Annotated in this window: 41 protein-coding genes; 28 read left to right on the top strand and 13 right to left on the bottom strand. The window is 53.7% G+C overall.

All coding sequences use genetic code 11. From position 1 onward, the window contains the following. Window positions 1-190 precede the first annotated feature (190 nt). Genes TMES_RS21125 through TMES_RS21085 form a run of 9 tightly spaced genes read left to right on the top strand, consistent with a single transcriptional unit; the run spans window position 191 to window position 6153 of the window. On the top strand, window positions 191-562 hold the full coding sequence (locus tag TMES_RS21125; protein ID WP_085586320.1) for a hypothetical protein: 372 nt from the start codon (window positions 191-193) through the stop codon (window positions 560-562). Next, complete coding sequence (locus TMES_RS21120) at window positions 559-795, top strand: helix-turn-helix domain-containing protein (RefSeq protein ID WP_085586318.1); 237 nt, start codon at window positions 559-561, stop codon at window positions 793-795. The genes TMES_RS21125 and TMES_RS21120 overlap by 4 nt, the downstream gene beginning before the upstream one ends. Next, window positions 782-1525 (top strand): P-loop NTPase family protein, encoded by a 744-nt coding sequence (locus tag TMES_RS21115; protein WP_085586316.1) that lies wholly within the window; start codon window positions 782-784, stop codon window positions 1523-1525. Before TMES_RS21120 ends, TMES_RS21115 begins: the two co-directional genes overlap by 14 nt. Further along, complete coding sequence (locus tag TMES_RS21110) at window positions 1525-1965, top strand: hypothetical protein (RefSeq protein WP_085586314.1); 441 nt, start codon at window positions 1525-1527, stop codon at window positions 1963-1965. The genes TMES_RS21115 and TMES_RS21110 overlap by 1 nt, the downstream gene beginning before the upstream one ends. A gap of 46 nt (window positions 1966-2011) precedes the next feature. Further along, the gene (locus TMES_RS21105; RefSeq protein ID WP_085586312.1) at window positions 2012-2329 is read left to right on the top strand and encodes a TrbC/VirB2 family protein; all 318 of its coding nucleotides are present in this window, start codon (window positions 2012-2014) and stop codon (window positions 2327-2329) included. Between the two features lie 2 nt (window positions 2330-2331). Continuing rightward, window positions 2332-2634 (top strand): hypothetical protein, encoded by a 303-nt coding sequence (locus TMES_RS21100; RefSeq protein ID WP_085586310.1) that lies wholly within the window; start codon window positions 2332-2334, stop codon window positions 2632-2634. After that, window positions 2631-5015, top strand: coding sequence for a VirB4 family type IV secretion system protein (locus TMES_RS21095; protein WP_085586308.1), 2385 nt, complete (start codon window positions 2631-2633; stop codon window positions 5013-5015). The genes TMES_RS21100 and TMES_RS21095 overlap by 4 nt, the downstream gene beginning before the upstream one ends. Then, window positions 4997-5254, top strand: a complete 258-nt coding sequence (locus TMES_RS21090; protein WP_085586307.1) for a hypothetical protein — start codon at window positions 4997-4999, stop codon at window positions 5252-5254. Before TMES_RS21095 ends, TMES_RS21090 begins: the two co-directional genes overlap by 19 nt. Next, window positions 5251-6153 (top strand): hypothetical protein, encoded by a 903-nt coding sequence (locus TMES_RS21085; RefSeq protein ID WP_085586305.1) that lies wholly within the window; start codon window positions 5251-5253, stop codon window positions 6151-6153. Before TMES_RS21090 ends, TMES_RS21085 begins: the two co-directional genes overlap by 4 nt. Before the next feature lie 20 nt (window positions 6154-6173). Here the strand turns inward: TMES_RS21085 and TMES_RS21080 are convergent, their stop codons facing one another. After that, on the bottom strand, window positions 6174-6827 hold the full coding sequence (locus TMES_RS21080) for a hypothetical protein (RefSeq protein ID WP_143589767.1): 654 nt from the start codon (window positions 6825-6827) through the stop codon (window positions 6174-6176). 67 nt (window positions 6828-6894) lie between these two features. On the opposite strand from TMES_RS21080, the gene TMES_RS21075 reads away from it, so the two are divergent. From TMES_RS21075 to TMES_RS20995, 17 genes are all read left to right on the top strand, one after another. Then, complete coding sequence (locus TMES_RS21075) at window positions 6895-7944, top strand: hypothetical protein (RefSeq protein WP_143589766.1); 1050 nt, start codon at window positions 6895-6897, stop codon at window positions 7942-7944. After that, complete coding sequence (locus TMES_RS21070; protein ID WP_085586301.1) at window positions 7941-8282, top strand: hypothetical protein; 342 nt, start codon at window positions 7941-7943, stop codon at window positions 8280-8282. Before TMES_RS21075 ends, TMES_RS21070 begins: the two co-directional genes overlap by 4 nt. Beyond that, complete coding sequence (locus TMES_RS21065) at window positions 8279-8461, top strand: hypothetical protein (protein ID WP_085586299.1); 183 nt, start codon at window positions 8279-8281, stop codon at window positions 8459-8461. The genes TMES_RS21070 and TMES_RS21065 overlap by 4 nt, the downstream gene beginning before the upstream one ends. Next, window positions 8449-9186 carry a VirB8/TrbF family protein gene (locus tag TMES_RS21060; protein WP_085586297.1) on the top strand — a complete coding sequence of 246 codons (738 nt, stop codon included), beginning with the start codon at window positions 8449-8451 and terminating at the stop codon, window positions 9184-9186. Before TMES_RS21065 ends, TMES_RS21060 begins: the two co-directional genes overlap by 13 nt. Before the next feature lie 5 nt (window positions 9187-9191). Then, complete coding sequence (locus TMES_RS23380) at window positions 9192-10607, top strand: TrbG/VirB9 family P-type conjugative transfer protein (protein ID WP_245835541.1); 1416 nt, start codon at window positions 9192-9194, stop codon at window positions 10605-10607. Further along, window positions 10607-12025, top strand: coding sequence for a TraB/TrbI/VirB10 family type IV secretion system protein (locus TMES_RS21050; protein ID WP_281253504.1), 1419 nt, complete (start codon window positions 10607-10609; stop codon window positions 12023-12025). Before TMES_RS23380 ends, TMES_RS21050 begins: the two co-directional genes overlap by 1 nt. 3 nt (window positions 12026-12028) lie before the next feature. Beyond that, window positions 12029-14296: a hypothetical protein gene (locus TMES_RS21045; protein WP_085586295.1), complete on the top strand. Its 2268-nt coding sequence runs from the start codon at window positions 12029-12031 to the stop codon at window positions 14294-14296. After that, complete coding sequence (locus TMES_RS21040; protein WP_085586293.1) at window positions 14293-15300, top strand: ATPase, T2SS/T4P/T4SS family; 1008 nt, start codon at window positions 14293-14295, stop codon at window positions 15298-15300. Before TMES_RS21045 ends, TMES_RS21040 begins: the two co-directional genes overlap by 4 nt. Continuing rightward, window positions 15297-17177 (top strand): type IV secretory system conjugative DNA transfer family protein, encoded by a 1881-nt coding sequence (locus TMES_RS21035; protein WP_085586291.1) that lies wholly within the window; start codon window positions 15297-15299, stop codon window positions 17175-17177. The genes TMES_RS21040 and TMES_RS21035 overlap by 4 nt, the downstream gene beginning before the upstream one ends. Beyond that, the gene (locus TMES_RS21030) at window positions 17170-17520 is read left to right on the top strand and encodes a hypothetical protein (protein ID WP_211275981.1); all 351 of its coding nucleotides are present in this window, start codon (window positions 17170-17172) and stop codon (window positions 17518-17520) included. The genes TMES_RS21035 and TMES_RS21030 overlap by 8 nt, the downstream gene beginning before the upstream one ends. Further along, window positions 17517-20582, top strand: a complete 3066-nt coding sequence (locus TMES_RS21025) for a zincin-like metallopeptidase domain-containing protein (protein WP_085586289.1) — start codon at window positions 17517-17519, stop codon at window positions 20580-20582. Before TMES_RS21030 ends, TMES_RS21025 begins: the two co-directional genes overlap by 4 nt. Before the next feature lie 77 nt (window positions 20583-20659). Continuing rightward, window positions 20660-21019 (top strand): ribbon-helix-helix protein, CopG family, encoded by a 360-nt coding sequence (locus tag TMES_RS21020; protein WP_085586287.1) that lies wholly within the window; start codon window positions 20660-20662, stop codon window positions 21017-21019. Beyond that, complete coding sequence (gene traI, locus TMES_RS21015; RefSeq protein WP_085586285.1) at window positions 21016-24009, top strand: TraI/MobA(P) family conjugative relaxase; 2994 nt, start codon at window positions 21016-21018, stop codon at window positions 24007-24009. The genes TMES_RS21020 and traI overlap by 4 nt, the downstream gene beginning before the upstream one ends. A gap of 572 nt (window positions 24010-24581) precedes the next feature. Further along, window positions 24582-26075, top strand: coding sequence for a hypothetical protein (locus TMES_RS21010; RefSeq protein WP_085586283.1), 1494 nt, complete (start codon window positions 24582-24584; stop codon window positions 26073-26075). A gap of 56 nt (window positions 26076-26131) precedes the next feature. Then, window positions 26132-27157: an OmpA family protein gene (locus TMES_RS23215; protein ID WP_085586281.1), complete on the top strand. Its 1026-nt coding sequence runs from the start codon at window positions 26132-26134 to the stop codon at window positions 27155-27157. Beyond that, window positions 27154-28467 (top strand): EH signature domain-containing protein, encoded by a 1314-nt coding sequence (locus tag TMES_RS21000; RefSeq protein WP_085586279.1) that lies wholly within the window; start codon window positions 27154-27156, stop codon window positions 28465-28467. Before TMES_RS23215 ends, TMES_RS21000 begins: the two co-directional genes overlap by 4 nt. Next, window positions 28464-31676, top strand: a complete 3213-nt coding sequence (locus tag TMES_RS20995; RefSeq protein ID WP_085586277.1) for a DEAD/DEAH box helicase — start codon at window positions 28464-28466, stop codon at window positions 31674-31676. The genes TMES_RS21000 and TMES_RS20995 overlap by 4 nt, the downstream gene beginning before the upstream one ends. A gap of 509 nt (window positions 31677-32185) precedes the next feature. Here TMES_RS20995 and TMES_RS22720 read toward each other — a convergent pair. The 6 genes from TMES_RS22720 to TMES_RS20970 all read right to left on the bottom strand — a co-directional run bounded on the left by TMES_RS22720 (window position 32186) and on the right by TMES_RS20970 (window position 41170). Then, a complete protein-coding gene (locus TMES_RS22720; RefSeq protein ID WP_143589764.1) occupies window positions 32186-32617 on the bottom strand; it encodes a hypothetical protein in 432 nt (143 codons plus the stop codon). Beyond that, window positions 32610-33722: a hypothetical protein gene (locus TMES_RS20990; protein WP_085586275.1), complete on the bottom strand. Its 1113-nt coding sequence runs from the start codon at window positions 33720-33722 to the stop codon at window positions 32610-32612. The genes TMES_RS22720 and TMES_RS20990 overlap by 8 nt, the downstream gene beginning before the upstream one ends. 226 nt (window positions 33723-33948) lie before the next feature. Next, window positions 33949-37014 carry a type I restriction endonuclease subunit R gene (locus TMES_RS20985; protein ID WP_085586273.1) on the bottom strand — a complete coding sequence of 1022 codons (3066 nt, stop codon included), beginning with the start codon at window positions 37012-37014 and terminating at the stop codon, window positions 33949-33951. Beyond that, window positions 37011-38183 (bottom strand): restriction endonuclease subunit S, encoded by a 1173-nt coding sequence (locus TMES_RS20980; RefSeq protein WP_085586271.1) that lies wholly within the window; start codon window positions 38181-38183, stop codon window positions 37011-37013. The genes TMES_RS20985 and TMES_RS20980 overlap by 4 nt, the downstream gene beginning before the upstream one ends. A gap of 6 nt (window positions 38184-38189) precedes the next feature. Continuing rightward, window positions 38190-39677 carry a type I restriction-modification system subunit M gene (locus tag TMES_RS20975; RefSeq protein ID WP_085586269.1) on the bottom strand — a complete coding sequence of 496 codons (1488 nt, stop codon included), beginning with the start codon at window positions 39675-39677 and terminating at the stop codon, window positions 38190-38192. Beyond that, window positions 39674-41170, bottom strand: coding sequence for a type I restriction-modification system subunit M (locus TMES_RS20970; RefSeq protein ID WP_085586267.1), 1497 nt, complete (start codon window positions 41168-41170; stop codon window positions 39674-39676). The genes TMES_RS20975 and TMES_RS20970 overlap by 4 nt, the downstream gene beginning before the upstream one ends. A gap of 537 nt (window positions 41171-41707) precedes the next feature. Between TMES_RS20970 and TMES_RS20965 the strand changes: the two genes are divergently transcribed. Together TMES_RS20965 and TMES_RS20960 are read left to right on the top strand one after the other, a co-directional pair. Then, on the top strand, window positions 41708-42349 hold the full coding sequence (locus TMES_RS20965) for a BRO-N domain-containing protein (RefSeq protein ID WP_085586265.1): 642 nt from the start codon (window positions 41708-41710) through the stop codon (window positions 42347-42349). A 73-nt stretch (window positions 42350-42422) separates the two neighbouring features. Then, window positions 42423-44036: a recombinase family protein gene (locus tag TMES_RS20960; RefSeq protein ID WP_158091287.1), complete on the top strand. Its 1614-nt coding sequence runs from the start codon at window positions 42423-42425 to the stop codon at window positions 44034-44036. A gap of 144 nt (window positions 44037-44180) precedes the next feature. Here the strand turns inward: TMES_RS20960 and TMES_RS20955 are convergent, their stop codons facing one another. From TMES_RS20955 to TMES_RS20930, 6 genes are all read right to left on the bottom strand, one after another. Then, a complete protein-coding gene (locus tag TMES_RS20955) occupies window positions 44181-44774 on the bottom strand; it encodes a hypothetical protein (RefSeq protein ID WP_085586261.1) in 594 nt (197 codons plus the stop codon). 490 nt (window positions 44775-45264) lie between these two features. Beyond that, entirely contained in the window at window positions 45265-45585 is a 321-nt protein-coding gene (locus TMES_RS20950; RefSeq protein WP_085586259.1) for a type II toxin-antitoxin system HicB family antitoxin, read from the bottom strand. Beyond that, window positions 45578-45838 carry a type II toxin-antitoxin system HicA family toxin gene (locus tag TMES_RS20945; protein WP_211275980.1) on the bottom strand — a complete coding sequence of 87 codons (261 nt, stop codon included), beginning with the start codon at window positions 45836-45838 and terminating at the stop codon, window positions 45578-45580. The genes TMES_RS20950 and TMES_RS20945 overlap by 8 nt, the downstream gene beginning before the upstream one ends. Window positions 45839-45901: 63 nt before the next feature. After that, window positions 45902-46651 (bottom strand): thermonuclease family protein, encoded by a 750-nt coding sequence (locus tag TMES_RS23370; RefSeq protein ID WP_245835540.1) that lies wholly within the window; start codon window positions 46649-46651, stop codon window positions 45902-45904. Beyond that, window positions 46641-47204, bottom strand: a complete 564-nt coding sequence (locus TMES_RS20935) for a hypothetical protein (protein ID WP_085586257.1) — start codon at window positions 47202-47204, stop codon at window positions 46641-46643. The genes TMES_RS23370 and TMES_RS20935 overlap by 11 nt, the downstream gene beginning before the upstream one ends. Beyond that, window positions 47192-48199, bottom strand: coding sequence for a helix-turn-helix domain-containing protein (locus tag TMES_RS20930; RefSeq protein WP_085586255.1), 1008 nt, complete (start codon window positions 48197-48199; stop codon window positions 47192-47194). The genes TMES_RS20935 and TMES_RS20930 overlap by 13 nt, the downstream gene beginning before the upstream one ends. Between the last annotated feature and the right edge of the window lie 93 nt (window positions 48200-48292).

Here is a 48292-nt window from a genome sequence, read left to right as displayed (position 1 = left end):
AGCAGACACAGGGAATAAACAAAAAGCCCCGCCATCTTCGGATGGCGGGGCTTTTTGTTGGTTGCGGGGGCATACCTGATTACCCAATTCTTTTACCCGAGGGACATCCTTCATGGTGTCCCCGGTGACGAATTGAGACCATACATTTCCGATCCTTGTCAAGTCGTTAACGACGAGATGGGGGTCTGCAATGCCAGCCGAATGGGGTCAGGCAAAAATCGAAATTCTCGCCCTGCAAGAGGAGATCCTTGCAGAGATCGAGAAGGGTATTTCCACCCGACAAATCTTTGAAACTTTAACCGCTGCCCAGCGGATTACCATTTCACGCCGGTCGTTTTATCGCCGCGTGAAACTGCTGCGTGCCGGGCGCGCTGCACCCAAAAGCCGGGCCCTTGTCAAACCACCTGCCCGGTCCCTTCCCGCGACCAATCCAGCACATCGGCCAGACAAGTCTCAGCCCGCCAATTCCTTGCCCACGCTCAAGGAAAAAGAACAGGTCGTGTTTGATCGCCTGTGGGATGGCGAGGATGCGCCCTCCGATGATGAGGAGGACGCGCAATGAGCAATTGGCAAGCCGACTACCTCACCCTTCACACCCGCCTGCGCCAGGCCCGCCTCGACAAAGGTCTGACCCAAACCGGGGCGGGCCATTGCATCGGCATGTCTGAACGCAGCTACCGCGACTTTGAAGCAGGCCGGATCGATCTTCCCGCCGCCCATGTCTTTCGCCTCGCCCATGCACTGGGCATCAAAATTATCATTTCAGATGGAGTTATCGCCAATGGCGTTGATTAATCTCACCCTTCAGGGCAAGGGCGGGGTCGGCAAGTCGTTTGTCGCCAGCCTTCTCGCACAGCATTACCTCAAACGCGACACCCCGCTGGCCTGCTTTGACACCGATCCGATCAACCAGACCTTTGCCGGTTACAAGGCCTTTCCCGTCGAGACCATTCGTCTCGGCGAACGTCCCGACGAGATCAACCCGCGTTATTTTGACGCCCTGATCGAACAGATCATGGCCGGTCCCGATGACGGCATTGTCGTGATCGATAACGGGGCGTCCACCTTCCTGCCCCTGCTCGGCTACATGGTCGAAGCCCAGGCCTTGCAAATGCTGGCCGATGCCGGGCACGAGGTGCGCCTTCATACCGTGCTCACCGGCGGACAGGCGCTTAATGACACCATGGAGGGCCTGCACCACGTCTTGCAAAGCGTGCCCGATATTCCCGTCGTTGTCTGGCTCAACGAATATTTCGGGCGGATCGAACGCAAGGATGCCTCGGGCGAGGTGCGGAGCTTCGAGCATTCCGGCCTTTATAAAAAGAACAAGGACCGCATTCACGCGCTGGTCCGCCTGCCCGAGGTTCGCAAGGAAACCTTTGGTCATGACATCGAACAGATGATGCGCGCCCGCCTGACCTTTGACGAGGCAGCGTCCCATCCCGAGTTCCAGCTGATGTCGCGCCAGCGCCTGAAGATGACCTGGCGCAGCATCGGGGCGGAAATGGAACAGAGGGTGCTGTGATGGCAGGGCTTCTGGACGATACCCCGCCGCCACCCGTCACAATGGACAGTGTCGAGGAGCTGCGCACTTATTTGTGGCAGCAACACCAGATCACGGTCGATGCCGATGATCCGGTACTGCTGGTCCATACCATCCTGCGCCTGTCGCTTGATGAGCAACGCCGGATCAATGACCAGTATAACCGCGCCCTTTCCCAGACCGTCCGCGATGCCTCGCAGGATTTTACCAAGGATGTCCTGGCAGCCATTGAAGCCTTCAAGGCCGAGGCGCTGGGCGATGTGGTGCGCGAACGCATCAAAACCATGAATGAAACGGCAGAGATGGCGGAAGACGCCATCCGCCAGTTCTCCCGCCTGCTGCGCACCCAGAAGATCCTGACCACGCTCAACATCATCGCCGTGGTCTTCGTCGTCGGTGTGCTCAGCGCCCTGACCCTTTGAACCCGCATTTATTCCGATTTGATCCTGATTTAACCCCGAGGAAGACATGACCAAAAACAATCTCACCCTGTGCCTGCTGGTTGCCGTGGCAACCCTCATTCTCACCGAGCCTGCCTTTGCCCAGGCGGCCTCCACCTCTGCCTCCGGTGAATGGTACGAACCGATCATTAGCCTGTTTGAAAGTGTTCAGACCGGGGTCGGCAAGATCGGCACCATTGTCGTTGGTATCGGCGTGATGGTGCTTGGCATCTGGGCCGGGTTTACCGGACGCATGGACTGGATCCGGGCGGGCATGATCGTCATTGGCGGGGTGCTGGTCACCTCCGGCCCGGCAATCTCGGCTGGCCTGTTTGGCGGGTCCTGATCATGAAAGCCGGCAGCGCTGTTCTCACCCGCATTCAAAACCAGATGACCATGTTTGGCCTGCCCGTGCCGCTGATGATGCTCAGCGTCGCCATTGGCTCGATTGGCCTCGTGCTCATGGTGCTTCTGGAGATCTTCTGGCTGATGCTGCCCACCATGGTGCTGGGCATCATCGGCGCATGGATGTTCTTCATTCGCAAGACCAAGGACAACATGCATTTCGACCGGGAACTGTCGCTGCCGCCCCGTTTCTGGCGCACCAGCCGGCATAACCGGTTGCTCAATGCCGGGAGGAAACAGCCATGATCTGGCCTTCCGTCCTTGCCACCTCCCTTGTCGCCACCATGGCCGGGGGCCTTGTCGTCCCCGCCAGCCGCCGCATCCTGCTTGGCGACATCAAACAGGACTGGCTGCAAGACCAGCTTGAACTCGATTGCATCGAAAGTGATGCCACCACCATCCGCGGCAAGGATAACAGCCTGTCGCGTGTGTTTCGCTTTCTCGGCACGTCCTACGATGCCAAGATCGAGGCTGAACAGGACAACCTGCTGCAAGCCCGTTCAATCCTGGTTCACAAGCTCGGCCAGTTGGGTCTCAGCCTGCGCTGGTTTGGGATCAAACGCAAACGCGCGATTAATGCCCGGGCCACCTGGCCCAATGCGCCCTTGCAGGAAGTGGGCGATGCCGAAGCGAAGCAGTTTCGCTCCAGCTATTTCATTGACTGGTATCTGGTCATTACCGGCTCCGCCATGCCCGCCTTGCATGAAGCCACCGATATCATTGATGCCGATGGGGCCAAATACGGGGTTGATCTGCTGGCCAAAGCGCCCGATGGCCAGACCTGCGATCTGACCGGGTTTTTAAACGGCCTTGTCTGCGGCGAATATCGCCACGATCTCGGCCCGATCCCGCAAGACATCTCGGGTGGCCTGCCCGCCAGTGATCTGAGCTTTCACAAGGATAACGGGGTGATCCGAAGCTTCACCCCGACCGAGAAACTGCAAAAGGTGATTACCGTGGCCAAATGGCCGGGCACGGTGACGGGCCAGATCATTAACGACATCATGACGCTTGATGGCGAGATCGAGATTTGTCAGATCTGCGATCCCTTTGATCAGCACAAGGCGGTGCTTTATCTCAGCCGTCGTTTGAGCGGCGAGCAAAACGCCCTGTTTGGCAATGCCGAGGCCGCCGCCGAGACCGATGCCCTGATCAGCATGGTCAATCAGGGCGATGTCACCCTGTTTGCCACCCAGTTCCAGATCATTGCCCGGGCAGACACTTCCGTCAAACTTGATGCCTTGATCCGCAAGATCACCCGGCGGCTGTCAAACCGCCAGATCCTCTATCATGTCCAGGTGCGCGGTGCGCCGGTCTGCTGGTTTAACCGCATTCCGGCCAGGTCCCGCGCCAAGCTGATCCCGGGCGGACGCTTCATGTCCTCGCTCGAACTGCGCAGCGAAAACATTGCCGCCCTGTGGGCGATGCAGCATTCGGCCACCGGTCTCACCGAAAGCCCGCTCGGTCCGGCCCCGCTGCGCTGGTTTACCACCACCAGCGGGCAGGCCTATGCGGCGAACTTCCATGTCACCAACAAGCCCAAGACGCTGGCCAACTTTCTGGTTTTTGCCCCGGCGGGCAGCGGTAAATCAACACTGCTGATGCATCTTCTGAGCGGGGCGTCAAAGTTTGATCGCATTCGCTCGTTTATCTTTGATTCCAAGGAAGGCTCGCGCTTCATGGTCGAAGCGCTCGGCGGGCTCTATCAGCCCTATGAGAAGCTGGCCTTAAACCCGCTGGATGTCGGGGAAGATAATCCGGCCAATCGCGAGCGGATCAATTTCATTCTCAAGGCCATGGCCGGGATTGAACTGGCCCCGGATGATCGCGATGCCCTGTCGCATGCGATTGATCTGGCCTTCCAGATCGATCCGCCCAACCGCACGCTCAATGCCCTGTTTCCCTATGCCTTTGCCAAACGTTCCGAACTGCGCCGGGCGTTTTCGCAATGGGTGATTGACGACAAGGGCAATGCCGGGCTGCGCAGCCACATCATGAATGCGCCCCATGACAGTCTCGGCGGCATGCTCAACCAGTCGCATATGGTGGGCATCAATATGAACGAGGCGCTGAAAGACCCGTCGCTGGGTGCACCGATTGTTGGCCATATCGCCGAGACCATTGCCAAATCGGTCGCACCGAACTTGCGGGGTTTCATCATATTGATCGAGGAAGCGGCCAATTTGCTGCGCAATCCCGGTTTTTGCGATCTGGCCGCCGAGATGTACCGGGAATATCGCAAGCTCAACGGCATTGTCGGGATGATTTTTCAGGATCCGGCAGCTTTGGTCAAAAGCGGCAAGGCAGAAGCCTTTATCGAAAACACCGCTGTTTTCATCTTCTTTCCCAATTCCAAGATCGATGACGAAAGCCTGGAACCCTTCAATCTCAATGACGAACAAAAGGCCTTCGTCAAAGGCCGCACCCGCTCGGAAGAGTTCAATGACCGCCGGGTTCTGATCATCAAGCGCGACGAAGTCAGTGGCTATGAAGAAAGCGCCATTCTCAATGTCGATCTCTCGCCGCTGGGCGATCCGCTGCGCTTTTACCGCTCCGGTCCTGACGAAAACAAACTGATGGAAACCTTGCAAAGCAAATGGGGGGACGCATGGCGCAACCACCTTTGAGGACGGCTGCCTTTTATCATCGGGCAGAAGAACCAATCCGATCCCCGATAGAGATCACGGCAGACAAGACCGATCTGCTGTTCTTACTTGTCATGCTGGCCTGTCTGGCGTTCACCGCCGGGCTTCTGGTCGTCGCACCCGTTGCAGGCATCTTGTTGCTTGGCCTGCAATGTCTCGCCAGCCTGCTCATGGTTGTGCGCGCTGTTCTTGTCTGTCGTTTTGACAGGGGGGCGTCATGAATAAAAAGCGCCTGCGGATCATTGCCATTGCCGGGCTGTTAAGCTGTGCCAGCCTGCCCGCCTCGGCCACCTATCCGGTGTTTGACGCCACCTCGTTTGTTAAAATCACCGAACAGTTCAACAAGCTGCAACAGCAGTTTGATGAACTGATGAAACAGACCGACATTCTCGGCAAAATCAGCAAGACCGCCCAGGACCAGATCAACGCCATTGGCAAGCTCGGTCAGGTCGCCGTTCCCATTCTCAACCTTGCCAAGCTCGGCCAGCAGATCAATCGCGACATCTCCTGTTTGTTGCCCGATTTCTCCAAGCTGATGCCCGGGATCAATCTTGATGATGTTGACTGGAAAAGCATCTGTGCGCGGCGGTTTTTCTATAACTCGACGCTGTGGTTTGATCCCAAAGACCCGGAAAGCTGGAAGTTTGGCGAGGAAGGCAGCCCTGATGACTGGGCGATGCCGGAAGGCGGTTCCTGGGGCGGAAGTTCGGGCGGCGGCTCGGGCGGGGACGGCAATGCGCCGAACTGGAAAAACCCCGATAGCCCGGCAGAACAGCGGCTTTATTTTGCAGCAAGAGCGGCAGCGCGCAAGGCGACCGAAGAGCGTCGGGCGAAAATGGCGCGTGAGGCGGTTAATACCGGACTAGCGCAAGCAGATCGCACCTCGACCGAACTGGCCGAGATCAATCAGGACATTATCGAAGAGCTGGAATCACAAGGCGAACAGGCGGGCGATCTCAAAACCTTCATCGCCACCCTGCTCAAGGCCGTTCTGCATCAAAGCCGCATTCAGGTGCAGCAACAGCAGCAAATGGCGCAGCTGATCCGCATTCAATCCAACATGCTGTTGCAGTTCCGTCCCTCCAGTGATGGCGGCGAGCAGGAAGGAGGTGATGAATGAGGATCGCCTCTCCAAAGAGCTTATTGATCAGCGAGTTTCTTTTGCCAGCGGGCATATTTTGCAGTGTCCGCCTCGGCCTGCTCGTCCGTGCGCCAGTCGGGCAGGCCGTTGCACTGATGATTAAAAATGTCGTGCATACGCGCGAAGACGCACATCTGACGGTGCTCACCCGCCATGTTAATTCCGGCAATCGAACCTGCGCTCGCCTGATCAAACGCGACTTTTTTCCAGACTTTGGATTGTGCAATCCAGAGATCATAGCCCTGCATGATCTCGGTGGCATCGTCGCGATCCTTAATTGTGTCACGCATCTGCGAAACAGTGCCCGTCAAAAGTCCGGCATCAAACGCGGCCTTGGCCACCGGAAAGACGCGGTTCCATTCGGTCCAGAACTGATCGCGGGTCTGAAGCTCGTTCCACATTCGTTCGGCATAGCCGTAATCAAAAAAATCGCCCTGCTTTGCGCAGGTGTTGCAGGCCGCCTGTGCTGGAGAAGCAATTATCAGGAGGCCCAATACAATGGAATTTGACAGCAACCAGACCGAAACAGCCATCCGTTGCTTCATGTGTGAGCCGATGCAGCGGTATCTGGATTCAGCCGCCGGATATACGAATGCGCTGAGCAATGTTCTGACCGCGCCGATGGCAGCCATTTTCGTTTCTGTCGTCGCCATTTGGTTTATCGTCCACGGTATCAAGATGGTTTTGGCAAAATCTGATCTGCTCGGATTCTTGCATGAGTTGTTTTTTATCACAATAGGTGCCGGTCTTTTATCGAGCCAAGGGGCCATACTCGTCAACCTGATATACAACACGTCCCTTGCCACCATGGGCGGCGCGGCTGCCGTCGTCCTCAAAGCCGCTGCAACCGCAGGCGGTGAAGCCAACGATCTGATAAAAGAATCGTCGGCTGATTATACCGGCATAACACAATTGGTCTTTGTTGCCGAAGTTGGCTTCCGCGCCGTCATCGGCATGGCCTTTGAAGTCTGGTCCAAATTCTCGCTCGGCAATCTGATGGCCGGGGTTTACGGCGTGCTGATCGCGCTGCCGTGGCTGCTTTTGATGGTGATCTATTTCAGCCAGATCGCGGTCAGTATTTTCCGGGTCATGATGCTTGCCGCGCTGTCGCCCTATCTGATGATGGGCATCGGCTTTGGCTGGAGCCGGGGCATGGTGGTGCAGGGCCTTAAATCCCTGTTTGCCGCCTATATGGTGCTGTTTGGGGCGACCCTCGCCGTTGGGCTGGTGCTCTATGCCGTCGCGGCCCTTAATCTCGACGGTTTTGTTGATGCCTCGGGCGATCTTCAGGACATGAAGATATTCGTGCCGATCGTGCTTGGCTGGATGGGCTTTGCCTTTGTCACAGAAGCCACCGGCATGGCCAATTCTATCGCCCAGTCACAATTCACCAATTCCGCTGTCGCCGCCATGACCGGCGGGGCGCTGGCCACCGGTATGTCTGCCATTAACAGCGTCAAATCCGGTCGCCTGCTGAATGCCGCAAAAGGCGCCAGTGGCGCGGCTGCCGGGGCCTTTGGTGCGGGCCAGTCGTTTTTTGCCGACCCAAAGGGGGCTGGCAGTGCCTTTGCCGAGCGCTTCAACGCCCATCGCCAGCGCGTGACTGAGCGTCTCAAAAACCCAACATCATCAAATGCCTTCGGCACAGGGCAGACATTTTCGCCAGACACCAAAGGCAAGGCCACCACCCCCGATGCGCGCACCAAAGCTCATCGCAAGGCTTCAATTGGCCAAAATTCCAACCTCAAGAGCAAAGGGTCCGGTAAATGACCATGCAAAACCTCCTGCACCGCTGCGGCCAGCGTGCCCGTCAAACCCTGCTGTTTATCGGTGGCCTGATTAAATCCTACTGCCTGCTCGGGCTTCTCAGCCTGCACATTGTGTTGATCTGGCTGGCCCTGTTTGAACCTGATGCCCTGATCAAAACCATCAAGGCGCTTCAGGTCATCACGCCCCAACAGCTTTCCCAAATCATGCAAACCGCCCTGGTGATCTGGTCGCAACTTTTTGCCCTTGGCTTCTTCTTTTTACTGCTGCTCGGCGTGCTGCCGTTCTGGCAAAGAAATCAATCCAGCCACCCCCAAAAATCCACAGGAGCCCCGCAATGAAACACCTTCGCCCGATCCGTTTTGTCTCTGTCGTCACTCTGTTCACCTTGCTGGCCGGCTGCGCCTTTGACGAGATCGAACTGCCCAAGGATGGCAGCGGTGTCGATGCGCTTAAACAAAGCCCGTGCGTCTGTGACCCGGTCGAGTTCAACAGCGAGGGCTTTACATGGCGTGGCTAACCCTGAAGCGAAAGCGCAAGGACGCCCCGCCCCCAACCAAGGGGCGTCATGCCAGCATCACCGAAACTGATCCTTACAGCTTTCAGGCCAGCCATCGCCGTCTGGCATGGATGTGCCGGTTATTAACCGCAGCGGTAATTGTGCTGGGGGCCGGTCAGGTGGTCTCCCTGCAAACCATCTCGGCGCTGGTGCCACTCAAAGAAAAGGAATTTGTCTTTGTCCGCACTTACGGCGCGGATGATCGCACTTACCAGATCGAGCCGATCTCCAAACAGGTCGAAGGCTTTGATCTGTTCCTTGAAGCAACCGCGCGGCGCTTTATCCGCATCCTGCTGGCCATCGATCCGGTCACACAGGAAGAACGCCTGCGCGAAGCTTCCAAACTGTCGTCATCGGCTTACTGGGAGCAGTTTCGCAAGGAACGCATTAGCAGCGGCGAAATCCGCGATGCGCTGGATCGCGGGGTGGTCAGATCGATTGATGTCGAAACCATCAACCGGGTCGCCAGCCTGACCGATGATTACAAGTTCGCCATCGATTTTATCCAGACCGACAGCATCAACGGTCGCCCGCTGGGCCGCCCGCAACGCCTGCGCGCCTACCTCTCGCTGATCACGCGCCCGCAAAAGGATGTGCCGGTCTCTGAAAAATACACCAATCCCTTCGGCCTTACCGTCACCGGTCTGGTCTTGCGCAAACGCAACCCGTCCGGTGCAGGAGAATAATCCCCATGAAAAACAGTTTACGCAAATTCGCCTGGACGCTGGCTTTGGCCGCTTTGCTCGTTTCGCTGGCCGCCGTCTTTGTCATCAATGCCGCCCAGGCCCAGACCCCGGCCTTTACATCCTCGCGCCCGCCGATGCCGGGGCAGCGACAGAATACCAACACGCAAGCTAATGCAGCAAACACGACAAACTCAAATGGCCAACAGACCGATGCTGCGGCGAGTGCCAGCCCGGCCCCAAAAGTGCCCGCCATGCCGGTTCCTGACTCTGTTGTCAAACAGGCAAAGGATCAGGCCGAAGGCCGCTTTGGTCCTATGGTCCGGCCCCGCACCAGCGGCCAAATTCAGGATGTCTGGGATTATGCCGAAAAAAGCGACGGGGTTTATGTCACCGACATCTGCGAGGCCTGCACCTATCGCGTCCGAACCCGGGAATATCTCGTCACCCTGATTGAACTGCCCAAAGGCGAACAGATTACCCGGATTGATGTCGGTGATCCGCGCAGCTGGTCAGTCAATAAACGTGATGACCGCCGCATTGCCATCCGTCCGGCCAGTTATGGCTACGATACGTCCATGATCGTCTATGGCGCATCGCAAAATGTCTATCCCTTCTATCTGCGCGCCGAAGGGGTCAATTCCATCAACATGCCTGATCTGCTGGTACGGCTTAAAGGCTCGGTTGCCACCAAAGACGACATGACGGTGGCGATGGTCCGCCCCGAGGAGCGCCTGCGCTATGGCAGTAGCATGCGCACCGCCTTGCAAGATCAAGCGGGCATTGTTCTGCCCACCCCGGAAACAGGATCGCGCACCGGGATTGAACAAATGCCATTGGGGGAGGATGGCCAACCACAAACCAACCCGTCGCGTCGATATGCCAACCGTTCCGGATTGGTCGAAGGCCAGATCGACAGTGACGGCAATATTGATACCGGCCTGTCTTATGATGGCACTCTGCCCACCCATCCGGACGATCCGGTTACCCCTAAAACAACGGCGCAAAACAAAGCCGCCAAGGGCACAAACGACAACAGCGACAAGACCGCAACATCGGCCACCAAAGTTGCCAATGCCGTTCATGATCTCAGCGACACCGACCCCGGCACGCCGACCGATGATTTTGTTGCCGATGCCGGGTTTGATCCCAACAAGCTGCGCGGCTGGGGCGATTATGACCTGTGGGGCGATGACGAACTGCGCCCGATCACGGTGTTTCGTGATGACTATTTTACCTATATCCGCTTTGGCGACCGCTGGAAGGATCTTGAACTGCCGACCGCCTATGTCGTGGTCGATGGGGTGGATGAACTGGTCAATACCCGCATTCAGGGCCACACCTTCATTGTCGAAAGCACCCAGCGCCTGATCTCGCTTAAAAGCGGCATGAAGTTCCTCTGCATTGAATATGAGGGGGACTGATGAGCACCGCATTTTGTGACATCGCGCTGGTCCTTGGTCTGACCTTTGGCGGCACCTGTACCGATCCATCCGCATTCAAAACGCCGCCGCAACTCCCGGCGGATGACAAAACCGTGTGGGGCGTGCCAAGCGCCCCGCCAGCTCCGCCTGCGGCCCCGGCACCAACCCCGAGTTTTCCGCCGGTGGTGGTGACCAAAAAGGTTTATATCGAACGCCCGGCACCAACCCCGCCGCCACACCCTGCCCCGGTGGTTAAACCGGCCCCGCCGCCCACGCCCGATCCTTACCGGCTGGCCCTAGAGGCCGCCTGGGCACAAGCGGTTCCGGCCCATTGGCAAGTGGCCGGTTACAGCCCGGCCCCGGGGCAGCCTGCTGGTACTGTTGATGCCGCGCGCACCGCATCGCTTTCGCCCGGGCTGGGCATTACCCCCGATCAGGGCGACAGCCTGTCGGTGTTTGTGCCCCAAATTGAATCCTCTCTGTCGTCGGACGGGGGATCAGGGGCGGCCAATGCCGAGACCAATGGAACCGGCACAAGTGCGGGTGCCGCGCAATCACCCGATGGCAAAACCCGGCTTAACGCCGGATCGGGGGCGACAGGGGAACAAGCCCCCACGGTTCAAACCGGCGACATTCCGCAAACACCTAATACCGGCAATGCAGCGACCGCTGGAACAACTGGCACGACCGGCCTTGCCGCCCCTGACCTGCCCAGGATGAACACACCGTCTGGCCCGGAACATATCCTTGATGCCAAAAAGATGGAGATCGAGGGCGATTATGAAGGCCCACGCCGCACCTCGAGCCTGCCGGTCGACAACTCGCGCATTCTCGCTGCCGACCGTTATATCCCGGTCCAGCTTGAAACCGGGATTAACAGCCAGGTGGGCGGTGAAGAAACCGGCACCGTGGTGGTGCAAACCACCCGCGATGTTTTTGGCTATCACAGCCGCTTGGCGCTGTTGCCCAAAGGCTCACGCCTGATCTGCAACTATATGCCGCCCGAGGATATGGGCAGTTCACGCCTCGCCATGCAGTGCGAGCGGGTGCTGATTGCCGGACACCGGGCCGAAATCCGCAATATCAAATCGCTGGTTGCCAATGCGCAAGGCCAGTTGGGAGCCTCGGGTGAGGTCGACCGGCGCTTTATGGAACGTTACGGCAATGCCTTCCTTTTGACCGGGATCTCGACAGCGGTGCGTTATGCCGCTGCCTCGACCAAGTCGGAAAGCAATGACGGCCAGGTTGCAACGGCGGCCTCAGAAAAAGCCGCCGAGGAACTGTCAAACAAGTTTGGCGAGATCACCGCCAACATCCTCGAAGAAACCCTCTCGCTCAAACCCATCATCACCATTCCCCAGGGCACGCGGTTCCAGATCCGCCCGTCCATGGACTGGTATATCGCAAAAACGGAGTAAGTCATGAAACAGCGATTGCCTCTTGTGCTGTGTGTCTGGGCCGGTCTGGCCACGCTTGCCATTCATGCCCATGCCCAAAGCCCCGATCAGGATCTGGCCGCCGCCCGGGCTGCCGTTACGCAAACCCCCTCGGGGTCAAACGGGGATGTGTCCAGCGATGATCCCGACATGGCCGCGATGGTCAAGAAGGTCAAAATCATCACGCGCAGTAAAACCGCTGCCCAACTGCCCGAGAACACCCCCATTGCCCTTGATCTCGGTCTGGTCGATGTGCCCGGGGCTGATGCCAAACTGACCGAAGGGGTGACGGCAAAAGCCTATGCCCGCTATGTGAAGGTCGATCAGCAAAAGGTCGGCCAGCTTGTCCTGTCCGGTGTCGAAAAAGATGGCCGGGCTGAAGCGCTTAATTCCGATGATTTTGTTGCTCAGTTCGCCCTTGAAAACGATCCCACGCTGGATCCAGCAGCCCCGATCACGGTCGAAGGTGATCAGAGCGAACTGATTGCGGCGCTTAAACGCCTTGCCGTCACGGGCGAGGACGAAACGGCGAGCAAGAAGGACGTCGAGGACGCCGGGGTTGGGGCCTCGGACGGGGCGGTTGCTTCAAACGCGGCCCAAAACCCCGATGCCGGGTCCTACACCACCCCGGGCGCGCTGGAGCTGGATGATACCCCTGAGACCTCGACCCGCATCACGGCAGAGGGCTGCAAGATGCGGATCGATCTTGATCAGCTTGAAGCGATCCAGCAAACCCGCATGGCCACCACCACCGATGGCGAAACATCTTACGGCACCTGTGCTGATGGCGACGAACGTTACAAGATCAATAAAAGCTATAGTGCGTGCGCCTATATCGAAGATCTCGATGCCCGCACCGCCACAGCTTCCTTCATCTATTATTACACCGATGGCTCGGGCAACCGGGTGGAACATGGCGAGTGCCAGCCCGATCCCGAAGCCCGCTTTGACATTGTCGAAGACAGTTCGGCCTGCCGGGTCAGCCTTGATTATGACGCCGGCACCGTGATTACCAATGCCAAGCTGGTTTACACCAACCAGAATGGCCGCAAAATCGAAGTGCGTGATTGCAGCCCGTCCGAAGACGTTGCCCCGGCTGTGATGTCAGCCACCAGCGAAGGCTGCGACATTCGCGATGATTTTGATGCCGGTGTCTCCTATCAGCGCCACAAATATGTCTATGAGCTGGGTGGCGTTTCCTACAGCACCGCCTGCACCGATAGCGGCACCGAGTTTGCCCATGAAACCATCTATAAAAGCGAGGGTGGCGATTATGTCTGCACCCCGCTGATCAATGCCAACAGCAAGACCGTCACCCTGCAAAGCCGGGTGCGTATTCTGGTCAACGGGTTGGAACAGTTCCGCACCGCCTGCACGCCCGACACCACCAGCATGGAGGTGGTCGCCACCACCGAAGGCTGCGAAGACCCGGCCTATTGGACCCATAGCCTCAGTGCCGGCCAGAGTTATGGCAGCGAACGTTATTATTACTTCTATGACGACAAGCAGGAGTTCATCAGCGACTGCCAGAAAAGCGATCAGGTCTATACCCACCAGATCGAGATTACCGGCTGGCAGCCCCATGATGATCAGCTGTTCGCCTATGCCCTGTCCACCGTCTATATCGATGGTACGCCGCAAGGGCGCTATAACATCAAGACCAGTGAAGTTCTGCCCGGCACCGCGCAAACGCCCTACACCTATGACGGCGAGAGCACCGCACCTAACAGCGACGTCTGGTATGAAGACTGCACCCGTTTTGCCGGGCAGGATCTGGTTAAAAACTACACCCGGCCCGATGGCACCAAATATGCGCTAACCGTTGGGGATGCCGACCCGGTCAATCAAGGCAATGTCTGCTCGGCACAGATTAGCTGGGGGGCGGATACCCACGCCACCTATGTACTGACCAGCACCAATTACAGCTCTGCGGCCAATGTCTGTGGATCAACCACGCTGCGCTATAATTATGCCACCGGCGGCGGCGAGCATGAATTTAGCGGCACCGACACCGGCATGAATCACTGTGCCTTCACCGATGCCATTGCCACCAAAACCATTGTTCGCGAGGACGGCACAACCATCGGGGAGCCGGTCTCGAACAGTTGCCGGGCAACGGCGGCGGCCCCCTCGATCTACAATGTGCAGGTTAACGGCCTGAAGGTCTGGTTCAAGGCCTTTGGTCCGGCCTATCCGGCCCTGACAACGGCAATCAAAAGCCAGTGCATTGTCAATTGGGGGTGGCCGCTATGAACGCCATCAACCCGCTTTATAAAAACATCATGGCCCCGCTGGCGCGCTATTACGACGATCCGCAAACCGTCGAGGTGCGGCTGAACCGTCCCGGCGAGATCATTGTGGATCGGCGCGGCGAAGGCAAAACCCGCATTTTTGATGCCGCCCTCAGTCTTGCCGAGATCGAACGCATCTGTCGCAGTCTGGGCAACCAGCGTGGTTTGCCCTTTGACGGCGACACCCATCCCATTCTTTCGACCGCCCTTGAAGAAGGCCATCGTTTTGAATGTCTGGTCGGGCCATCGGTGCGCAGCGGGCTGAGCCTCGCCATTCGCTGCAAACATCCCTTCACCCCGGGCTGGGATCAGATTGTCCCACCGGCAGGGAAAAACGCGGGCACACCGCTCGAAGAAACCCTGCCCCTTCATCGCATCGCCTGCGAAACCGAAGTGCGCGATGTTCTGACCGAGGCGATGCTCGGTGCCAAAAACATCATGATCTCGGGCGGGACCAATACCGGCAAAACCACCCTGCTTAACCTGCTGCTCTCCACACTCGCGGATGACATCCGGGTCATTGCCCTTGAAGACACCATGGAGCTGGCCCTTGATCCCTTCTGGGATGGCAATGGATTGCTTGCCGCACGCGAAAGCTCTGTCACCACCGGCATGGTCGACTGGCGGGTTCTGTTTGATCACGTCAATCGCATCACCCCCGACCGGGTGCTGTTTGGCGAGATCAGCACCAAAAATGCCTTTGCCGCCCTTGGCACCCTTAATGCCGGCACCACCGGTGTGACCTTCACCATTCATGCCACCAGCCCCCGTCAGGCCATTCACCGCAAGTTCGATCAGAACATTGCCTGGGCAGGCATGAAGATGGACCGCATCCCGGAGTTCCTCACCGAAATGATTGATCTTGTCGTTCAGATCAAACGCGGGCCGGACGGCTATCGCCGCATTACCGATCTCTGGCAGCCCGGCAATGACCATTACATCCTCAAGGATGGGAGGGCAGCATGACCGCAAAACTTTATCATTTTGCCATGTTCGTCGTCGTCCTTGGCATGCTGGCTGGCGTCATTGCCGACTGGCATGTTGTGGTCGGCTTTGATCCGCGCCATCTCGACTGGTGGCAATGGCTGTATGCCACCCTCATTCATCCTGCCGGTCTGCCCGATAATATGCAAAACCCGGCCCTGGTCATTCTTGGGTCCGGCATGCTGGTCCTGATTGTGCTGGCCATCTTCTCGGCCCGGGCGCGCAATGACACGATCTCGGGCACGCGCAAGGGCAAGGAACTGCATGGCTCGGCCCGCTGGGCCACCTGGCGTGATGTTAAAAAGGCCCGGCTTCTCACCGCCAAAGGGGTGGTGATTGGCGGCTTCCCGCGTTTCTTTGGCAAGGTGCGTGAACTGCGCCATCACGGCCCCGAGCATGTGCTGGCCTTTGCCCCGACGCGCAGCGGCAAAGGGGTCAGCATCATTCTCCCCACCCTGCTGTCATGGCCCGAAAGTGCGCTGGTGCTTGATATCAAGGGCGAGAACTATGCCAAGACCGCTGGCTGGAACCGTGATCAGGGCAAAACCGTACTGCGCTTTGATCCCAGCAATCCCAACAATGATGAAACGGTGCGCTTTAATCCGCTCGCCGAAATCCGCATCAACAGCCGGCGTGACATCGGCGATTGCCAGAACATCGCCAATATGGTGGTCGATCCCGATGGCAAAGGCATTGCCGGTAATTACTGGCGCGAGGAAGGCTGGGGCTGGCTCTCGGTGGTGCTGCTCCATGTTTGCTACAAGGTGCAAAAAGAACAGCACCGCACCGCCAATTTTGATGATGTGAACATTTTTCTTTCCGGCATCAGCACCGTTACCCCGCCCGACGGGGCCGTTGAAGACGAAGACGGTGCAACGCCGCCAACGCCTTCCTCAAACGGCGACAACATGGATGCGGAAGACAACTTCGTCGCCATTTTGCAAACCATGGCCGCCTATGACCATGGCTTTGCCCATGTCAACAAGGAGGTCAAACGCGGGGCCAACAGCATGGCGATCAAGGCCCCGCAGGAACGATCAGGCGTTCATTCCAATGCCAAAACCCAGCTCACCCTGTATGCCGATCCGATCATTGCCGAAAACACCGCGATCAGTGACTTTCGCCTTGATGATCTGATGAATGACGAGAAACCGACCATGCTTTACCTGGTGTTCTCGCCCGCCGACAAGGATCGGCTGATCCCGCTGATCCGCATCATGATGAACCTGTTCATGCGCCGCCTGACGGAAAAGATGGAATTTGGCGATGGCGAGCAAATACCGGGCTACAAACACCGGCTGTTGCTGATGCTCGACGAGTTCCCGTCGCTGGGCAAGCTCGAGATCTTTGAAGAGGCGCTGGCCTTCATGGCTGGCTATGGCATCAAGGCCTACATCATCATTCAGAATATCGAGCAGCTTTATAAAAAATACGGCAAGGATGAGTCGATCTTTGCCAACTGCCATGTCCGCATTGCCTTTACGCCCAACAAACTGCCGACCGCAGAATTGCTGTCAAAGCTGGCAGGCAAACAGACCATTGTTCAGCGCAAACATTCACGCTCGGGCAAGCCGGGATCGCAAGGATCCCATTCGGAAAACCTTCAGGAAGTCTCACGCGATCTGTTGACCGCCGATGAAATCATGCGGCTGCGCATGATTGATGTCGATCCTGACGGCAAGAAAAAACCCCAACCCGGCGACGCCCTGATCTTTGTTGGTGGTCGTCCGCCCATTCTCGGGCGTCAGAAACTCTATTTCCTTGATCCGGCTTTACGCAGCCGAAGCAAGGTCCGTCCGCCAAAGATGACGCAAACCCCTCCCCCGTCCAGCACCCAAAAGGAGACATCCCATGTCTGACACACCCAAAATCTATCTGGTTAAAACTGAAGAGACCGGGATTGATCCCGGTCGCGGCAGCAATGCCAATGCGAGCGCCAACGTCAACGCCAACGCGCACCTGTCCGAGGCCGATTATCTCAAGCTCGCCAGCGAAAGTGTCACCCGCGCGGGCGAAAACGGCCCGCTCAGTGTGGATCCCGATGTTGCCGAAGACATGGGCGCGTTTTGGGAAACCGGTCTGTCCGACCAGGACGCACTCGACAGCCATTTTGATGGCCTTGATCCGACGACAGAAGAGAACTCTGCCGGGGATAGCGATCCCGGCGGGAATGACGCTCTCGATGGAGGGCGCGGCAAATGAGCGAGAAAAAATCCTATCGCGATCAGGTGGTCGAGGAACTGCTGACCCATATCGAAGCGGGCACAGCACCGTGGCAAAAGCCGTGGGACGCGGGCAAGGTCCGGCTTGGTCCGTTCAATCCCGTCTCGGGGGCCAATTATCGCGGCATCAATGCCATCTGGCTTGAAACACGCGGCCATGAAGACCCGCGCTGGATGACCTATCGGCAAGCCACCCAGCAAGACGCCCAGGTGCGCAAGGGCGAAAAAGGCACCAAAATCGAATACTGGAAATGGACCGACAAGCGCCCCGTGCTTGATGAGGACGGCAAGCCGGTCCTTGATGACAATGGCAAGGCCAAAAACCGCGAAGTGCGCCTTGATCGTCCCCAGGTCTTTCATGCCGTGGTCTTTAATGCCGAACAGATCGACGGGCTGGCCCCGTGGATTGCCCCGGAACCGACCTTCGAGCCAGTCGAACGGGCCGAGGAGCTGCTCAAACAGGGCAATGTGCCGATCTTTCATGATCAGCGAGATCGCGCCTTTTACCGCCCGATGAGTGATGAAATTCATCTGCCGCCGCAAGACGCCTTTAACGGACCTTATGACTATTACGCAACCGCCTTACATGAGCTTGGTCATGCCACTGGCCATCAATCCAGAATGGCCCGGGAGTTCGGGCCGTTTGGCTCGGAGGTTTATGCCAAAGAGGAACTGCGCGCCGAGATTGGCAGCTACATGCTGACCACCGAACTGGGGCTCGGCCATTATCCGGAACGCCATGCCGCCTATGTTGGCAGCTGGATGAAGGCGATCAAAGAAGATCGCTATGTTCTCTTCACCGCCGCACGTGATGCCGAAAACATCAAAAGCTGGATCATGGAACCGGGGCTGCGCGAGCAGCTTAAACCGGTTCTGGCGCAAGAAAAGCGCAAGGAGGCCGCCAACATGGTCACGAAAAACAGGATTGTGCCGGAACGACACGAAGACATCCCGGGCTGGAACGAAAAGGAGGTCAAACAAAACTGGATGCACCATGCCAGCCTGCTTGGAAACATGATCAACATGGATGTCATCGCCATGACCGAGGCTAAACACGCCTTTGATCAGATCGATATCGCCGGACAAAGCTCTGATGACCCGACCATCCGTGCGCGCGCAACATTGCACGAGCAGGAAGCCTTTGCCCGCATGGGCAAGCTGGGGAATTTTACCACCAGCTATGCAGAACTGCTCTCGGTGATGTATGACGCCCATCCCGATCAGGATCATTTTAAACCCCGTCGCCCCGACTGGTTCATTCCCGCCGAACAACGCACAACCGACCTTGCCAAAAGCCTTGGCACGGATCCGGCGCAGGGGGTTGCGGACCATGTCTTTGCCAACCAGACCGAAGACACCGCCGTCAAGATCAAACAGGACTGGATGTTGCATGCCGCCCGTCTTGACGGTCTGCCCGATGCCGAGGCCCGAGCCTTGAATGACGCCGGGGCCGCGTTCAAACACCTCGATGTCTGGTGGCAATATTCTGACAATCCCGACAAGAAAGAACGGTCTTTTAATCAGGAACGGGAAACCTTCTCGACCATGGCCGACCTCGCAGGCCGGTCTTCCAAACATGCCGAACTGCTCTCGGCCATGTATGACGCCCATCGCGATCAGGACTATTTTAAGCCGCTGCGTCCGCAATGGGTCGTCCCCGAAGAACAACGCACCAGTGACCTGGTCAAAAGCCTCGGTGCCGATCCGGGACAGACAATGGCGGAGCGGTTCATTGCCGAGCAAAAACAGGCCCGGCAGGAAAGTCGGGCGGCAGCGCTGGCCACGACGGCGGCACCAGCCCTCCGTCCCAAACAAGCTGTCGCAAATGATCTCGCCCCGGACAATGATCTGAACCCTGGAAAGAAACGTCATTACCTCAATGTGCCTTACAGCGAGAAGAATGATGCCAAATCGCTCGGGGCCAAATGGGACCGGCGCGCCAAGTCCTGGTATGTGCGCGACGATGCCGATCTCAAGCCCTTTGCCCGCTGGAATGAAACAACAACCAAACAGCCGGAATCCCGGATGCGGCCCGAAGAGGAATTTGCTCTCGCGTGCCGGGAAAATGGTCTGGTGATTGACGGCCCGCCGAGCATGGATGGCAAATGGCACCGGGTCTCGGTCGAGGGCGACCGCAAGGGCCAGAAAAGCGGCTCCTATCGTGGTTTTATCGAGGGCATTCCGGCGGGCAATATCGTCAATTACAAATCCGGCAACGAGGCGATCAAGTGGGTCAGCTCAGCTGCCGAACGTAACCCCGCCGAAATTGAACGCAGCAAGGCCGAAGCTGCGGCACGCAAGGCGCAGATGGAAGAAAACCTCAAGGCCCAATACAAGCAGGTGGCCAAACGCGCCTATGCCATGGTGCAGGGCGCTGACGCCGCCCCTGCCGATCATGTCTATTTACAACGCAAGCAGGTGGGTGGCGAGACGCTGAAGACCGATGCCAACAACAACCTCTTAATGCCGATGACCAATGCCAAAGGCTTTATTGAAAACCTGCAAATGATCACGCCCGACGGCAGCAAACGCTTCCTCAAGGATGGTCGCAAGACCGGGTTGATGCATATGATCCCGGGCACCGCTAAAAACAACACAGGCCCGATCCTGATTGCCGAAGGCTATGCCACCGGCAAAAGCCTGAATATGGCCACCGGCCATCAAACCGCGATTGCCATGGATAGTGGTAATCTCGCCCCGGTCGCCGAAGCCCTGCAAAAGGCTTTCCCTAACCGCCCGCTAATCCTTGCCGCCGATGATGATCACGGGGTGGAAGCCAAACAAGGCATCAATCCCGGCATCAAGGGGGCCGAACGGGCGGCGGCGCTGGTCGATGCGTCGGTTATCCGGCCCAATCTCTCCCCGGCAGAGAAACAGGCCGGGCTGACCGACTTTAACGATCTGCATGGGGCGCGGGGCATGGAAAGCTTTGCCAAAACCGTCAAACAGCAGATCAAGGAACTGGGCCTTGCGCAGAAGGTGCAAAAAACCCGGTCCCTGCCCGCGCCCAAACAGCAGCAGCGTCAGCAAGTGGCGATGTGAGCCTTAATCAATGACCGGCAGCGCAGGGACGTTGCCGGTCATCTCGCTTCGTTTCTCTCACGACAAAGAACGACCTCATGGCCACCACCCGCAACCTGGTTAAAACCTATCTCGACCCCGCCGAACTGGCCCGTCTCGACACCCTGACTGGCCAACTCCGTCTCAGCCGGTCGGAACTGCTCCGCCGCCTGATTGTCGGCACACGCTTGCCCAATGCCCGCGACTTTGCCGCTTCCGAGGCCATTCTCGATCTGCTCAAAATCAATGCCGATCAGGCGCGTCTGGGCAACCTGTTCAAGCTCGCACTCGATGAACCGCTCAGTGCCGATCTGCTGGTCAGGTTTGACCAGTTGATTGTCGAGATCGAAGGGACGCAAAATGCGTTGAAAGATCTGGTGCGACAGATTGATCACTCCATCCGGCACAAAGCCCCATGATTGCCAAGAAGATCCCCAAAGACCCGAATGTCGCCGATAACTACAAGGAACTGGCCCATTATATCGCGGCGGCCAAAGAACCCGGGGAGAAACTCGACACATTCTGGATTGCCAATTGCGGCGCAGGCGAAAAGCGCGAAGATCTTGATCTCGCACTCGTCGAGATTGACGCGGTTCGGCGTTTAAAGCCCGACGTCAAAGACAAATCCTATCACATGATTGTTTCTTTCCGCCCCGGGGAGAAAGAAAGACTGTCTGAACAGGACCTCAAGGACATTGCCCGGACCTATGCCGAGGCACTGGGTTTTGGCGGCCATCAATATGTTGCGGGTACCCATATCAACACCGACAATTTCCATATGCATATCGCCTTTAACAAGGTGCATCCGCAAACCCTTCAGGTGGTCACGCCCTATCGCGATTACAAAATTCTGGATCGTGTCTCGCGCCAGCTTGAAAAGAAATACGGGCTGTTTGTTGATAACGGCATGGCGCAGCGTATGGATAACAGCGCTAAACTTTCGCCCTCGGCACGGGATTATGAATCCCAGACATGGCAGGAGAGTTTTCAAACCCATGTGCTTGGCCATCGCGACGAGATCCTCAAACAAACGGCAGAAGCAAAGACCTGGCAGGAACTGCACGCCGTTTTAAGAGATTACGACATCACCCTTAAAAAGCGCGGCAACGGTTTTGTCCTGCTTGGCCCCGATGGCCAAGGCATGAAGGCATCCGCGCTAGATCGTTCCATGAGCAAGGCGGCACTGGAAAAGAAGTTCGGGCAGTTTAAAACACCGGTCGAGGAACAACAAGCCACACAGAGCAAACCACACCGCCCCAAACGGCGTTATAAAAACCGCCCCACCTTGCGCCACCCTGCCATGCCGCCGCTCTGGCGCAAATATCTTGGCACCCGCAAACTGGTCCCGACCCACAGCACCCTGCTCGGTCGATCCCTCTCAAACTGGAAACTGTTTCTGATCAGTGAGGCCTATCGCGATCCGCTGGCCATGGTGTTCCTGATCGCCCAGCAGGAACTGCTTCACCTGGTGTTTGGCAATGACAGACCCACACCGGTGACCAAACTGGCCAACCCGGCGCTGGCCGCGTGGAAAGAAGCCGGGAACTGGGCGACGGCAAAATCCCTGACCTGGCTGTCAGAGACCCGTTCGACCGGTCGGGGCTGTCGCATGGATGAGGACGGCAATCTTCTTGTGCCGTTCAAGGATCGTAATGGCCATATGCAGGCTGTGCGTCTTTATGCGCCAGACGGTAAAATCATGGAGATTGGCCATAGCCGGGCACGCGGCCTGACACATGTCATTGATCCGAAAAAGCAGGTCGCCAAAGGCCCTGTCATTTTTACCAGTGACTATGCCGATGCCGTTAAAATCCATGAGGCGACCCGTAGACCGATTGTTATTGTGGCCGATCCTGCGGATCTGGGCCGGGTGATTGCGGAACACCAACGTCGCAGCCCGGAGATCACGCCGATCATTGCGGGCGATGCAAAGGCGGCTCTCCCCGGCATTCCAAACGTGGTCCTACCCGATCAGGATGACGCAATCGGGATACGCCGCGCCTTTGCTCATGAAACCAACGATCAGGCTTTTCTGGTCTGGGATGCCTGCACCGACTGGGCCAAGCCGGGCAATGCCCCATGGCTTAAAACGGCGGGCCTACGCGGCTATGGCGTCAAACTGACCGCGGATGGCGAGGTCGCTGTCCCGCTGAAAGATCGCTCTGGCCGGATTGAAAACGTCATGCTGATCGACAAACAGGGGCAACAACGTCTGGTGCTGGATACGGATCCAGAACACCCACCTGGCCATATGATCGATCCGCAACGACGGCGTGACAAGAACACTATTATCATTGCCCGGGATTACGCCGATGCGGCGGCCCTGCATCGCGCCACCAACTGTCCGGTGATGGTGCCCGCCGAACCCGATGGCTGGGCCGCATTGGCCGAACAGATCCGGCAGCGCAACAGTGACGCCCGGATTGTTGTTGCGCTTGATGCCACAGAAAGTGTCGAGGACACGGAAAAGGCCGCAAAACTGGGCGTGCAGATCGTCCGGCCAGAAAGGGCATCCGCCTTCAAGGACTATGCCCGGAATGGATCAGGGCGCAATGCCGCCCGGCTGCTGGAGCTGGGCCACGCCCCTTACAATTTTGATCCCCGGAAATCACAATCGAGCTATGTGAAGCTGCAAGACGCTGACGGAACCGAACGCATTCTCTGGGGGATTGATATTGCTGATTGTGTCAAACAATCAGGTGCCGCCAAAGGCGACTGGATCACGCTTGAAATTGCCGAAAAGAAGAAAGTTCAGGTTGAAGAACGCTATCGCGACGAAAAGGGTCTATGGCAGAGCCGAACCATCGAGACGCATCGCAATGTCTGGAAAGCCGAAATCGTGCCCGATCCCGCTACCGCCCCGACCATGACCACCCTGCGCAATGAACTGGCCACACCGGTTGGCGATGATGCATGGATCGCCTGGCAAAAGGCTTCCACACCCGACAGGAAAACCATTGCAGAACGGCCAGAGATGGGAACGGCAAAAGCATGGGCAAACTATCGTGTAGACGAAGCCGGCGAGGTTCTTGTGCCGCTCAAAGACAGCGGAAATCGTCTCTGTGCGATATACCGAATTGATAAAGACGGATCAGGTGAAATGCGGACCGGGCCGGGTGACGGCAAAGGGTTGCATCATGTCGTCGGGGGCAAACTCTCCAGAAATCCGAAAGAGCCAATTCTGATCGCCGAGAATCGGGTCAGCGCCATCGAGCTAAACCGTCTGACACAGAAGCCGGTTGTATGGGCGGTAAAGGCAGAAAACCTGAAGCCTGTGGCGGAAAATATACGGCGGTTTAATCCCAAGCATCAGATCGTTATCGCGGCGACGGATGCGCATATGACCAAGGAAAATCGACCGATAGAATTGGCACAGGAGGCGGCTAATGCCGTCGCGGTGCGACACTAGTTGTTCCGCCGTCATCGCAACACGACAGGGCGCGAAATGTTACGTCGTTTGGGGAGATATTGCGCCACAGCAAGACAAGCCAAGTGGAGAAAACATTGTACAAGGTCGGGCTAAAATTCACTGTTTTATTCGGGCGAACACTAACTCAGCAGTTTTGATGTGAAAATCGTAATTATTCCGAGAACAATCGATGGTTTATAAGGATGGAATTGTAGCGGTCCATGCTTATAAACCATCTCAGGCACCAATCATCAGGTTAATGGGATAGATGATATTGTTCTCACCCCCGTTCAGGCCTAGTCAATTCCACAATCGGCGACTGTCAAGCACCGCTTATGGAATCACGAAAACATTGTTTATAAACAATTTTAGGCTGTATCAAAAAACCCATAGACGAACCGATGTACTTCTCTCACGACATTAGTATTGAGAGAATTTTACAATCATGCGTACAATCATGACTGCACGTATAGTCACCATTCATTTACTTCTGATCGAGCTCGTCGAGGGGGAATATCACTAAAAATGGCATCACAAGATTCCACACAAATTAATGTCCGCTCAGGCAAACGATGAACCTGATAAATCAAGCAATGGCGGCGGGAGCCAAGACCGGTGAGATAATTCTCTATATCGCCAACTGGATTGTTGCCGATTATTGGCCAGGACTTCTCAGCCTGATATTTTTTACTGCTGCAGCGGTACTAGGGATATGGATCGGATACAAGTCCCGCTCTTTTATTACTGCCTATAAAAATGCAATTATAAGCGTCGACAAGGCTGCATCCGGACATAAAAATTTGGATCTTTCCAGCCTTGAGGAAAAATTAAATTCACAGAAAACTCGCCCCGCGCACCGACTGGCTAATGCATTTAAGGAGTTCCGCGAAACTCTTCTGGAAATAGGTTCAGGCGATGAAACCACGGTAAAAAACGCAATCCGGCCATCAGCATTCCTGAACGCCGATGAGCTCGGTTTCTCGCTAAGGTTCTACCGCATTTACCCCCCTTTGTTCGTCTCTGTCGGCTTGTTCTTTACGTTTCTTGGTTTGGTTGCTGTACTGTCTTCCACAGCAGATATTCTACCTCACGGCCAGACTACTGATCAAACGGCAACAATGAATGCTTTACGCATCCTACTCGGTAAGGCATCTGCGAAGTTCACCATTTCTCTCTCAGGTCTGCTCTGCTCTATTCTTTTGAATTTCTGGCTCAAATTATGTGTTCACAAAATCGAGGATCAGGCTGATGCTTTTACAGTCAAGCTTGAGGAAAAAATGGACTTCATCAGCCTTGAAGGGCTGGCCGAAAAGCAGTTAAGGGCGGTCGAAGATCAAACTTTAGACATGAAAGACCTGATCACAACGATGACTGCGGAGCTCTCCGCGCCGCTCAAACAAGTTACCGAAAGCTCTATAAAGAACATCGACAATATGGTCGGGAAATTGGGCGAAAATATTACATCAGGATTAGGTGGCGCTCTCGAAAAATTTTGCACCCGGATTGAAGAAGCAAGTAACGCTCTTGATACCATGGGTACCAGCCTTCAGCAGGCGGCCCAGCAATTCGACACCACACTAAAAGCATCAACGCAAACCCTCGACACATCTGTCCAACGATTGGAACAGGTTAGTACGCAGTTAACAACTGCTGGCAAAGCTGTCGGAGAAGCCACTCCTTCCCTTCTAGAGACCATCAAGGAAACGAACAATCACAGCTTGAAAATTGCTGAAGGTTCGGTGTCGATGGTCAACGCAGCCAAGACAACCATCACCGAAGAAAAAGAAATTGTCACCGAAACGATGAACGCCCTCCGGGACCTTATCAGATCCTTCGAAAGCAGGGCCGCAGCCTACGACGGACAACTCGAAAAAGCGTTCAAGACCTATCAGGACGAAGTAGCAAAAACCATCGACCGGCTGGAACGGCATGGCTCCGGCGTTCAAGATCGGTTCGTGGAAGCATTGGGTGTGCTTCAGACTGTAATTGAGAACGCCAAATCCTTTGAACCGGAAAGCATCGCCAAGTCGACGAATGAAGGTGAACCTAACGAGGTCGAAACGTGAGACACCCTTTCCGTCGTCGGCGTGGAGAAGAAGAGGAGGAATCGGTCTTTATCTCGATGACCGATATGACAATCGGCTTTCTATTTATTGTCATCATCCTTCTTGCTTTTTTCGCCACGCAAATCTCGCCAGGTGAAACCGTACCGAAACAGCTGCTGGACGAGCGAGACGACCAGATCGCCTTAATGCACCAGCGACTGCTGCTTTATGACGAACTGGTAAAAAATACCGATCAGAACGTGATTGGCACCCTTCAACAGCAAATTCAATCGCTTACTGTCGAGAAACGAAAACTGCTAGCGCAACTCCAGCAACGAAATACGTTATTGACCAACTTGCGCGAGGATTTGGATGTTGGCCCAACCGACGACCTGCGGCGGAAAATTCTAGACCTACGCGCGGAAATCGAACTGCTGCATGAATTGCTCCGCGAAAAAGAGACGGAAAACCCCATAGCCCGCTACAACATTCTCGCATCATCCGAACTGGCGTCATTACTGAATCGTGTGCGCAGCAGGATCAAAGAAATTGACGACCAAATCGACGTTGAAATTTCACTAAAACAAGATGCCCTGCAATTTCGCGGCGACGGGTTGTTCGCACGCGGGCAACAGAAACCGTCACGGGACGGTCGTGAAAAAATGCAGGAGATCGCAGCTATATTAAGCGCGGAAATCGGTTGTTTTACAGTTGATAATGCAGCCATGACCGAAAGCTGCAATCCAAACGCTACTATTATTGATGCGATTCAGATCGAAGGTCATACCGACAGCGATGGAAACGATATTTACAATATGGGGCTTGGAGCAGGCAGAGGTGCATCAATTTATAATGTGATGATATCGGCACATCCAATGCTTCTGAAATTTCTCAATCTTCAAAAACAACCCATTTTTTCCGTGGCTAGCTACGGCGAAGGACGTCCGATTGCTAATGAGGCAATTGACGGCGGAAAAGATGCCAACCGTCGGATAGATATCCGCTTCATCATGTTCTCGCCAATTACAGAACAAGCCATTCCTCGAAATATCAAAGACCTAACTCGTGTTCGCGACATATTGGCAAGAAGGGTTGCAAGATGAGCCTCGCTGATCTTCTTGTCTTAAGTCCAGAGTTCCGAACCCGGTCCTTCGATATGGTTCCGTTAGAAACCGCCGTTACGAAGATCAAACGCGCTTTTCCGGACGTTGAAACAAAAATCCCTAACGATACCGAGACAATAGTGCAACGTGTAGCGGCGTCAGCCCGCACCGCCAACTGGCAAGAAATTTCTACCGGTGATGTTGCCATTGCACTGCTCGCGTCTTTGTTAGAAGAACTCCCTATACCCAACGACCTCCAAACGTTTCTGACTGCAGAAGCAATAGCGACAACCAACCCGCGTCTGCTCGATGCCATAGCACGGGCATATCTGGAAACATGGTCGAGCGGTTCAGCAAAGACATCCCATTTACACAGCCTGCTCATAGCCCGCGCCGACAAATTACCCAATCGTTGGCAGAACTTGTTTCTCTCATGCCCCGAATTTCTGGATATTGAAGCTGGTCCTCAATTAATTGGAAATCGAATGGCGACCGTCGTAAACCCGTACCATTGGCTAATCAAAGAGGGCCTCCCTGCGCCACACGGGTCAGGCTTCATGGAATCAGCCCACACAGCATTTCTAACACAAAACCCGAACCCTAAGACCATTCCAGCTCTCGATAAACTCCTGTCATGGGCAGCACCTGCCGACGCGGCAAAGTTGGATGACAAACGCTCGGCTGAAGTAATTGACTGCATTCTGTCTCCCTGGACAACAGCATCATGCCCTCCCGACTATCGCGAAACGTGCATTGATCGACTGATCACCCTGTTCGGTGATCCAAGGCGCGACAACCCTGCATTCTGGAATCTCGTTGCGGCACCTCATCGGCGTGTTCTGAATAAATGGTTGGCGCGCAAGAGCATGGAAGCCATGTTCCAGGTGGTTACAGAAGCGGAGCAGGACACACAAAACAACAACCATTGGCCTGGTCGGCGGCTTTTCTGGATGAGCATTTATGAAGACGGCCGTATAGACGAAGCGTGGTTCGCACTTGGCGATGACATTATTCCAATAGCGAACAAGCTGCATCAACGCACCGGGGATAAATCCTACCTTAGTTTTGGCCGACAGATACCGCGCAAAGGAACCTGCCTATTATTCATAAGGATCGGCGAGAAGATTTTTGTCGAGGGTTCACACAATTTCAGGATCCATACCTTTCCAAACCCGATACGCCCAACCCCGCAGCTCTATGCCTCAAGCTACAATATAAACGAGATCTTGCTTCCCAAGCCTCACGCTGATGCGCGCGTACACACCGGTGATTGGAAAGGCTGGGTCAGAGATAGGATCAAACAAACATGAACCGGTTCCAATTCACAGTAGACACGAATGGAGGCCTACTGAGCGTTGCGCAAGAACGAAAAGGCCTGATGGATCGGTTTCGGCGACGGGAACGTGTTGACTTCGATAGCTTGAAGACATCGGATCGCGTGTTCGCTATCACTCTTGCCCGTATCAGAGGATTAGATCGGGATAACAATCATCATCGATTTGAAGCGGACACCTTGTTCCTTGACCATTGGATGCTCTCGAGGGTGGACGACTTTTCTGCCAGAGTATTGGGCTTGCCCCCCCGATTATCAGGCTTTGATTTCCATGCCGCTACACCTGCCACTGTAGGCAGCAAACGTTTCGCCCTCGAATGGTGGTGGGAAAAGGGCGGGCGTCAGGTTCAATTAAACCGAATTGGGTCGATAGTCCAAAGCGGCTCTAAACGTATGCGGCTGCCGGCACCAATTTTCGACGCGATTGAGTTGTCAAAATCCTTTAACAGCTCTGCACCGCTGCCGGAGCATTGGGAAGCCCTGGCACGTTTCCGTAAGGCTATTGGTATGGTCGAGGGTGACGGTGCTCAACCCGAAGGATTTTTAAAGCATATCGAAATTGTCTCTTGCGACCGGGTAGGACTTTCCATCGACGAAACCAACCCATCTTCTTTTGCCCCAATCCCCTTCACTTCAAGCCAACTTGGCGAAAAAGACCTTGCATCAACGGAAAGCTCCCCCCTCGCAGGAGACGAGCTTGAAACTTTCAAACAAGAGGCAAACAAAAAAGGCGCTCAACCCGCCTATAAAATTAGCAACAACCGCTATCTGATTCTGGATCGATCCGCGATGCCCGTGGTCGACGTGATCTCACGGCATGCCGCCCTTTCCGAAGAAGAGAAGCTGAACTTCCTCGAAAATACCGAACAAATCATTTTTGAGGCGATAGAAGATGCGCTCCGTCAGGACGGGAAACTAAACGAACTTACATCCCCTCAAGACCAGGTCGAAGCAGTTGAGTCCGCCTTCAAATCAGCTTGGGCTGAGACACGCGAATGGGCCGAGCGTGTAATTGAAATCCGCAAGTGGAAAAAGCCTGAAATAGCAGTACCAGATGGCAGCGGCACCAGTTGGCTACCAAACGATATCGACGCGGCCCTGGGCGAGCTTCTCGGTACAATTCCAGACGAGGATTTAAAAGAACTGGTCTTAGCCTTGGTAAAAGCCATTGCAGAAAACCGGCCAACCGTACCAACAGCCTATGGCGATGTTCCCGCTTTACCGCTTGTATATGAAGCCCTAAAACGCCGCCTTGAACTTTATCTGGCACGCAAAGAAAGCACAGTTCCCAACGACGAGGTAACTGCCTTTCTTCCGGTCACCCTCGACAATTTCTGGGAACTTCAGTTTCGCGAACGGTTACGGCAACGTCCCCAGACCCTGAACTCAAATATGCCCGCTGCAGTCAAGCAAAAGCTGCGTCCGTATCAAACTGAAGCCTTTCGCTGGCAAGTAGAAGCATGGCAGGCCGGCCTGCCCGGCATCCTGAATGCCGACGAACAAGGGCTGGGAAAGACACTGCAAACTTTATCCTTCCTGACCTGGTTATCGATCGAAGGAATACTGAGTGGGGCTATACCCAATCGCCCAATCCTGATTGTCGCACCAACTTCATTACTCCGGAACTGGGAAGAAGAGATTAAAGCCCATCTGGAGCCCGGACTTTGGGGTAATCCCGTACGGCTCTATGGACCAGAACTGCGACAATCGCGCAAAACCGATGTCAGAGGCCGCGATATACAGGATGGCCATGCAAGGCTCGACTTCACTGAACTTTACCAGGGCAACACGCCACGCATAGCAATCACGACTTACCAGACGTTAGCGAACTATGCTGTCAGCTTCACTGAAAATCAGTTCTCAGTAGTTGTCTTCGACGAGATACAGAACGTAAAAAACCCGGCCACACTCCGAGCTGTCGCTGCTAAAGCGGTCAATGCCGACTTTCGGATCGGATTAACGGGAACACCTGTTGAGAACGCAACACGCGATTTATGGGCTGTAATGGACCAGTTGTTTCCGGGGGCACTTGGGGCACTCACTGATTTCCGAACGACGTTCGATACCCCCAAGGCAGGAAATATGCGCGCCCTTCACGCAGCTATCTTTCAACCCCAGGCAGGAAACCCCAGTCTTGGTCTGCGACGAACCAAGGAAACAGTTGCCCGCGAGCTGCCGACCAAAACGCGGGTCCTTCACCCCCGCATTATGCCGCCGGTGCAAGCTTTGCGCTACGATGAGGCACGTCGGCCCGGTCAAACCTTGTTTGGGCTCCTTCATCATATCCGTCGAACCTCGTTGCATCCAGGGCTGATCGAGGGCGAAGCACCGGATAGCTTCACTCATTCGTCGGCCCGGATATCCGCAGCTATGGATATCCTCACCTGCATCAAGAACAAAGGCGAGCGCGCCCTGGTCTTCGTTGAAAGCCTTGATGTGCAACACTGGTTCGCGGAATTAGTAAAAATCGAATTCGCCCTCGCCCGCGTGGACATTATCAACGGTTCCACACCGATTTCGCATCGCCATGAGATTACCAAGCGGTTCCAAAGACATCTAGACCTCGATGAGGGGTTCGACGTCCTCATCCTTGGACCAAGGGCTGCGGGCACAGGCTTGACCCTTACCGCCGCCAACCATGTCATTCATCTCACCCGCTGGTGGAACCCGGCGGTCGAGGAGCAATGTAATGACCGCACCCATCGTATCGGCCAAACGCGACCCGTGACGATCCACATTCCTCTTGCCATACACCCACGTCTGCAACGCGGTTCGTTCGACTGTCTCTTGCAATCGTTGATGCGCCGAAAGCGGACGCTTGCTGATAGTATCCTATGGGGACCTGAAAGTGATGAGAGTGAATTGCTCACGCTATACGAGGCGATTATTACAGCCGATGAAGCAAGCGATGAGACGAACGCCTCTGAATCCCTGACCCTAAATGGGTATCCTAGCCTGATCGCGGAGGAAATTGATCACAATACGCTCAGAATAAGCCCCCGCACCGGAGGAGCGAGCGTTATCGTTACGACCGAACCATTAAGGATAAACAAGGACGCTCTCTCAGGCACCGATGCTGCTGTCGTTCTGCTGGCAAGCACAAAGGATCGTTTTCCTCTCATCGACACCCCCATATCTGTATTAGGAGGAGACAAGCTATGGCCAGAGTTTGTTCTGCCTGAATGAGGCCATGACAAGAAATGCTTCACACCTATTTCATATGTTGATCATGAGCGATGGAAAGCGCCTATTGGCCAAGTCTCTGCTGGAAAATGAACGCTTTTTGTGCGTCCGAAAAATTCGATGCTTTCATTTCTGCCGCTCCTTTTTCCAACCAGAAATCTAGCGGTAAGCGTCCTCTCACGGCTACCTTGCGGGAGAGAGCGAAAGTCCGGATTTTAGGAGCAAGAGGGAGCGGTGTCTCCGAACAGCTCAAGAAACCGGGATTTGGCCGACATATGTAGTTATGACATTGTCAACAGACTCCGTCTGCCGACAGAGGAAAAGCAGCGTCTTGTTGCAGCGAGTGCTGAGATATTACGGCGGTTTAATCCCGAGAACACGATAGTTATTGCTGAGCCAGACGTATTTAAAAACAAAAAAAAAATAGATCGACGCATATGAACCAGAAAATACTTCTTAATCGTAATTGATCATCAAAAGTCAGTTCAACCCCAAGCACCGATATGTTTTATCTACAGTTTTTCTACAGGGTACAAACATCCAATTGAATTGGCATCATTTCGCAATTTTTTTGCAACATTTCGATTTTTATTTTTTTTGAGGTCGCCAGGAATATTAGAAAAGTCCACCAAGTGATGAGCCTGATTATCGGGCTGATGTTCTTCGCCACTAATTGGATCACTCTTAACAATCAAACCATTTTCAACACATATATAACGACTAAATCCCCAAGTTCCTGCACTTTCCAAGGGGATACGCTCACCATTTGGTCCTTCTTTAGTCTTTTTCTGATGTAGTTCAAATGCTAGTTGCGGTGTCGTCAAACTCGAGCAATCGACTGAAAGCTGGTCTTGATCCGACGGAGTTGGACGAAACGCACCACTACTTAGACCATTCATGTAATGCGTGGGGTGAACCTGACGATAGAGAAGATTCTCAGTCATTTCTACAAATGTCCTCCTTAATTTTCACCTCAAGAATCGACGTTTCATCTTGTCTGTATTCTTTCGAAAATTCGCCTTCTCCCCGAAAATCTATTCCAAAATAAGAAACTGTGCTGTCAGAATTAAATTCGACACCGTAGTCCCAATTATCTTGTTTAAATTCAAGCAACACTCCCCCTTCTTCGGTTGGAGCAACTGCGTAGAATTCTGGGATATCACGATCAATGGATAGCACAAAATCTTTTGCTGCTTCTCTTACGGTAGAACTGATCGGCTCACCAAAACCATCCAACCACCCCTTTGGAAGTTTTTCCATCTCGTCAATTGCGCTAATCACAGGGTTTTCCAAAAGCGAAAGCTCATGTATGGTGATTACATTTGAAATAGAATCATCGTGTCGGCGCTCAACAGTTAAATCAAACTCGTAGTAATTGCCAATATGCTTACCGTATTCTGTTGGGGGCCTAGAGTTGTCTACAACAAGAAACTGTTTAAGACTATTGCTGAAAAATTTTAGCTTTCCCTCTTCTTCGACACCTTTTAATCGTGCCCGCCCCTGAATTCTCTGTTCATAAGTCGACGTAACGCTCGTCAAGAGACGTTTCCGACGCTCTAGATCCAAAAATACAATGTTTTCTCCCGACGTGCTGCCCGAAGTAGGACGAGAAGTGTATTGAAAAGCCTCACCTGGCTTAAGATTGGTAAGGAAACGATTGAAGTTTCTTATCTGCGAAGGGCTCAATGTAACCTTGTCGCCATCAGCAGCAGCTTTGATTACACGAAAAAACTCAGTCTCTGCCTTTTGCATCAGACTAAATCTGGTATCTGAGCCATCCAGAGATCTCTGCTGGTCCTCGTTCACTTGAAGTTGAAGCTTTGGTAGAGCACTACCATCCTCCACCCCGGTCAAAGACATGTGAAACCAGTCAGTGTATCCTTTTGGCATCCTCTCACGATCATTTTCCTTAAGCCAAATCTCCCGCGCAAAGGTCGCCAATATTTCTTCCAACGCCTGCAAATCGGCAAGCACATCAAGCGGCAAGCGCCCACCAGAGAAACGCTCACCTTTATATTTTATTTCAAGAAACTGCTCGATAATTGACATAATGACAAATACTGCACCTAAAAAGATTAATGCACTATAGCTAGCACTTTTCAGCCTGTGAAGTTACCAGGCATTTTCAGAATAAGGAGTTGCACCTTAGTACTGCCTTTTTCCACTCAGTCAATTACATGCCTTCAATCGATGAAGAATGCATCACAAAAGGACAAACTTCAACCCGCCATACACATGGACAAACAGACACGCCTTCAGAAAGTGTCACAACAGATCAATAATGCTCACTAATATAGGCATAAGCCTTATCAAAAAGCTCGGCATCTCGGTGCAATTGGTACTTGAGCAGCGTTTTTCGCAAAACCTGCTTCATCTCACGATCTCCGGCGGTCGTATTCTGCCAACCAGGAAACCGTGTCGCTTTTACAATTTTATCGATATCATCAACGATACGAGAAATGATCTGCGGCGTCTGATCGTTGCGCACTTCCTTGAATAACTCAGACAACGCCAATTTATTGTCTTCGACAATTTTATCATCGTCGTTCGCACCGTTGTCCAACTGAACAGTTTCGCGTGCAGCTTCCAACAATTCCTTGAGCCAATTGATAGAGCTGATCACACCGGCTTCGTACTGTTCCCTCAATCGTTCGAGACGCTTGCCGAGTTCTACATATCTTGGATCACCTGATTTATGACGCACTTTGGCAATAAGTGAAATTTCAAGCCTCTTGCCACGCCTTTTCTGTTCAGCCTCGCTCAGCGTAAAGAGTGAGTCTGCATCCATCACCAGTTCATCCAAATCATCGCGGATCTGATCAATATCGGTATACTGATGAATAAGACGTATGGTCTCTGGGCCCAGAGCTTGCCAAATCAAAGAACCAAGCCCGCCGACAGGGCGCACAGAATCATAGACTTGTGCCAACCACCGATAATCGCGTTGATATGGTGCAAGGAATGGATCTGGCGTTAATGCTTCCCACAATTTTTTCAAAACGTTGAATTGTGCTGCGAACAAATCTCTAACTTCGTTCGACGCAAGGCGTTCCTGCGCTGCAATCAGCCCCTCATAGCCGCCAACTGTCCGGTCGACACCTTCAAACAAAGCAAGGCACTTCTCAAGCGCCACAGGAACCTCATCCTTGTACTTTCCAAGCTGATCGACCACGCCCTCAATTTCTTTGGGGTCATATGCCAAGGCTTTGGCAAGGTTTTCAAAAACACCCAAATAGTCAATAATCAAGCCATGTCGCTTGCTATCATCATAAAGTCGGTTAGTTCGACACATCGCCTGCAAAAGTGTGTGGTCGCGCAACGGTTTATCAAGATACATGCAATAGCAAATGGGCGCATCGAAGCCTGTCAGAAGCTTCGCTGTGACAATCAGTACTTTTAACGGATCACTGGAGTCTCGATATTGGTCAAGCACCTTCTCTTGATGTGTTGAGCTGGCATCAATTGCCTGCCAACGCTTAAAGGCTAACTTGTCCAATGGAAGACCAAGTGCGTCCCACTTGACCCAATCCGAAGCCTTCTTCTTTGGATGACCGTTTTCATCTGTCTCATCATCGATCCCCCCCTGGGAGAGATTCATGACGACTTCGCACGTACCTTCACCAAATCGCTTGGTCAAAAGGTCATACATCAAAACACAGGCTTCGCGATCATAGACCACGACCATTGCTTTCAGCCCTTTGGGCTCAACGTGACTGGTAAAATGCTCCTGGATGTCATCGGCAATGGCTTCCATCCTTTTGGGAGCCTTAAGCAAATGTGCCAGTTTTCCAGCTTTTTGCGATAGCTGCGTTTTTTCTTCTTCCGTCAGGTTATTGGCCTCGGCCAGTGCGTCGAACTCTTTGTCGATGGCCTCCTGATCAACACGCAGCTCTGCCAGGCGCGGTTCAAACTTGACCGGAAGTGTCGCCTCATCGCGGATAGACTGCTTATATGAATAGCGGTTCATGTACCGCCCTTGGTCTTGATCGGCCCCAAAGAGGCGGAATGTGTTGCGCTCAAGACCAGAGATCGGCGTCCCGGTCAGGCCAAAGAAATACGCATTCGGCAAAGCCCAGCGCATCTTTTCACCCAGCATACCTTCTTGCGTGCGGTGTGCCTCATCGACCAGAACAATGATGTTTTCGCGTGGGTTCAGGCCGTCTTTATTGTTTTCATCAATTTCTACGTCATCGAATTTGAAGATCGTCGTAACAAGGACATTCCGACTGTCATGCTTCAGCTGTTTAGAAAGCTGTTTGCAGGATTTTACCGGAGTGACGTTTTTCACATCAGCATTGTCAAAGGTCGTGTTGATTTGGCTGTCCAGATCTACGCGGTCCACCACAACGACCACGGTTGGATTTTTTAGATCAGGATCAGCTTTCAGCATCTTCGCCGCATAGAGCATCAGCAAGGACTTACCAGAGCCTTGGAAGTGCCAGATCAACCCTTTACGGATTTCACCGCTCTTCACACGCTCCACGATTTGCTTCGCTGCTTCATACTGAGGGTAACGCGGTAGCAGCTTAATGCGCTTGATAACATTGGAATTTGGTAGCTTGGTGGCAGAATACAGCGCAAAGGACTGGAGCAACTCCAGCAGTGTTTGCGGTTCTAACAGTCGCTCCGCGCTAGTCAGAACCGTATTCATGTTCTGCGGTATTTCATCGCCATCCGTGGTCTTGTGCCATGGCATCCAGTGTTTGAAGCCAGCATTCACCGCACCATAAGCAAAGGTCTTTCCTTCCGTTGCGAAACACAAAAGGTTCGGTACAAAAAAACTACTCTGGTTTGCCCAGTAATACTTATCCCCGCCCATAAAATCAGAAGCACCATCTTGCCAGCTGATCGCCATGCGGACAGGTGTCTTTACTTCCCCCACCACCAGCGGGATGCCGTTCACATACAGGACCAAATCAAAGAAGGCATTCTTTGCGCCCATGGACGGCACTTGCTGCGAAACCACGTAATGGTTTTTGGAATGGTCGTCGTAATCAATCAAATTGATGGTGATGTGTTCGCCATCCTTGCCAAGCGGCATCGATTTTTCGCCGCGCAACCATTCGGTAAACAGCTCATTGGCGCGAACAAGGCCGCTATGGCGGGCCTCGACCAATACACCGCGCAGCTTATAAATAACCTCATCAGCTTTTTCAGGGTCTTTATCTATATCGGAATTCAGGCGGCACAGCGCATCTTTCAGCCAGCTTCCGATCAGCACATCCTGTGCTTCACGCGGCAGATCGGCCCCGTGAATAAATGCCCAGTTATTACCCGGTAACGCAGACAAGCGATCACGGATGGCTTCTTCGATGGTATTGGCTTCGTTAAATCCACTCACGCTGCCCCCTTCAAAAGATCATTAATAATAACTTTTCTTAATCCAATAGTTTGCTCACGCTTGAGAAAGAGCTGATCTTGCAGACGAGCGAAATTTTCAGATATATTGTTAAATTTCATTCTGTCATCTTTGTCCGGAAGTGGAAAATTCATTGGATATAAATGTTTATTGTTTAACTGAGGAACGCCTGCGTTATCACATATCGTACTTAGGTTCTTCCAATGTAGATAACTACGCATATATTCGCTTGAGATGTCCCCCAAGGCTTGTAGTACCATAATATTTGAGTCTACAGCTGCGTCTCTACCCAGTATTCCTACACGATTTTTGAAAATCGCAGCTCCTCTCTTAGGAAAGATGACTGAGCCTGAAGGATATATTTTCACAGATTTATGTGCTTCATCTTTATCAAAAGTCCAAACAGAGAAATTCAATACTTCTGAATTTCGCACATCATTAAAACAGTCAACTTTAATATAGTTTGTGTCGCCGTTATCTTTTAATGGAATGTCTTTTGGAGCATTGCCGCCACCGAGCTTAAATAGGTCTTCACCGACTATTGAACTATCATCAAGATCATCTAGTTTTCTAAAAAAGTCTCCATACGCAATATCTTGAGCCCTCTGAAGGGCCTCTGAGGTCATCTCCGATTGAAAAATCGTTTCTTCAATTTTCTCAAAGACTTCCAGCATTTCCTCCTGCCGTGGGCAGGGCGGCAGTAGGAATTCAAATTCAGCCAGTGACTTGAACTTGGTACGCGGTGAAAGTCCGCCTGCAGAATGTTTTATGGCCCAATCAAAGAACGAATCTGATTGTACGATGAATGGTAAAAGCCCAGGCACCAGATCATCGCCCTTGGGTGCAATCACCGTAATATCGCCTGAGCAAATCCCATCGAAACCTGCAACCGCTGCTTTTTTCAAGTAAGCCCGGCGACGGCCAAATAGAATGTCACCTGCACTGAATTTCTTCGTGAAGGTTGGATTATCCTCGGCGATCAATCCATAACGCGTCAATCGCAATGATTCCGGGTCAATATGTTCAAGCCCGATATAACGCTCAATGCCTTCGCCAAGCGGGTTCTTGGTGCTGGTTTTCACCTCTTGTGCAACAACTCCGAATTTAACGATGCGCCAGCCTTCTGATTTTTGTTTCTCTGTTAACTGCATCGTTGTTTACGCCTCATATCCCAATTCTTTCAAGCTATCGAACAGCTTGCTTGTTTGCTTTTTGAGAAGGTTGCGAGAGATTTTCCACTCTTCAATCGCGCCTTCCAAATCCTGTTCGACCTCATGGCTGCTATTCCCGTTTTTGGCGGTGACATAGAGCGGAATGGAGAGGTTAAATAAATTGTCTTTGACTTCATCCAGATCGACCAGCCGCGCTATATCCGAATGGTCTTCTGGCTCGTAATAGGCTTCGACCAGTTTTCCCAAATTATCATCGGCTAAAAAGCTGGTCGCCCGTTCGCGGGTGACTTCATACACGCCATTTACAAAGACGATCTTATTTTTACGGTCGGCAGTTTTATTATGGCGCAGGACCACCACGCAGGATTCCATTGGGCTGTTGTAAAACAGATTTGGCCCCAAGCCGATCACGGCTTCAACCAAGTCACTCGCGATCACGCCTTTGCGGATATCTTCTTCCTGATCACGGAACAGCACCCCATGCGGCCATAGCATTGCGGCGCGTCCTGTTTTCGGGTTCAGGCTTTTCATTATGTGCTGGAAAAACGCATAATCGGCGCAGCCCTGCGGCGGCACACCATGCAGATTACGGCCATACAGGTCCGATGCGAAGGCTTCCCGGTCCCATTTCTTGATGGAGTATGGTGGGTTGGCGAAGATCACATCAAATTGCTGGAGCTTATCACCTTTGGTGAATTTGGGCTCTTTCAGAGTATCGCCACGGGCAATATCAAATTCTTCAATATCATGGAGCAGCATATTCATCTTGGCAATCGCTGAGGTTAGCAGGTTAACCTCTTGCCCATAGAGCTTGACGGTGCGCCATTCGCGGTCATCTTTGCGTAGGTCCATGACAGCGTTCAGTAACATCCCTCCGGTACCGCAGGTGGGATCGTAAGCGGTTTCACCCGGCTGCAAGCCAAGAATACGTGTCATCAAATGCACAACGGTACGGTTGGTGTAAAACTCAGCTGCGGTATGGCCGGAATCATCGGCGAATTGCTTGATCAGATATTCGTAGGCATTGCCCAGATCATCCTGGTCGATATCCTTGACGCCCAGCGGGATTTGGCTGAAATGATTGATCAGTGAGACCAGCAAGTGATCAGGAAGGCGCTCCTTGTTCGTCCAGACGGCATCACCAAAAACCCCGTAAAGGCGCGGGTTAGCTTTTTCGATGGCCCGCAAGGCATCCTTTAGCACAGTGCCAACATCCTTTGTGGTAGACCTTACGACACTCCAGCGGGCGCTGTCTGGAATGACAAAGCGATGTTGCTCTGGCTTTTTGGCAAGCTCATCATCTTCATAAAGCTCAAATGCTTCGATATATTCTTCCTGATAGACGTCATCCATGCGCTTATAAAACAGCAATGGGAAAATGTATTGCTTGTAGTCTGATGCTTCAATTTGTCCGCGCAGCAGAACAGCCGCGCCCCAGAGCAAATCTTCCAGTTGTTTTTGTGTAATGCTCATAGCTCGAAACCCTCCTTGGCCAGCAGGGCCTCTAATTCATCTTCTGCGTGTTCAAGATCGGCGAGTTTTTGTTTGAAATCCTTCAGGGCTTCTTCCACCGTGATGGTCTCTTCCTCAAGTGGCTTTTGCACATACCGTGCAATGTTCAGGTTGAAGTCGTTTTCTTCAATTTCTTTGATGGGCACCCAGCGACTTACGCCCTCGATTTTTTCAGTTGTTTCATGTTGGCGTTTATAGATGTCGTAAATTTCATCGGCTTGACCTTCACTCATGGTGTTTTGAGCACGACCTTTGGTGTAAATTTGGTCCGCGTTTATGAATAAGACTTCTTTGCGGCTCAGCGTTTTCTCGTCTTTGCGGAAGACAAGAATACACGCCGAGATGCCTGTTCCGTAAAACAAGTTCTGAGCAAGACCAATCACACATTCCAAAGCGCCATTTTTGATAAGGGCCTCACGGATTTTGGCCTCGGAGCTTCCTCTGAATAAGACGCCATGCGGAACGACGACAGCCATTCGACCCGTGCCTTCGCGCATCGACGCATACATGTGCATGACCCACGCGAAGTCACCATTCTTTTTGGGCGCTACGCCATAAATATGGCGCTGGTATTGGTCTGCACTCCAACTTTCATGTCCCCATTCTTCGAGACTGAAGGGGGGGTTAGCAATCACGCAGTCGAATGTTTCCAGCTTGTCGCCATCGATGAATTTTGGATCTCGCAGCGTATCACCGCGAACAATCTGGAAATCTTCCATCCCATGCAGAAACAGGTTCATCCGGGCGATAGCTTCGGTGGTCAGGTTCTTTTCCTGCCCACGCAATGTCAATAATCGTGGGTCTTCTTTGCGCTCTTTGACGTGATGTATTGTTTCAAGCAGCATGCCACCTGTCCCACATGCTGGGTCGTAGACGACTTCTCCTGCTTTCGGGTCCAGAACATTCACCATCAATCGAACAACTGTTCGCGGTGTGTAGAACTCACCAGCCTTTTTGTTGGCTTTGTCAGCGAATTTTTTGATCAAATATTCGTATGCACGCCCCATCTCATCATCACGAACGTCTCTGACACCCATGGGAATTTGATGGAAGTGGTTTAGAAGCTCAATGATCAAGCTGTCTGGCAGCCTATCTTTGTTCGTCCAGGGCGCATCGCCAAAGATGCCATACAGATGAGGGTTGGCCTTTTCCACGCACCTGAAAGCGCTTTGCAGAGCATGCCCAACGTCCTTGGTAGTTCCAAGAACATCATCCCACCGGCAGCCATCAGGAATTTGAATTCGGTGCTGTTCAGGTGCAACAGCTAGGCTCTCATCGCCATAGAGCTCGAGCGCTTCTTCAAACTCTTCCTGATAGACATCATTGATTCGCTTAAAGAACAGAATCGGGAATATATAAGTCTTGTAGTCAGATGCATCGATGGGACCCGTAATAATATGGGCGGCCATCCAGAGCTCGTTTTCAAGCTGCTTAAGCGTCAGTTTTTCAGCCATTATGCGGAGGAACCTTGTGGTCGAATAGCTTGAAGTTGATAGTACGGCGCTCCACAAAGATGGAGACCTACTGAAGATATTGCGCCGATTGGTCAGAAAACCCGGCCTTTAATCTAGGTTCGTATTTGCAAGTTCTCGGAACTGCTTACCGCATCAGTATTTCTAATCAAGTGTTCTATCACCACAAATCCGTTGAGCCTGGCACCGCCAGGCGAATAGGCAGGATGCCCGTTTGGGCTGTGTGGTGGGCCCACCACACCTATCCTGCCAGACCAACGACAGGGGAAAGTTGTGCAATCTCTGGCACACTCTGGCACAAACTGGCAATCTCCGTCAATCTCTGGCAATCTTAGGCAATCACTGGCAACACATTGTAATTATTGTATTTTTATTTATACCTATTCTTGCGGAAATATACGTTTTACCCCTTGCGCATAAGTCATTTCATCGCGTAATCAAAAGAGTCGGAATGCTCTCGTCACAGAGCACTTACAACCTCTGCGGATAAACCGCGATGGCTTGGCCAAGGATCGAAAAATGAATGAAATCATACCGTTCAGCTTTGAAGGCGCTGAAATTCGTACTGTCTATAGGAATGACCTGCCTTGGTTCGTTGCCATGGATGTTTGTAAGGCGTTGGGGATTGCGAATTCCCGAGATGCAATAGCGCGCCTCATACAAAAGCTGGATAACGATGAAAAAATGCTCATCGCGCTCCAACAATTGTCGACAGTTCCGACGTCAAACACAGCTGAAAGAGCGAATGCGGACCCTAAACAATCAAAATTAACTGCATATGCAGTTAATTGGTTTGGGCTTGACCTGCTACTTGTACGAAGCAGGAAACCCGTCGCAAAGCACTTTCGAAAGTGGGCATGGGCCACGTTTTGGCCAAGCATCCGGAAAACCGGGACCTATTACCCTGCTCTGCCCACATCGTCCACCCAAAGCAATGACCAGCAGGAACTGATCGAGGCCCTGCGCGACAAGATCGCACTTCTGGAAGAAAACCGGTCGTTAGTTAAAGACCGCAAAGCCTCATCAACTTTCGTGGGCATAGCACGCCAGCTCTTTGAGAAAACCGACTTTTCGGACGACACCATAGCGGAAATCCTTGCCCCGGGCATTGGCACCCGCATGCCTGAATGGGTCACCTGGCAACGCCGACAGCACCATTGATCTGGCCTGAAACACGACTTCCCCTCCCGGCCTCGTGCCTTTTTCTTTATCCTTCCCCGAAACGAAGCCAGATTTGAGAGCCGGAATTTACGCACGCCACTCAACCGACAAACAGGAAACAAGCACGCAGGACCAGATCCGACGTTGTCAGGAGTTTTGCCTGCAAAAAGGTTACAGCGTCACCGAGATCTATCGCGACGAGGCCTTTTCAGGATCACACATAGAAAATCGTCCTGGTATTTCTGCCTTGCTGGTCGGCGCGCTCAATGACCGGTTTGATCTGGTGGTGGCCGAAGACCTCAGCCGCATCAGCCGCGATCAGGCCGATACAGCGAACTTCTTTAAAAAGATGCTGTTCCTCGGCGTGCCTGTTGAGACTGTTAGCGAAGGTTTAATCAACGAGCTGCATATCGGCCTCAAAAGCACGATGAATGCGCTCTATCTTAAAGATCTCGCCGACAAGACCCATCGTGGCGTCATTGCTGCCGTTCTGCGCGGCGGCGTGCCCGGGGGCAAGCTCTATGGTTATGATCTGGTCCATGCGCTGGATGAATTTGGCGAACCGATACGCGGCAAACGCACCATCAACCCGGAACAGGCCGCCATCATCCGCGAGATTTTTGAATATTATGCGCAAGGCCGCAAACTCAAGCATATCTGCGATGATCTGAACCGGCGCGGTGTCGACTCTCCCAAAGGCGGCAAATGGGCCCCTTCCAGCCTTGTCGGCTCCTTTGTCCGCCAGACCGGCATGTTGCGCCAGACGCTCTATAACGGCACTGTCACCTTCAACAAAATGCAATACCGCAAGCACCCGGAAAGTGCCCGCCGGGTCTCGATCATTCGCCCGGAAAGCGAATGGATCACCGTCCCGATCCCCGAACTGGCCATCATCGATCAGGACGTCTTTGCCGAGGTGCAAAAAGCCCTCGATATGCGTTCAAGCAAACACCTGCAACGAAAACTCGGCCCCAAGGTTATCAGCGAAGCAGAAAAACGCGAGATCTCGATCCGGCGCTCAAAGGAATGGCGGCGCAGTCAGGCGATTACCCCCAAAAAGACCAACGCGGTCTTTGGCGGCAAGCTCTATTGCGCCACCCATGGCCACAAGATCACCGCAACCTATGCCAAGCATTATTCCTGCCCGGTCAAGGGCTGTCAGAACCGCAGCCTAAATTATGATCAGATCATAGCTTTGGTACTGGAGGCCATCAGCACGCTGGATCAGAACACCATCCGCGACCATTTCGACAGCGAGAAAATGAACAAAACCCGCGCCCGTCACGCGCAAGAAATTGACCGCCTGAAGATCGAACTCGAAACGCTGCGCACCAGCGTCAACAAGGTCATCGAGGCTCTCGGGCCGGATGCACGCTCGCAAGACATTCGTGCCTTCTTTGACGACAAGTCAGAGCTGATCCATAGGACCAAACTCGATATCTCTCGCCATCAACGCGAACTGGCCGAAACAACCGTCCCGAAAAGTCTGGATCGCATTATCCAGAAACATACCAATCTGGTGGCCAGACTGCGCGTCTGGTCGCGGGATCCCGAGGCCGTTGTCCCACTACGTCGCGTCATCGAAAAGCTGACAATTCATATCTTCTGGGATCAAGTCCCCAAAACATGGCGCACAGAATGCAAGGCGACATTTGATTTTAACGCCCTGATCGCGAGCGAGAAATAAAACACGCCCTGAATTGACAAACCATGACAACCGGCAGGATCCTGCCGGTTCATTACCTGACTTTTAACAGACCGCAGCGCTGCGCATTCCGGGACAGAACAAATGAAACCGGCACAATTTTGCCGGTTTCCACATCAATGCCAATCAGAACTGAAATCCGATTTGCCCTTTGTCGTTCGTCTCTGTGAGAACACCCTGAAAGCTGGTGCAAGACGCTTGCACAAAGTCAGGCAAAGAAGTCGCCCGCCGCTGCCGGTATTCGATTTCGATATTCATCATCGCTTCGTCTTCGGCATATGTGCAGAAAATTGCGGCGGCAGCTTCCTGAACACTTACCGGCGGCCATTGTGCATAAAAATGTGAACGAAAGCCGGTCTCGGAAATGAACGGCAAACCAAGGTCGATAGCAATAAAACCAAAGCTGCTGCATGTATCGAGTGGGCAGGTAAAATCGACCAATGCCCGGCCATGTCTGGTTTTCAGAACAAACAACCCGTTCTGCCCCCAGTGCGGAACCTGCCCCTCTTTAGCGGCAAGGGCCGCCGTGATGGCTGTTCCGGCCCCGTCTTGGGCAAAACTGCCAAAGCTGCCCTTTTCGCCATTGGCCACGACAATCAGGGCATTAAAATCCTGTGCAGCCTTCTGTGCTGCCGCGCCATCGTTCGCCCTGACGGCAGCATCAAACTCACGGGCAATATCATTGGCCGTCTGAATATCGCTTTCTGTTACCTTGCGCATTGTTCTGGTCCCCTTAATGACAACGGACTGGCCGATGTGGCCGGTTCAACTTCTTCCCGTCGTCAAAAAGGGGTGAATGCCGTCAAGCTGAATATGGGATGTTCACGACCGTTAAGGCGTGAACCGGGACCCTGATTCTGCTTTACGGCAGAGGGCGCAGCCCTTCCTTTGGCTTATCAGCAAGTGCGATGTCGAAAGGATACCTGGTATGTGCATGAAAAAATGTTGTCCGCGACACCTGCCAGAAAGGGCTGCCCGTACCCATAAATATCCTTTACCGGCTTGCCGGATACGGGTGAGGTTGGTCGGGGGCGCTGCCCCGGTCAATCGAATGCTCTGCACCCCGAACACTGAATCATCTTCAATTGGTATTTTCCGCCCCAGGTTTCCAGCCAGCAAAAGGAACAGCATAAATCGACTGCTAGAACGCTGCCGGTTGATCAGAAAAGCACCCCTTTGTCTGGCACCCAAAAGTCCATGAACTGACCGTTTACGCCCGCTCAATCTGGCTTTCAATCCACTTGCTGATGCTCATCCCCGAAGCCCCGGCCATGATTGAGGCCTTGCGATGAATTCCCGGATCCACCCGCAACGCGATGTTCCCGCTATAGGGTTTATCCGGCTCCCGCCCATCCTCAGCGCACCAGGCCAGATAATCATCAACGCTGTCACGAAAAGCCTGTTCAAACTCTTCCGCCGACGCCCCTTCAAAATGGATACCGTCCATGCTCAAGCCGATGACCTTGCCATGAAAGGTTTTATCATCCGGTTCATAATCGACGGTGCCGACATATCCCTTATATTCAAGCATTATGCTTCACTCCTGCGCGTTCCAGAAAGTCGCGAACCGACTTGATCGCGCCTTTTTTGGTTTCTTTTTGCGGATGCGGGCGATGAAAAACCTGTCGCACGCCATTAAGCGCCACACGAACACGGCTCCCCTGCCCCTCGGAAACCTGCCCGCCAAGCGCTGTGAACAGCCGCTCTATATCGTCCCAAATGAGGGTCCCCGATACCGGGTTTTTAAAGACCGCTTCAAGCGTCTTCTGATGTTTTCTGTTCATGACCACATGATATCCAAAAGTGATATCCCATTCAACATTTAATATCAATAACTGATATCGGAATTAAGGTTGCTGCGGGCACCATGTGCCACGTTTTTGACCCTGATATATCCGTCCCAGGCCTTCGGCAAAAAGGATGTCTTGCAGCCATATGTCACCAATCGCAACATAGGCGACAACCCGCCCGCCATATCTGCCCCATTCAGGACGACAAAACAGCACAGGTTGCCCGGATGCAACCGCCCCGGCCAGCACCGCTAGCACCCGATCCCGGGCCTTTATGGCAAGTTGTTTCTCGGCATCGCAGTGCCCCCGAATTTCCGGGGTATCTATCCCGGCCACCCGAACAGACATCTTGCTGATCGGTGCCGGCAAGCCCGGCATGGTGATATAGATCGTATCGCCATCATAGGCATAGGCACCGCGCTGTTCTCGCAACGGCCACGAATAGCAGTCTGCCCGGGCAAACACCGGGAACAGCATCAGGACAAATAAGGCAACAACCGGCAGAATCCTGCCGGTCCTGATTAGCCGGTTGCACCAATGTGCAATCTCGGCTTCAACAAAAGCCAGCCTCTGGCGCATCCCGGATCGGCGCGCATTCTGATATTCTCGTTCGTAAAGAGCTTCCATGACACTTGCCCGTTGTGCCGGATCCAAAGATGCAAACTGGTCACTGCCACAGACCAGGACATCGGGTTGCCGTGCTTGCATCCGGTCCAGTTCGACAAGCTGCGTTTGCAACGCCTTTTTCTCAGCTTCGAGGGTTTCTATTGCTTCTTTTGCATAGGCTACAACGTCATCATCCTGCATCGCACCCTCCCAATGCTGGCAGCACGCGCCGCGCCCGATCCATAAAAACCCGTTCGGCCTTGGTCGCACTCCAGGGCAGCATGTATTCGTCAAACGGTTTCGCCAGATCGCCTGCGCTCAACCGCACCAGAGACGGATCCACACAATCGCGATATTCCGTTGCTTTCAAACGCTGGTCGATCTCATGGACTTCGTGCAGCACGGCTTGAGGCCACGGCCAGTCAAGGCCCGCCAGAAGGGTAAAATGCCGCCGGATCGGCAGAACGATTTCGGTTTCAAAACGCTGCCAGACGCCGAGCCGGCGCAGGGTATTTTTGACCGGCGTGATAATGTCGCCAGTATCAAATTCCTCAATGTCATGGATCAGCGCATATCCCGCAGCCTGCGATGAGGCCAGATCACAGGCCTGCACACAATGCTGGGCCACCGTCACCTCGCAGGCCCCGTTCCAGCGCCGGATACACGCCAGACCTGCCGCCTGATGCCTGAAAATCTCAAGGCGTTCTGCGAAAGACGGGAGAATGTTTTGAGTGGGGGTGATCAGTTCAAGCATGTCACACCTCCGGTCACAAGCCCGCGTCGTGCGGCCTGCCGGGTGATCTCTAAAAGCAAATAATTTTGCACTGTATCGCGCGCGCAACGATTACGGGCGACCAGTTGCAAAGCGTTGCCGATCACAGACGCCCGTATTTGTGACAACCATGCGCGGGGATGGCGACAGTCTGGCAGATTGCTTTGAGCAATAGCGGCGCATATCTCGCGCCATTCAGCCGGATCAGAAGCATCACATATCGGTGCAGAAGCGGATGCGTTGTCTTCTGCGCAAGCCTCTGGCTGTATTCCATCAAGCACATCCAGAATGACAAGCCGTGAAGGCCGTCTCCCCTTCTGTCGCAAACCCTCAAGCTCCAGCCTGACGGCATCCATGCCAGCCCGTGCAATCGCGTCACTGACTCGCAAACAAGCATTGGCCAGCGTCCAGGGCTCACAACACAGCCGCTGCCATTCCCTTGCTAAAATCAAACAGTGATCATTGACGGCAGGAAGGACGGTGGCACCCGCGCCGGAAACGGCAAGTGCCTGTTCCCTTTCATCCGTGTTTTCTTCTTTATCCGTGTTCTTCTTATTGGAACCGGCACCCCGTGCCGGTTTAACAGCGGCACCGTGTGCCGGTATGAGGGAACCAGATGCCGGTTTAGCGCCAAGATCAAGCAACTGATAGGCGTTACGATTCCGCAACCGCCCAACAGCGCGGCTCCGCTTGGCGACCAGACCAAGCTCGGATAACCGCTTGAGCGCCTGACGCACCTTGCGATCCGACAGGCTGGCCTCACGGGCAATGGTTTCAATTTTGGGAAAACAGTTCTGTGTGCGGTCATTGACATGCGACGCCAGAACAATGGCGACACAGATCTCGGCGGTCGTGAGATCAGGATGATCGAGAACCTTTGTCTGCACCCAGTGCCAGCGGGCAACGGCAGACGTTCCGACCGGTGCTGAAGGTTCAGCAACCGCGCCGGTTTGCGCGTCGGGAATGGAAGATGTCATCTATGATATCGGCAGAGTCCACACACCGCATTTGCACTTGACAAAGCGGTCCCGTCGCCTAAACTTCACCTCAGATTTCGAGACCGAGGCAGC

This window comes from Thalassospira mesophila (assembly GCF_002115755.1).
GTDB classification, from domain to species: domain Bacteria; phylum Pseudomonadota; class Alphaproteobacteria; order Rhodospirillales; family Thalassospiraceae; genus Thalassospira; species Thalassospira mesophila.
The sequence above is the reverse complement of the archived record's forward strand: the minus strand, read 5'-3'. Positions and strand labels throughout refer to the sequence as shown.

Bases quoted from the DNA above. Each gene is read 5' to 3' on its own strand.
- TMES_RS21100 (WP_085586310.1), top strand. From the start codon at position 2,332: ATGAAAGCCGGCAGCGCTGTTCTCACCCGCATTCAAAACCAGATGACC.
- TMES_RS23215 (WP_085586281.1), top strand. From the start codon at position 26,132: ATGACCGATATGACAATCGGCTTTCTATTTATTGTCATCATCCTTCTT.
- TMES_RS21085 (WP_085586305.1), top strand. From the start codon at position 5,251: ATGAATAAAAAGCGCCTGCGGATCATTGCCATTGCCGGGCTGTTAAGC.
- TMES_RS20990 (WP_085586275.1), bottom strand. From the start codon at position 33,722: ATGTCAATTATCGAGCAGTTTCTTGAAATAAAATATAAAGGTGAGCGT.
- TMES_RS21020 (WP_085586287.1), top strand. From the start codon at position 20,660: ATGGCCACCACCCGCAACCTGGTTAAAACCTATCTCGACCCCGCCGAA.
- TMES_RS21010 (WP_085586283.1), top strand. From the start codon at position 24,582: ATGAACCTGATAAATCAAGCAATGGCGGCGGGAGCCAAGACCGGTGAG.
- TMES_RS20955 (WP_085586261.1), bottom strand. From the start codon at position 44,774: ATGCGCAAGGTAACAGAAAGCGATATTCAGACGGCCAATGATATTGCC.
- TMES_RS20930 (WP_085586255.1), bottom strand. From the start codon at position 48,199: ATGACATCTTCCATTCCCGACGCGCAAACCGGCGCGGTTGCTGAACCT.
- traI (WP_085586285.1), top strand. From the start codon at position 21,016: ATGATTGCCAAGAAGATCCCCAAAGACCCGAATGTCGCCGATAACTAC.
- TMES_RS20970 (WP_085586267.1), bottom strand. From the start codon at position 41,170: ATGGCTGAAAAACTGACGCTTAAGCAGCTTGAAAACGAGCTCTGGATG.
- TMES_RS23370 (WP_245835540.1), bottom strand. From the start codon at position 46,651: ATGCAGGATGATGACGTTGTAGCCTATGCAAAAGAAGCAATAGAAACC.
- TMES_RS21115 (WP_085586316.1), top strand. From the start codon at position 782: ATGGCGTTGATTAATCTCACCCTTCAGGGCAAGGGCGGGGTCGGCAAG.
- TMES_RS21125 (WP_085586320.1), top strand. From the start codon at position 191: ATGCCAGCCGAATGGGGTCAGGCAAAAATCGAAATTCTCGCCCTGCAA.
- TMES_RS21035 (WP_085586291.1), top strand. From the start codon at position 15,297: ATGACCGCAAAACTTTATCATTTTGCCATGTTCGTCGTCGTCCTTGGC.
- TMES_RS21070 (WP_085586301.1), top strand. From the start codon at position 7,941: ATGACCATGCAAAACCTCCTGCACCGCTGCGGCCAGCGTGCCCGTCAA.
- TMES_RS20945 (WP_211275980.1), bottom strand. From the start codon at position 45,838: ATGAACAGAAAACATCAGAAGACGCTTGAAGCGGTCTTTAAAAACCCG.
- TMES_RS22720 (WP_143589764.1), bottom strand. From the start codon at position 32,617: ATGACTGAGAATCTTCTCTATCGTCAGGTTCACCCCACGCATTACATG.
- TMES_RS20935 (WP_085586257.1), bottom strand. From the start codon at position 47,204: ATGCTTGAACTGATCACCCCCACTCAAAACATTCTCCCGTCTTTCGCA.
- TMES_RS21065 (WP_085586299.1), top strand. From the start codon at position 8,279: ATGAAACACCTTCGCCCGATCCGTTTTGTCTCTGTCGTCACTCTGTTC.
- TMES_RS21105 (WP_085586312.1), top strand. From the start codon at position 2,012: ATGACCAAAAACAATCTCACCCTGTGCCTGCTGGTTGCCGTGGCAACC.
- TMES_RS21110 (WP_085586314.1), top strand. From the start codon at position 1,525: ATGGCAGGGCTTCTGGACGATACCCCGCCGCCACCCGTCACAATGGAC.
- TMES_RS20995 (WP_085586277.1), top strand. From the start codon at position 28,464: ATGAACCGGTTCCAATTCACAGTAGACACGAATGGAGGCCTACTGAGC.
- TMES_RS21025 (WP_085586289.1), top strand. From the start codon at position 17,517: ATGAGCGAGAAAAAATCCTATCGCGATCAGGTGGTCGAGGAACTGCTG.
- TMES_RS21060 (WP_085586297.1), top strand. From the start codon at position 8,449: ATGGCGTGGCTAACCCTGAAGCGAAAGCGCAAGGACGCCCCGCCCCCA.
- TMES_RS21120 (WP_085586318.1), top strand. From the start codon at position 559: ATGAGCAATTGGCAAGCCGACTACCTCACCCTTCACACCCGCCTGCGC.
- TMES_RS20950 (WP_085586259.1), bottom strand. From the start codon at position 45,585: ATGCTTGAATATAAGGGATATGTCGGCACCGTCGATTATGAACCGGAT.
- TMES_RS21045 (WP_085586295.1), top strand. From the start codon at position 12,029: ATGAAACAGCGATTGCCTCTTGTGCTGTGTGTCTGGGCCGGTCTGGCC.
- TMES_RS21090 (WP_085586307.1), top strand. From the start codon at position 4,997: ATGGCGCAACCACCTTTGAGGACGGCTGCCTTTTATCATCGGGCAGAA.
- TMES_RS21095 (WP_085586308.1), top strand. From the start codon at position 2,631: ATGATCTGGCCTTCCGTCCTTGCCACCTCCCTTGTCGCCACCATGGCC.
- TMES_RS23380 (WP_245835541.1), top strand. From the start codon at position 9,192: ATGAAAAACAGTTTACGCAAATTCGCCTGGACGCTGGCTTTGGCCGCT.
- TMES_RS20965 (WP_085586265.1), top strand. From the start codon at position 41,708: ATGAATGAAATCATACCGTTCAGCTTTGAAGGCGCTGAAATTCGTACT.
- TMES_RS21000 (WP_085586279.1), top strand. From the start codon at position 27,154: ATGAGCCTCGCTGATCTTCTTGTCTTAAGTCCAGAGTTCCGAACCCGG.
- TMES_RS21030 (WP_211275981.1), top strand. From the start codon at position 17,170: ATGTCTGACACACCCAAAATCTATCTGGTTAAAACTGAAGAGACCGGG.
- TMES_RS21080 (WP_143589767.1), bottom strand. From the start codon at position 6,827: ATGGCGACGACAGAAACGAAAATGGCTGCCATCGGCGCGGTCAGAACA.
- TMES_RS21050 (WP_281253504.1), top strand. From the start codon at position 10,607: ATGAGCACCGCATTTTGTGACATCGCGCTGGTCCTTGGTCTGACCTTT.
- TMES_RS21040 (WP_085586293.1), top strand. From the start codon at position 14,293: ATGAACGCCATCAACCCGCTTTATAAAAACATCATGGCCCCGCTGGCG.
- TMES_RS20975 (WP_085586269.1), bottom strand. From the start codon at position 39,677: ATGAGCATTACACAAAAACAACTGGAAGATTTGCTCTGGGGCGCGGCT.
- TMES_RS20980 (WP_085586271.1), bottom strand. From the start codon at position 38,183: ATGCAGTTAACAGAGAAACAAAAATCAGAAGGCTGGCGCATCGTTAAA.